General features: G+C 68.7%; 56 protein-coding genes (1 of these 56 running past the window's edge). 28 read left to right on the forward strand and 28 right to left on the reverse strand.

Translation table 11 applies throughout. The features are described 5' to 3' along the window. The 10 genes from napH to AQY21_RS26625 all read right to left on the reverse strand — a co-directional run. Nucleotides 1-817 (reverse strand): quinol dehydrogenase ferredoxin subunit NapH (gene napH / locus AQY21_RS26580; RefSeq protein WP_058100591.1); only part of this gene is annotated, 817 nt, incomplete at its 3' end. Next, nucleotides 814-1,476 (reverse strand): ferredoxin-type protein NapG, encoded by a 663-nt coding sequence (gene napG, locus AQY21_RS26585; protein WP_058100659.1) that lies wholly within the window; start codon nucleotides 1,474-1,476, stop codon nucleotides 814-816. The genes napH and napG, both read right to left, overlap by 4 nt. Nucleotides 1,477-1,516: 40 nt before the next feature. After that, nucleotides 1,517-2,680 carry a cytochrome-c peroxidase gene (locus AQY21_RS26590; protein WP_058100592.1) on the reverse strand — a complete coding sequence of 388 codons (1,164 nt, stop codon included), beginning with the start codon at nucleotides 2,678-2,680 and terminating at the stop codon, nucleotides 1,517-1,519. After that, nucleotides 2,680-3,543 (reverse strand): methylamine utilization protein MauJ, encoded by an 864-nt coding sequence (mauJ, locus tag AQY21_RS26595; RefSeq protein WP_058100593.1) that lies wholly within the window; start codon nucleotides 3,541-3,543, stop codon nucleotides 2,680-2,682. Before mauJ ends, AQY21_RS26590 begins: the two co-directional genes overlap by 1 nt. A 17-nt stretch (nucleotides 3,544-3,560) precedes the next feature. Then, on the reverse strand, nucleotides 3,561-3,956 hold the full coding sequence (locus AQY21_RS26600) for an amicyanin (protein WP_082658274.1): 396 nt from the start codon (nucleotides 3,954-3,956) through the stop codon (nucleotides 3,561-3,563). Between the two features lie 54 nt (nucleotides 3,957-4,010). Beyond that, nucleotides 4,011-4,577, reverse strand: a complete 567-nt coding sequence (gene mauA / locus AQY21_RS26605; protein ID WP_011750953.1) for a methylamine dehydrogenase (amicyanin) small subunit — start codon at nucleotides 4,575-4,577, stop codon at nucleotides 4,011-4,013. A 42-nt stretch (nucleotides 4,578-4,619) separates the two neighbouring features. After that, nucleotides 4,620-5,222, reverse strand: a complete 603-nt coding sequence (gene mauD, locus AQY21_RS26610; RefSeq protein ID WP_058100594.1) for a methylamine dehydrogenase accessory protein MauD — start codon at nucleotides 5,220-5,222, stop codon at nucleotides 4,620-4,622. Between the two features lies 1 nt (nucleotide 5,223). After that, on the reverse strand, nucleotides 5,224-5,784 hold the full coding sequence (locus AQY21_RS26615) for a MauE/DoxX family redox-associated membrane protein (protein ID WP_058100595.1): 561 nt from the start codon (nucleotides 5,782-5,784) through the stop codon (nucleotides 5,224-5,226). Nucleotides 5,785-5,787: 3 nt separating this feature from the next. Next, complete coding sequence (gene mauB / locus AQY21_RS26620) at nucleotides 5,788-7,041, reverse strand: methylamine dehydrogenase (amicyanin) large subunit (protein ID WP_058100596.1); 1,254 nt, start codon at nucleotides 7,039-7,041, stop codon at nucleotides 5,788-5,790. 79 nt (nucleotides 7,042-7,120) lie between these two features. Then, the gene (locus tag AQY21_RS26625) at nucleotides 7,121-7,954 is read right to left on the reverse strand and encodes a hypothetical protein (protein ID WP_058100597.1); all 834 of its coding nucleotides are present in this window, start codon (nucleotides 7,952-7,954) and stop codon (nucleotides 7,121-7,123) included. A 182-nt stretch (nucleotides 7,955-8,136) separates the two neighbouring features. Here AQY21_RS26625 and mauR point away from each other — a divergent pair, with 182 nt between their 5' ends. Further along, nucleotides 8,137-8,988 carry a Mau operon transcriptional activator MauR gene (mauR, locus tag AQY21_RS26630; RefSeq protein WP_058100598.1) on the forward strand — a complete coding sequence of 284 codons (852 nt, stop codon included), beginning with the start codon at nucleotides 8,137-8,139 and terminating at the stop codon, nucleotides 8,986-8,988. 614 nt (nucleotides 8,989-9,602) lie between these two features. Beyond that, on the forward strand, nucleotides 9,603-10,577 hold the full coding sequence (locus tag AQY21_RS26635; RefSeq protein WP_058100599.1) for a mechanosensitive ion channel family protein: 975 nt from the start codon (nucleotides 9,603-9,605) through the stop codon (nucleotides 10,575-10,577). On the opposite strand, the gene AQY21_RS26640 is transcribed toward AQY21_RS26635, so the two are convergent. Beyond that, nucleotides 10,502-11,224 carry a hypothetical protein gene (locus tag AQY21_RS26640; protein ID WP_058100600.1) on the reverse strand — a complete coding sequence of 241 codons (723 nt, stop codon included), beginning with the start codon at nucleotides 11,222-11,224 and terminating at the stop codon, nucleotides 10,502-10,504. The genes AQY21_RS26635 and AQY21_RS26640 overlap by 76 nt on opposite strands. Nucleotides 11,225-11,447: 223 nt before the next feature. Next, nucleotides 11,448-11,861, reverse strand: a complete 414-nt coding sequence (rnk, locus tag AQY21_RS26645; RefSeq protein ID WP_058100601.1) for a nucleoside diphosphate kinase regulator — start codon at nucleotides 11,859-11,861, stop codon at nucleotides 11,448-11,450. A gap of 517 nt (nucleotides 11,862-12,378) precedes the next feature. On the opposite strand from rnk, the gene AQY21_RS26650 reads away from it, so the two are divergent. Next, nucleotides 12,379-13,155, forward strand: coding sequence for a prephenate dehydrogenase (locus tag AQY21_RS26650; protein WP_058100602.1), 777 nt, complete (start codon nucleotides 12,379-12,381; stop codon nucleotides 13,153-13,155). 12 nt (nucleotides 13,156-13,167) lie between these two features. Here the strand turns inward: AQY21_RS26650 and AQY21_RS26655 are convergent, their stop codons facing one another. From AQY21_RS26655 to AQY21_RS26695, 9 genes are all read right to left on the reverse strand, one after another. After that, the gene (locus AQY21_RS26655) at nucleotides 13,168-13,881 is read right to left on the reverse strand and encodes a cytochrome c3 family protein (protein ID WP_058100603.1); all 714 of its coding nucleotides are present in this window, start codon (nucleotides 13,879-13,881) and stop codon (nucleotides 13,168-13,170) included. 1 nt (nucleotide 13,882) lies between these two features. After that, nucleotides 13,883-14,368, reverse strand: coding sequence for a nitrate reductase cytochrome c-type subunit (locus tag AQY21_RS26660; protein WP_058100604.1), 486 nt, complete (start codon nucleotides 14,366-14,368; stop codon nucleotides 13,883-13,885). Then, a complete protein-coding gene (gene napA, locus AQY21_RS26665; RefSeq protein WP_058100605.1) occupies nucleotides 14,341-16,836 on the reverse strand; it encodes a periplasmic nitrate reductase subunit alpha in 2,496 nt (831 codons plus the stop codon). Before napA ends, AQY21_RS26660 begins: the two co-directional genes overlap by 28 nt. Next, on the reverse strand, nucleotides 16,833-17,171 hold the full coding sequence (locus tag AQY21_RS26670; protein ID WP_058100606.1) for a chaperone NapD: 339 nt from the start codon (nucleotides 17,169-17,171) through the stop codon (nucleotides 16,833-16,835). Before AQY21_RS26670 ends, napA begins: the two co-directional genes overlap by 4 nt. Nucleotides 17,172-17,180: 9 nt before the next feature. Continuing rightward, the gene (gene napE / locus AQY21_RS26675) at nucleotides 17,181-17,360 is read right to left on the reverse strand and encodes a periplasmic nitrate reductase, NapE protein (protein WP_058100607.1); all 180 of its coding nucleotides are present in this window, start codon (nucleotides 17,358-17,360) and stop codon (nucleotides 17,181-17,183) included. Nucleotides 17,361-17,784: 424 nt separating this feature from the next. Continuing rightward, nucleotides 17,785-19,074 carry a TRAP transporter large permease gene (locus tag AQY21_RS26680; RefSeq protein WP_058100608.1) on the reverse strand — a complete coding sequence of 430 codons (1,290 nt, stop codon included), beginning with the start codon at nucleotides 19,072-19,074 and terminating at the stop codon, nucleotides 17,785-17,787. Then, on the reverse strand, nucleotides 19,067-19,561 hold the full coding sequence (locus tag AQY21_RS26685) for a TRAP transporter small permease (protein WP_058100609.1): 495 nt from the start codon (nucleotides 19,559-19,561) through the stop codon (nucleotides 19,067-19,069). The genes AQY21_RS26680 and AQY21_RS26685 overlap by 8 nt, the downstream gene beginning before the upstream one ends. 7 nt (nucleotides 19,562-19,568) lie before the next feature. Further along, entirely contained in the window at nucleotides 19,569-20,537 is a 969-nt protein-coding gene (locus tag AQY21_RS26690) for a TRAP transporter substrate-binding protein (RefSeq protein ID WP_058100610.1), read from the reverse strand. A gap of 90 nt (nucleotides 20,538-20,627) precedes the next feature. Next, entirely contained in the window at nucleotides 20,628-21,275 is a 648-nt protein-coding gene (locus tag AQY21_RS26695) for a phosphoribosyltransferase (RefSeq protein ID WP_058100611.1), read from the reverse strand. Between the two features lie 390 nt (nucleotides 21,276-21,665). On the opposite strand from AQY21_RS26695, the gene minC reads away from it, so the two are divergent. Genes minC through minE form a run of 3 tightly spaced genes read left to right on the forward strand, consistent with a single transcriptional unit; the run spans nucleotide 21,666 to nucleotide 23,537 of the window. Further along, entirely contained in the window at nucleotides 21,666-22,412 is a 747-nt protein-coding gene (gene minC / locus AQY21_RS26700) for a septum site-determining protein MinC (RefSeq protein ID WP_058100612.1), read from the forward strand. Nucleotides 22,413-22,435: 23 nt separating this feature from the next. Beyond that, a complete protein-coding gene (gene minD / locus AQY21_RS26705; protein WP_058100613.1) occupies nucleotides 22,436-23,257 on the forward strand; it encodes a septum site-determining protein MinD in 822 nt (273 codons plus the stop codon). 1 nt (nucleotide 23,258) lies between these two features. Continuing rightward, nucleotides 23,259-23,537, forward strand: coding sequence for a cell division topological specificity factor MinE (gene minE, locus AQY21_RS26710; protein WP_058100614.1), 279 nt, complete (start codon nucleotides 23,259-23,261; stop codon nucleotides 23,535-23,537). A 60-nt stretch (nucleotides 23,538-23,597) separates the two neighbouring features. On the opposite strand, the gene AQY21_RS26715 is transcribed toward minE, so the two are convergent. The 4 genes from AQY21_RS26715 to AQY21_RS26730 all read right to left on the reverse strand — a co-directional run bounded on the left by AQY21_RS26715 (nucleotide 23,598) and on the right by AQY21_RS26730 (nucleotide 26,592). After that, nucleotides 23,598-25,178, reverse strand: coding sequence for a GMC family oxidoreductase (locus AQY21_RS26715; protein ID WP_203416692.1), 1,581 nt, complete (start codon nucleotides 25,176-25,178; stop codon nucleotides 23,598-23,600). Between the two features lie 11 nt (nucleotides 25,179-25,189). Continuing rightward, complete coding sequence (locus AQY21_RS26720) at nucleotides 25,190-25,732, reverse strand: twin-arginine translocation pathway signal (RefSeq protein WP_058100615.1); 543 nt, start codon at nucleotides 25,730-25,732, stop codon at nucleotides 25,190-25,192. Nucleotides 25,733-25,781: 49 nt separating this feature from the next. Beyond that, the gene (locus AQY21_RS26725) at nucleotides 25,782-26,177 is read right to left on the reverse strand and encodes a VOC family protein (RefSeq protein WP_058100616.1); all 396 of its coding nucleotides are present in this window, start codon (nucleotides 26,175-26,177) and stop codon (nucleotides 25,782-25,784) included. Between the two features lie 100 nt (nucleotides 26,178-26,277). Continuing rightward, the gene (locus AQY21_RS26730) at nucleotides 26,278-26,592 is read right to left on the reverse strand and encodes a ribbon-helix-helix domain-containing protein (protein ID WP_058100617.1); all 315 of its coding nucleotides are present in this window, start codon (nucleotides 26,590-26,592) and stop codon (nucleotides 26,278-26,280) included. Nucleotides 26,593-26,775: 183 nt separating this feature from the next. Here AQY21_RS26730 and AQY21_RS26735 point away from each other — a divergent pair, with 183 nt between their 5' ends. From AQY21_RS26735 to AQY21_RS26795, 13 genes are all read left to right on the forward strand, one after another. Further along, complete coding sequence (locus AQY21_RS26735) at nucleotides 26,776-27,780, forward strand: Gfo/Idh/MocA family protein (RefSeq protein WP_082658276.1); 1,005 nt, start codon at nucleotides 26,776-26,778, stop codon at nucleotides 27,778-27,780. Next, nucleotides 27,777-29,348 (forward strand): acyl CoA:acetate/3-ketoacid CoA transferase, encoded by a 1,572-nt coding sequence (locus tag AQY21_RS26740; RefSeq protein ID WP_058100618.1) that lies wholly within the window; start codon nucleotides 27,777-27,779, stop codon nucleotides 29,346-29,348. Before AQY21_RS26735 ends, AQY21_RS26740 begins: the two co-directional genes overlap by 4 nt. Beyond that, on the forward strand, nucleotides 29,345-30,112 hold the full coding sequence (locus AQY21_RS26745; protein ID WP_058100619.1) for an enoyl-CoA hydratase/isomerase family protein: 768 nt from the start codon (nucleotides 29,345-29,347) through the stop codon (nucleotides 30,110-30,112). Before AQY21_RS26740 ends, AQY21_RS26745 begins: the two co-directional genes overlap by 4 nt. 1 nt (nucleotide 30,113) lies before the next feature. Further along, nucleotides 30,114-31,643, forward strand: a complete 1,530-nt coding sequence (locus AQY21_RS26750; RefSeq protein ID WP_058100620.1) for an aldehyde dehydrogenase family protein — start codon at nucleotides 30,114-30,116, stop codon at nucleotides 31,641-31,643. Between the two features lie 50 nt (nucleotides 31,644-31,693). After that, nucleotides 31,694-32,950 carry an ABC transporter substrate-binding protein gene (locus tag AQY21_RS26755; protein WP_058100621.1) on the forward strand — a complete coding sequence of 419 codons (1,257 nt, stop codon included), beginning with the start codon at nucleotides 31,694-31,696 and terminating at the stop codon, nucleotides 32,948-32,950. A 91-nt stretch (nucleotides 32,951-33,041) separates the two neighbouring features. After that, on the forward strand, nucleotides 33,042-33,935 hold the full coding sequence (locus AQY21_RS26760; protein ID WP_058100622.1) for a carbohydrate ABC transporter permease: 894 nt from the start codon (nucleotides 33,042-33,044) through the stop codon (nucleotides 33,933-33,935). Beyond that, nucleotides 33,935-34,813, forward strand: coding sequence for a carbohydrate ABC transporter permease (locus AQY21_RS26765; protein ID WP_058100623.1), 879 nt, complete (start codon nucleotides 33,935-33,937; stop codon nucleotides 34,811-34,813). The genes AQY21_RS26760 and AQY21_RS26765 overlap by 1 nt, the downstream gene beginning before the upstream one ends. Nucleotides 34,814-34,817: 4 nt before the next feature. Further along, entirely contained in the window at nucleotides 34,818-35,930 is a 1,113-nt protein-coding gene (locus AQY21_RS26770; protein WP_058100624.1) for an ABC transporter ATP-binding protein, read from the forward strand. After that, a complete protein-coding gene (locus AQY21_RS26775) occupies nucleotides 35,930-37,429 on the forward strand; it encodes an FAD-dependent oxidoreductase (RefSeq protein ID WP_058100625.1) in 1,500 nt (499 codons plus the stop codon). The genes AQY21_RS26770 and AQY21_RS26775 overlap by 1 nt, the downstream gene beginning before the upstream one ends. 2 nt (nucleotides 37,430-37,431) lie before the next feature. Beyond that, entirely contained in the window at nucleotides 37,432-38,187 is a 756-nt protein-coding gene (locus tag AQY21_RS26780; RefSeq protein ID WP_058100626.1) for a 3-ketoacyl-ACP reductase, read from the forward strand. A gap of 10 nt (nucleotides 38,188-38,197) precedes the next feature. Next, entirely contained in the window at nucleotides 38,198-39,787 is a 1,590-nt protein-coding gene (locus AQY21_RS26785) for a GMC family oxidoreductase (protein ID WP_058100627.1), read from the forward strand. A 34-nt stretch (nucleotides 39,788-39,821) separates the two neighbouring features. Further along, a complete protein-coding gene (locus tag AQY21_RS26790) occupies nucleotides 39,822-40,988 on the forward strand; it encodes a dihydrodipicolinate synthase family protein (protein ID WP_058100628.1) in 1,167 nt (388 codons plus the stop codon). A gap of 15 nt (nucleotides 40,989-41,003) precedes the next feature. Continuing rightward, the gene (locus AQY21_RS26795; protein WP_058100629.1) at nucleotides 41,004-42,017 is read left to right on the forward strand and encodes a LacI family DNA-binding transcriptional regulator; all 1,014 of its coding nucleotides are present in this window, start codon (nucleotides 41,004-41,006) and stop codon (nucleotides 42,015-42,017) included. Nucleotides 42,018-42,084: 67 nt separating this feature from the next. Here AQY21_RS26795 and AQY21_RS26800 read toward each other — a convergent pair whose 3' ends face one another. Beyond that, nucleotides 42,085-42,405 carry a helix-turn-helix transcriptional regulator gene (locus AQY21_RS26800; protein ID WP_058100630.1) on the reverse strand — a complete coding sequence of 107 codons (321 nt, stop codon included), beginning with the start codon at nucleotides 42,403-42,405 and terminating at the stop codon, nucleotides 42,085-42,087. A gap of 481 nt (nucleotides 42,406-42,886) precedes the next feature. Here AQY21_RS26800 and AQY21_RS26810 point away from each other — a divergent pair, with 481 nt between their 5' ends. The 3 genes from AQY21_RS26810 to AQY21_RS26820 are packed head-to-tail and all read left to right on the forward strand — an operon-like array spanning nucleotide 42,887 to nucleotide 47,246. Next, nucleotides 42,887-43,087 carry a DUF2892 domain-containing protein gene (locus tag AQY21_RS26810; RefSeq protein ID WP_011750918.1) on the forward strand — a complete coding sequence of 67 codons (201 nt, stop codon included), beginning with the start codon at nucleotides 42,887-42,889 and terminating at the stop codon, nucleotides 43,085-43,087. Nucleotides 43,088-43,098: 11 nt separating this feature from the next. Next, on the forward strand, nucleotides 43,099-44,058 hold the full coding sequence (locus AQY21_RS26815) for an efflux RND transporter periplasmic adaptor subunit (RefSeq protein ID WP_058100632.1): 960 nt from the start codon (nucleotides 43,099-43,101) through the stop codon (nucleotides 44,056-44,058). Beyond that, complete coding sequence (locus tag AQY21_RS26820) at nucleotides 44,055-47,246, forward strand: efflux RND transporter permease subunit (protein WP_058100633.1); 3,192 nt, start codon at nucleotides 44,055-44,057, stop codon at nucleotides 47,244-47,246. The genes AQY21_RS26815 and AQY21_RS26820 overlap by 4 nt, the downstream gene beginning before the upstream one ends. A 49-nt stretch (nucleotides 47,247-47,295) precedes the next feature. Here AQY21_RS26820 and AQY21_RS26825 read toward each other — a convergent pair whose 3' ends face one another. After that, nucleotides 47,296-47,658 (reverse strand): DUF5368 domain-containing protein, encoded by a 363-nt coding sequence (locus AQY21_RS26825; protein ID WP_058100634.1) that lies wholly within the window; start codon nucleotides 47,656-47,658, stop codon nucleotides 47,296-47,298. A gap of 13 nt (nucleotides 47,659-47,671) precedes the next feature. After that, the gene (locus tag AQY21_RS26830) at nucleotides 47,672-49,021 is read right to left on the reverse strand and encodes an NAD(P)/FAD-dependent oxidoreductase (protein ID WP_058100635.1); all 1,350 of its coding nucleotides are present in this window, start codon (nucleotides 49,019-49,021) and stop codon (nucleotides 47,672-47,674) included. 361 nt (nucleotides 49,022-49,382) lie between these two features. On the opposite strand from AQY21_RS26830, the gene AQY21_RS26835 reads away from it, so the two are divergent. The 6 genes from AQY21_RS26835 to pssA form a co-directional block, all read left to right on the forward strand. After that, complete coding sequence (locus AQY21_RS26835; protein ID WP_058100636.1) at nucleotides 49,383-50,660, forward strand: solute carrier family 23 protein; 1,278 nt, start codon at nucleotides 49,383-49,385, stop codon at nucleotides 50,658-50,660. Nucleotides 50,661-50,813: 153 nt separating this feature from the next. After that, complete coding sequence (locus tag AQY21_RS26840) at nucleotides 50,814-51,326, forward strand: Hsp20 family protein (RefSeq protein ID WP_058100637.1); 513 nt, start codon at nucleotides 50,814-50,816, stop codon at nucleotides 51,324-51,326. A 97-nt stretch (nucleotides 51,327-51,423) separates the two neighbouring features. Next, nucleotides 51,424-51,951: an Hsp20/alpha crystallin family protein gene (locus tag AQY21_RS26845; RefSeq protein WP_058100638.1), complete on the forward strand. Its 528-nt coding sequence runs from the start codon at nucleotides 51,424-51,426 to the stop codon at nucleotides 51,949-51,951. A 494-nt stretch (nucleotides 51,952-52,445) separates the two neighbouring features. Next, on the forward strand, nucleotides 52,446-53,837 hold the full coding sequence (locus tag AQY21_RS26850) for a Do family serine endopeptidase (protein WP_058100639.1): 1,392 nt from the start codon (nucleotides 52,446-52,448) through the stop codon (nucleotides 53,835-53,837). Between the two features lie 102 nt (nucleotides 53,838-53,939). Continuing rightward, a complete protein-coding gene (locus AQY21_RS26855) occupies nucleotides 53,940-54,620 on the forward strand; it encodes a phosphatidylserine decarboxylase (RefSeq protein ID WP_058100663.1) in 681 nt (226 codons plus the stop codon). Continuing rightward, nucleotides 54,620-54,704: the beginning of a CDP-diacylglycerol--serine O-phosphatidyltransferase gene (pssA, locus tag AQY21_RS26860; protein ID WP_058100640.1), read on the forward strand. 659 nt of this gene lie beyond the right edge of the window; only the first 85 of its 744 coding nucleotides appear in the window; the start codon lies at nucleotides 54,620-54,622; its stop codon lies beyond the right edge, outside the window. Before AQY21_RS26855 ends, pssA begins: the two co-directional genes overlap by 1 nt.

The raw sequence follows: 54,704 nt of genomic DNA on the forward strand, positions 1-54,704 counted from the left end.
GGTTGGGGCAGGCATCGATGCAGCCGCCGCAATTGAGGCAGTCGCCCGCCAGGATCAGCGGGCTGCCCTCGCCCTTCAGCGCCGGCAGGATGACATGCGGTTCGGGGCAGGTGCCGAAGCAGGCGCCGCAATCGTCGCAGCCCGCCCGCCCCCGCGCCGAGACCCGCACCAGGGAAAACCGACCCAAAAGCCCGTAAAACGCCCCGACAGGGCAAAGGTGACTGCACCAACAGCGGCGCGAGACGAACAGGTCCAGCAGGAAGACCAGCAGCACGATGCCCCAGCCGAGGCCGGCGCCGAAGATCAGCCCGCGCTGCATCATGCTGACCGGGTTCACATATTCCCAGGCAATGGTCCCGGTCAGCGCCGCCGCCAGCAGCGTGCCCAGGAAAAGCCACAATCGCGTGCGCCGGTCCAGCTTGCGGTCCCGCGTCAGCCCGGTCTTTTCGCGCAGCCAATGCGCGCTGTCGGTGACGATATTGACCGGGCAGACGAAGCTGCAATAGACCCGCCCGCCGACCAGCAGGTAGAACAGCACGATCAGCAGCGCGCCGACCAGCGCCGGCGCGGCCACCGGCCAGCCGGCGAAGACGGATTGCAGCAGGATATAGGGGTCCGAGAGGCTCAGCACGCCCAGCATCTCGCTCGACGCGAAATTGCCGCGCATGATCCAGTATCCGGCCAGCGGCCCGGACATGAAGGCCGCCAGCACGGCAATCTGGCAGCAGCGGCGCAGGAGCCACCATTTATGCGCCGAAAGCCATCCCCGGCGGGCGACCGCCTGCTGCCGGCTGGACAGGGTCAGCCAGCGGATCATGCCTTGCGCCCCGCCCGGTTGCGTCCCGGCCCGCCAAGGCCGAGGTCGCGCGGCAGCACGCGGATCGCCGCATGGCCCAGCACGCATTGCTTTTCGCAGGTGCCGCAGCCGGTGCAGCTTGCGGAATGCACCACCGGGATCATCACCTGCCGCCCGCCGATCTCTTGCGGCTCCAGCGAGATCGCCTCGCCCCGGATCGGGCAGACCCGGACGCAGATGCTGCAATTCAGCCCCTTGTAGTTCAGGCAGGTCTCATGCCCGACCAGCACGGCGACGCCCATGTCGGCGTCGCGGATCGAGGGGATGTCGCGGTCCAGCGCCCCGGTCGGGCAGGCCCGCGCGCAAGGCACGTCCTTGCACATGTAGCAGGGCACCTCGCGCGGGGTGAAGAAGGGGGTGCCCAGTTCCGCCTCGTCATCCCATTCGGCCAGCGACAGCGTGCCGTAGGGACAGGCCTGCACGCAGAGCCCGCAATGCACGCAGGCGGCCAGGAAGTCGGGTTCCGGCAGCGCGCCGGGCGGGCGGATGGCGCGGGCATCGACGGGGCTTGCCGTCTTGACCAGCGCCGCCAGCGAAAACCCGCCCAGGCAAGCCACGCCCACGGCGCGGGCGGCATCGGCAATCGCGCTTCGTCTTGTCACCTTGCGTCGGCCGGTCATGCGGGCCTCCATTCCCTGGCGGCCCCGCCGGGGCCCTTGGTCAGTCCTGTCGTGCCGCGCGGCTTTCCTCCAGCAGCGGCTCATAGCGTCGGTCGGTCAGCGTTTCGAGAAAGGCGACCAGTGCATCGACGCGGCCGTCGTCCAGCATCAGCCCCGATTGCAGCTCGGTCAGCGACAGGTTCTCGGCCACCTCGGGCTCGCCCCAGGGCGTGCCGGTTTCAGGGTTGATCTTCGCCTCGGGCCGGCGGCTGGTATATTTGTTATAGAACAGGACCGCCGTGCGCAGGTCCTTGAAGATGCCGTTGTGCATATAGGGGCCGGTCACCGCGACATTGCGCAGGCTGGGCACCTTGAACCGGCCCGATTGCGCCGGATCCTCGATGCCCGGCCGCGCCAGCAGCCCGTGATCGACATGGTCCGGGCCCAGGCCGCTGGCCGCGCGCGCCGTCTCGTTCACCGGCAGGCCGATATTGTGATATTCGAAATTGGTGAAGGTCTCGCGCTCGGTCACGCCCTGCTTGCGCTGCATGTGGCAAAGCCGGCAGTTCCAGGTGATGAAGACGGTATAGCCGAACTCCTCGAGCGGCGTGAACCTCTCCTCGCCGCGCATGACGCGGTCGTATTTCGAATCGAAGGGCGAAAACTCCTCGGTCGCCTGATAGGCGGCCAGCGCCTCGGCGGCGGCGTCGAAGGCGCGCTGGGGATCGTCCAGCACGCCCTTGCCGAACAGCGCCTCGAACCCGGTCCGATAGGCCGGATCGCCGCGCAGCCGGGCGGCCACCGCCTCACGGTCGGGCATCGCCATCTCGACCGGGTTCAGCATGGGCTGGCCGGCCTGCGCCTTCAGGTCGTCGGCCCGGCCGTCCCAGAACTGGCCGCCCTTGTATTTGCCGTTCGCATCGCGGTGGAAGGCGGGTGCGAGCGCGGCATAGCCCAGCGTCGGCGTGTTGCGGTCGCCATGCGACTGCCCGTCATCGCCGACCGAGACGGCCAGCCCCGCCTTGCCCTCGCGCGGGTCGGTAAAGGCGCGGGCGGGGTCGTGGCAGGTGGCGCAGGATTGCGTCGCATTGCGCGACAGCGCCGGGTCCACGAAAAGCTGCGCGCCCAGTTCCGCCAGGGCATCATCGGCGGGCGGCGCCTGTTCCGCCGCACCCGCGGCCAGGGTCAGGATCGCCAGCGGCGCGAGGCAGGCCAGCCGCAGCATCACGCGGCCCCCATCGGTTCGGGCGCGGCGGCGCGGGCGCGGATCTGGGCCAGAAGCAGGCGATGCGCGGCCAGGTCGGCCAGGTTGGCCAGCCGCGCCAGCCGCTGCTGCGCGGCCAGGTCGTCCGAAAGCGCGGCCAGCAGCCCGCCCGGCGCGACCAGCCGGTCATGTTCGGGCCGCAGCGCCGCGATCAGCGCGGCCAGATCGAGCCCCTGCAAGCCGGCCTGATGCTCCATCGCCCCGGCATGGATCAGCATTTCCTGCGTGACCCGGAAATCGTTCGCGGCGGGGCGGTCGCGCAGGCCGCACAGCACGGCATAGGCCGCCAGCATCCGGCTGGCCGCGTCGGGCGCATTGCGCGCGCGCTGGAACAGCTCGGCCAGGGGCAGCAGATCCGGGACCAGCGGCGCCTGCGCGCCGAAATCGGGGGCCATGGCGCTGGGGCGAAAGGGCGTGCAGCGCCAGCGCGCCTCATGCGCGGTATCGGCGATGCGCCAGCCGGCGATGGCCATGCCGCGGCCGGTCTCGACCACCTGGCGCAAGAGCCAGGCTTGCAGCGCCCCGTGCGCCTGCGCCAATGCCGCCTCGGCCGAGGCGGCGGTGACGCGCAGGATGGCCTCGGCCAGCTTGCCGGCCTCGTTGCCGTAAAGCCGCAGGGGCAGGGGGCCGCCGGGTCCGGGCAGGGTGAGCTCCAGCCCCGAGGCGGGGATGGCGATGTCCAGCTCCCACGCCTGGGTGACGGGGTTGCGCAGGAAAAAGCCGACCAGGAATTCGCGCGGGCTGGTATCGGTCCGCGACAGGCGGATCGTCCCGGCTGGCGATTCAGGCTTCAGCGAGCCGCGAATGTCATAGGGAATCCACATGGCCGGCCTTTCACATGCTACTCGACGACGACCTTGCCGCGCATGAAGGGATGCGGGGTGCAGTGATAGTCATAGGTGCCGGCCTCGGTGAAGGTCAGGGAATAGGCCTGCTCCTTCTTCAGCATCGGGCCTTTCAGGGCTTGCTCGTCCAGCACGCCGGCGACGAAATGGACATTGTGCGGCATTGCCTCGCGGTTGATCCAGGTGACGGTGTCGCCGACCTTCACATGGATCTCGGGGGTGGCGTATTTCATCTTGGTGATGTCGACGACGATGGCATCCTTGGCCACCTCGGCGGCGGGAAGGGGGGTTTCGGACGGGGCCGTCGCCTTGCCGGCCAGGGCGCCCGTGGCGCCGAACGCCGCCAGCGCGCAGGCCGCCAGGCATGAGCGGATCTTGATCGCAGAAATCATTTGCTTCTCCTTGCAGGATGAAGGCCGGGCGCGGGCAGGCGCGCCCGGCCGCCGTCAGCTTGCCTTGCCCACGATGGGCGAGATCGTGCAGTGATAGGTCATGGCATCGTCCTCGGCGCCGAAGCACCAGATGATGTCGTTGGCGAATTCGGGGCGATAGACCGGCAGCTCGCCCTCGGTATTCAGGCAGGGGCAGCGGCCCGAGACGTTGTAGCCGCAGCAGTCGCGATAGGCGATCAGGTAGCTTTGGCCGTCGGTCGGGTTATAGCAGCTGGCCACCCAGCTTGCCGTCGCCAGCTTGGTCCCCGGCGGGCAATTGGTCAGCGAACCGCCCGAGCAGTCGCAGATATTGCCGTCGATCGAGCAGTGCCGCCAATAGTCGCAGGCCTGGATGTCGTTGTCCTGCGGCACCCATTTGGCGCGCGGATCGGTGCCGGCGGGCGCATCGGCGGCATTCGCGCGGCTGACGCGCCCGCGGCGGTCCACAGGCAGAAGCGGCACCAGCCCGATCCCCAGCATCGCCGTTCCCAGCTTGCCGATCACGCTGCGCCGGCTGGTCTGGCCAGCTACGCGCCGCGACAGCTTTTCGACCATGTCGTCGAATCTGAAATTCCCCAGCATGGAACTCTCCTTCCTGTCTTTCGGGGGTTCACATCGCGGCGGTCAGGCCGCCTGCTTCTTCCGGCTGGCCATGTATTGCTGCAACGAGGCGAAGCCGGTCTTGTCGGCCTCGAGCAGGCTTTCCAGGTGTTCGCGCGTATTGGTCAGGCCCTTGGCGCGGATGATGCCCTGGCCGTCCAGCAGCACGCCGTAGGGGATCTTGCCGACCTGGAAGGCCATGCCCGCCTCGGCCGAGACGACATAGCGCATCTCGCCCAGCTCGTGGCTGTCGAGAAAGCGGCGATGCTCCTCGGGGGCGCCGTCCGAGATCATCACCACGTTGATGCCCTCGGCCCGGCCGATGGACTTGATGATCGGGAACAGCTTGTCGCAGACCGGGCAGCTGGGGGCGGTGAACATCAGAAGCGTCTGGCGCCCCTGCGGCTCGGCCCCGCCGATGCGGACCGGGCGGCCGAAGAAATCCGGCAGCTCGAACTCGGGCGCGGCATCGCCGATATCGGGGCCGTGATCGGTGATCATCGCGCCCATGGGCGACGAGCGTTCGTGCAGCAGCCCGACCTGGCGCATCAGCCCCAGCATCACCACGGTCACGCCCAGGAACGCCAGCCACAACAGGATGTTGGAAGCGATCAGGAAGGAAGTCATGTCAGCGTCCTTTCGCAGTCTTGTTTGCCGTCTGCGCGGCGGAAAGCCCGCCAAGCAGCGATGCGCTCAGATAGATCAGCATGGCGGTGGCGCCGGCCAGCAGGCCCGTCGCGCCCTCGACCGGCGAGGCGGGGGCAGCGGCCGGCAGGCCGGCGGCGACGGCCAGCGCCAGCCCGGTCAGCACCAGGTTGCGCAGCACCAGCAGCCAGCTGACCGGTTGCTTCAGCCCGTTGCGGAAACAGCCGCAATCGATCTGGGTCCGGCCGCGCAGCACGTTGATGGCCAGCGCCGCGGCAAAGACCAGCAGCAGCCCCGCCGCCGTGATCGCCGCGGGAGCCGCCAGCGGCGTCACCACCAGGCCGGCGGCCACCGCGGCCTCGACCACCGGCAGGACCAGCGCCACGGCGCGGCTGGCCCCGTCGGGCAGCAGGCGGAAATTGCGCACCACGCCATAGAACTCTTCGACATGGCGCAGCTTGGACAGCGCCGCCGTGACGAAAAGCAGCGCCAGGAAGATGCGCAGCGCCCACAGCACCATGGGTTGGATCAGGAAATCCGCCATGACTTAGCCCATGTCCGCCGTGGTGATGACCTGCGGGCCGTGGCCCAGCTGGTTCACGCTGCGCAGTTCCTCGCCGCTTTCGGCGTCATGGATGTAAAGCGTCTTGTCCCCGGTCGAGAGCGCATAGAGCAGCGGCTTTTCGTCCTGGCTGACATTGATCGAGTCGATCTCGTGGCCCATCTCGAACTTTGCGATGCGCGCGCCGGTCTTGGCATCCAGCACCACCACGAAGCGGCTGGCGGTCTTGTGGCGCCATTCGTCGCGCTGATCGACCAGCAGATAGATGCGGTCCAGCGCCCGGTGATAGGCGACCTGCTGCCAGCCGCCGGGACGCCAGCCCTCGGCCCGCTCCTCCTCGGTCAGCGCCTCGACGGCGGGCAGGAACTTCGCCTCGCCCGAGGACAGGTCGATCTGGTGGATCTTGCCGGTATAGGTCGGCCAGACCAGCCGCCCGGATTTGCTCGAATAGGCGGGGTGGTTGATGAGGAATTCGTCCTCGGGGTGGAACACCTCGCTATGGCTGATCTCGGGCGCGCCCTCGGCGCCGAACTTCACCTTGGCGAGGCTGCCGTCGCGGCAATGCATGAAGAAGGTGTCGGGCGCGGTCGGGAAGATGTGATAGCAGTCCGGCACGTCCAGCATGCGCTTGAACGCCTTGCCCTCCAGATCGACCACGCCCACGGCCGGGGCGGGCGAGAACTGATAGAACAGCAGCGTTTTGTTGTCCGGCGTCAGCGAGGTCATCCAGGGATAGGTGCCGACCAGGAAGCGCGGCGCGTCCGGCAGCTCGATATCCGCCGTGGGCAGCAGCGTGACGGGGTCGAAGACCTCGACGTAATCGGTGCGCTCGCCCCGCGCGATGCGGGAAAACACCGTGCTGGCATGGGCGATGAACGAGCCGTCATCGGCCACCACCGGATTGGGCAGGAAGCCGCCATCGATCATGCCGATCACCCGGCCCGCCTCGCCGTCGATGACGAATTGCTGGGTGACCGCGGCGAAATGCGCCGGGTCGTTGACATAGACGCGGCGCGCGTCGGGCGCGGGCGCTTCCAGGATGCGCGGCTCGTCGTCCTGGCCGGCGGCAAGGTCCGCCGCGGCGGCGCGGGCGGCGGCCTGGCCCTGGGTTTCCTGGGCCGGAGCCTCGGCCTCGGGCGCGTCCTGGGCGCTGGCCGCCAGCGCAAGCGCCGAGCAGCCCAGCCCAAGCCCGATCAGCGAAGCCCGGAACAGCGGCATGAAATTGGGTGGAAGGGCCATCGTCTCCTCCTGTGATGGCAGCAGGACACCCGCGACCCGCGGGCATCGCCGAATGAAAAACGTCGAGAGTCGGGGTGGTTCAGATCAGCGCCAGCACCGTGAAGCCCGCGCCAAGCGCGGTCAGGATCGCGCCGTCGGCCAGCACGGCGTTTTCCTGGTGCCGGGCCAGCCAGGCCTGCACCCGGTAATCGGGGATCGGCAGCGCGTTGACCGCGACCGGCAGGAACCGGCCCAGGTTGAACAGCGCGACGATGGCGATGGCCTCGGGGATATTGCCGGTAAAGACCGCCGCCAGCGTCATCATATACAGCAGCGGCGTCTGCACATAGGTCAGGTAGTCGAGCCCCAGCGACAGCCCGTAAAGCCCGCCGATGACCCATTTCGGGAAACGCTGGCGCGCGTCATGCGGCACCTGCGCCCGGCGCTGCGGATAGGGCACGCGCAGGAAATCCAGCTGATGCGCGCCGTAAGCCAGGCCGATCAGCCCCAGCACCAGCAGCGCCGCGGTGCCGAAACCGGCAGAGCCCGCCGCCATGCCGATGCCGCCCAGCAGGCCGCCCAGCATCAGCGCGCCAAGGCCGTAGCCCGCGCCATGCATGGCGAAGGTCGGCAGCCAGCGGACCACCGCGCCGATCCCGCGCCCGTCCGGCCGCAGAAGCGAGATCGACGAATAGCCGCAGGGCGACCAGGTGGACAAAAGCCCGCCCGCCACCGCCGCCGCGCCGATCACCGTCCACAGCGCCTGCGGGCCGGTGGCGGATGACAGCGCCGCGCCCCCCGCCGCCCCGGCAAGCGCCGCGGCCAGCAGCACCGCCACACGCAGGGCGGGAGAATGGGATTGCGGGAACAAGGTGCAGTCCGGCACCGATGCAAGGCCTCCAGACCGGCCGTGCAAATCTTCGACAGAAACCATGTCACGCCTCCTCTCGCTCAATGGTTCTTGCGCGGACCCGCCCGGAAGCGATTGAAACTAAGACGAAAGTCTGATGATTCAATCGGCCGGGCAAATCCCTGGCAGATTGATGCGCCAAGGCCGCTCTGGTAACCCCGAGGATTTGCAGCCGGTGCCTGCATGCGTGCAGCGGAGACGAAAGTATGAATTGGGACGACCTTCGCGTGGTGGCCGCCGTCAATCGGTGCGGGTCCTTCAACCGGGCCGCGAAAATGCTGAATGTCGAGGAGACCACCATCGCCCGCCGCCTGGCCCGGCTGGAAAGCAGCCTGGGCCGCGCGCTGTTCGAGGCGGTGGACGGGCAGCGCCGGCCGACCGAGCAATGCCGCGCCCTGCTGCAACCGCTGCTGCTGATGGAGCAGGCGGCCGAGGCGATCGCCCACCAGCTCGAACGTCAGGAGCGCCTGCTTCGCAATTTCCGGCTGACCACGATCGACGCCCTTGCGCAGCACTACCTTGCCCCGGCGCTGGCGGATCTGCTGATGGTCGAGCCGGAGCTGTCGCTGCAACTGGAGACCTCGGACGAGAATGTGGACATGGCACGCTGGCAGGCCGATATCGCGATCCGGCTTGGCCGCCCCCGGCGCGGCAATTTCACCATGCGCCGCATCGGCGAGATGCGTTTCGGCCTGGTCCGGCCGGTCGGCGCCGCGGCCGAGGATCTGGTGCTGGCCGCCTATCCCGACCCGCTGATGGAAACGCCCGAGATGCAGGATCTGCAACAGCATTTCCCCGACCGGCAGGTCCGGCTGCGCAGCGCGCATCTTCAGGCGATCCGGGTCCTGATCGACAGCGGCCGGGTGGCGGCGGTGCTGCCGGATTTCCTGATCGGCGACCTGGCTGCGGACGGGCGGTTCGATATCCACCGCCTGCCGGCCCGGCGCGAGATCTGGCTGCTGGCGCAACCGCATCTGCGCGACGATCCGCTGGCGCGGCGCGTGACCAACTGGTGCGTCGAGCTGTTTGCGGAGACCCTGGCCGGCGCCGCAACCTAAGCCGCCGCCCCGACCGGGCGTCATCGCGGATCGTCGCGCTCCATCACCCGCGCCATGATCTCGGCGCTCATGGCCAGGCCGGGCAGGGGGGCCGAGATGCCTTGCCCGCACCCGGTCCCCTCGGTCGAACAGCATCAGGGTCGGCGTGCCCTCCAGCCCCATTCCCGCATGGCGGGCGGCTTTCGGCCAATCCGGGCCTGCCCCGGGTGGGGCGGCCTCGTCCGCCGTTGCGAAGGGCTTGAAACCAAAGAAACAATGGCCATCTTGTCTGGCGGGGCCACGGTCCCTCGGGATTTGCGCAAAGGGTGTCGTCTTGGAAAGCTTCGGCTTGGACCGATTCGTCCTGCGTCTTGAACAGGCGCATGGCTTGCCCCGGCCCCGTTGACGCGCCAGGCGCGGACGGCAGGCCGGGGTAAGGTGAATCCGGCCCGTTTCCTCAAGAGGTTCCGTCATGCTGCGCGCCTTCCTGCCGGCGGTTTGTCCGCATTGCGGCGAAGACGTTCCCCGGGCTGCGGCCCGGCGATGTCCGATCTGCCGTTCTCCGTTCCAAGTGCCGTTCTCGGTGCCCGAGCCTCGCCGCCTTCCGCGGCGCAAAGGAGCAAAGGGGGGCGACGATGGCGAAAGATGAAATCCCCGCCCCCGGCTTGCTGTGGCGGCTGGCGGCGGCCATCGCCGTCGCGCTGGCCATCGCCACGCTGGCCGAGCCGCTGGCGCGCCGCCATCCCGACCTGTCCGCCTTGCAGCTTTGGGCAGGACCGCTGCGCAATGCCGGCTTTTCGGTGGCCTGCTTTGCCGGCGCGCGCCTGGCGCATGGGCTGGCCGCCCGGCGGCTCTTGCGGCGCAGGAAGGGCCGTCGCCCGGTGCCCAAGGTGCTGCTGGATCTGTTCTGGTTCGGGCTGCTGGCCGTCGCCACGCTGGCCAGCCTGTCGCTGTTCTTCCGTCAGGACCTGTCCGGGATCCTGACCGGCTCGGGGCTGGTCCTGGCGGTGCTGGGCTTTGCCGTCCGCAATGCGGTCGCCGATGTGTTCTCGGGGCTGGCGATGGGGATCGAGGCGCCGTTCCGCATCGGCGACTGGGTGCGCATCGAGACCCTGGCCGAGGGCAAGGTGCAGGAGATCGGCTGGCGCACCACGCGGCTGGTCAGCCGCGACAGCACCTATGTCATCCTGCCCAACAGCCAGATCTCGGCGCGGCGGATCACCAATTTCAGCGCGCCGCGGCAGGAATACCGCGACCATGCCGAACTGACCCTGCCCGCCGAGCTGCCGGTGGCCGAGGCCGGCCGGCTGATCGCCGGGGCGGCGGTGGCGGCGCGGTCGATCTCGGCCGGCAAGCCGCCCGAGGTGCAGGTGACGCATTACGGCCCCGCCGGCATCAGCTATCGGGTGAAATACTGGGTGCCGCAGCACGACCGCGAACTGGCCTGCCGCAACGAGGTGCTGAGCCTGATCGACGCCGCGCTGCGCGAACAGGGCATCCGGCTGGCGGCCGAGCGGATGCCCTGCGGCGAGGGTCAGGACAGCGCCAGCGCGGGCAGCACGGCCGGCCGGTGCGAGGCGATCAGCCCGGCCTCGGCCGCGGCCAGATAGATGTGGTGGAAGGCATCGACCCGCCCGCCGATCAGCTGGATGTCGTCGCGCCGCCAATGCCAGGGCTGGGCGTCCAGCACCCGCTCGAACGGGTCCGAGGCGGTGGCCGACCAGAAGGCGGCGATGCCGTCGGGCCGCAGCGCCTTGCGCAGCACCGCCAACCCGTGATCGCCGTAAAGCCGGCCGTTCGCCTGGCGCACGGTGAAATCCGGCCCGTTGTCGGTATCCATCAGGATCACGTCGAAACCGGCGCGGTGTTCCAGCAGCACCTCCATCACATCCGCGATCCGCAGGGTGACGCGCGGATCGCGCAGCGGATGGCCGGCCAGATGACCGATGCGGTCGCGGTTCCAGCCGGCGATCTCGGGGACAAGCTCGCAGACCGTGACCCGCGCGGCCGGCCCCAGCAATTCCAGCGCCGCGCGCAGGGTGAAGCCCATGCCGAGCCCGCCGATCAGCACGCGGGCGTCGCTGCGGCCATGCAGGCGCAGGCTGCGCTCGGCCAGCACGGTCTCGGACTGGTGGTTGAGGTTCGACATCAGCTCCAGGCCGTTGAAGCGGATCTCGTAAAGGGCGCCGCGCTGGCGCAGCAGGATTTCGTCGCCCGCCGCGGTATCGGCGCGGGCCAGGGTATTCCAGATGGGCATGATCGATCCCCGACATCGGGCAGGCCGTGGGCCTCCCGGTGGTTGCGTGACGGTTTCGGAAAATGGCCTCGGGTTGCCCGGCGTTCAGCGCGCGGACAACCCCGGCACATTGTTGGCCCTGAAACCGATCAGCAGCGGAAAGATCGCCGAAGGATGCGAGAGGCCGTTCCGCGGCGCGGGGCCGCGATCCCGGCGCAACCGATCCAGTCGCATGGCAACGCCCCTATGCCGCCGGGGTCACCGGATCGGCCCCGCCGACCGACAGCACGGTCAGTTCGCGCGTCTCGCCCGCCCGGGTGTCCCAGGTAAAGCGCGCGCCCGCCCGCAGGCCGATCAGCGCCACCCCGATCGGCGTCAGCACCGAGGCGCGGCCGGCGGCGATGTCGGCATCCTCGGGCCAGGCCAGCACGACGGTCTGCTCGCGCCCGGTGGTTTCGTCGCGGAAGGTGACGGCGCTGCCGATGCTGGCGACATCATCGGGCATCCGCGCGGGCGGCAGGACGCGGGCGCGGGCCAGTTCGGCCAGCAGCCGGTCGGCAAGATCGGGATTGCGCGCCATCGCCCCCTCGGCAAGACGTTCGAGCCGGTCGAGCGTGTCGCTGGCGATGGTGACCGGCGGTCGCGGTGTTCTGGCCATGTCGGCTCCTTCAAGTCGTGTCGTGCCCTGCCATGGCCGCGATGCGGCCGGCCGGGCGGTGGGTTGGCTGGATCAGGGAACCCCGGGCGCGAGGTCAGCGCAAGGACGCCTCTGCCCGGGGCAGAGAGCGCGTCAGCAGCAAACCGGTGCAGAACCGGCCTCTGCAAGGGGAAAGGCGCGTGGTCATGGCATCAGTCTAGCCGCGCCGCCGCGCCGAGTCGAGAGACCGGAGCCGCGCCCCTGCGGATGCCGCCCCTCCCGGCCGACCCAGCGGCGGGCCCGGCCCTTTCCGCCCATCACCGCCGGCCGGCATGCTGCCCTCGCGGGGCTTGACCCCCGGCAGCGGCGGGGTTATCTGCGCGCCATGATCTGCAAGGCCCAAGCTTTCGCGAAACGCTATTATCCGCTGCCCTGAGCAGCGGAGCGCCTTGCCATGCCGCCGCTGCCCTGTCGCCAGCGGTCGCGCATCGGAACCCTCCTGACCTCTGGCGTCGCCCTTTTTCCGAAGGATCGTCCCATGTCACCCCATCCCTCCGTGCTGATCTTCGGCTTTGGCGCCTTTGGCCGGCTGATCGCCCGCGCGCTTGCGCCGCACTTGCCCGTGGCGGTCAGCGACCCCGACCCTGCCGCGCGGGCCGAGGCGCGCCGGCTGGGCCTTGCCGTGGTCGGGCCGCGGCAGGCGGGACGGTTCGGCGTGGTGGTGCTGGCGGTCCCGGTCCCGGGCCTGGGCGATTGCCTGCGCCGGTTGGCGCCGCATCTGCGCCCCGGCCAGGTCGTCGCCGATGTCTGCTCGGTCAAGCAGGGTCCGGCCGGGCTGATGCGGCAGATCCTGCCCGCCGGGGTCGAGATCCTTGCCTCGCATCCGCTGTTCGGGCCGCAAAGCCTGCCCGGACCGCTGGCCGGCGGCCGCGTGGTGCTGTGCCCGGTGCGCGGCAGGGGCTGGCGCCGCATCGCCGCTTTCCTGCGCCGGGTGCTGGGGCTGGAGATCATCCTCGCCACGCCCGAGGAACACGACCGCCATGCCGCGCTGACCCAGGGCCTGACCCATCTTCTGGCCCATGCCCTGGCCGGGTTTCAGCCGCATCCGCGGATCCGCACCCGCAGCTTCGACCTGCTGGCCCGGGCGCTGGCGATGGTGGGCGCCGATGCGCCCGAGGTCTTTGCGGCGGTGACGCAGGACAATCCGCATGTCGCCGCCATCCGGGACAGGTTCGTGCAACGGCTGCTGGCGGCTCCGGCGGCGGCGACCGGCGCCACGGGGCAGGGGCAGCAGGGGCGCGATGCCGCGGCTTGAGGGGCGCGCGCCCTATCTCGCCTCGATGGTCGCGAGATAGCGGTGGACAGCCTCGTCTCCGCCGCCCAGCCAAGCCTGTTCGTCGCCGCGCAGGGCGGGCGGCTCCAGCCAGCCGGGCTCGATGCCGGTCATGTCGGGCAGTTGATGCGCGATGCCCTTGTGGCAGTCGATGCAGGTCTTTTCGCCCGAGATCAGATAGCGTTCGTGGATCTCGGCCGCGCGGCGGGTCTGCTTGGTGAAGTCCATCGCCACCGCCGCATGGCAGTTGCGGCATTCCAGGGAATCGTTGGCCTTGAGCCGCGCCCATTCGTGCTTGGCCAGCTCCAGCCGCTTTTCCAGGAATTTCTCGCGCGTGCTGATGGTGCCGAAGATCTTGCCCCAGACCTCCTTGGAGGCCTGCATCTTGCGGGCGATCTTGTCGGTCCATTGATGCGGCACATGGCAGTCGGGACAGCTGGCCCTGACGCCCGAGCGGTTCGAGAAATGCACCGTCGGCATCAGCTCCTGATAGACGTTGTCGCGCATCTCGTGGCAGCTGGTGCAGAATTTCTCGGTATTGGTGACCTCCAGCGCGGTGTTGAACCCGCCCCAGAAAATCACCCCGCAGATGAAGCCGCCCAGGGTCAGGAAGCCGATGCTGAGAAAGCTGCTGGGCCGGCTGATGACGCGCCAGAACCAGGTGACCCGGCCCCGTACCCAGCGGATGCTCGCCTTGATCCAGCCCATGTCACGGGCCCCCGGCGTGGCGATAGCCGTCGCGGAACTCGTTCGGCACCAGCGGCCTCACATCGGCCTGCTGGACATGGCAGGCGGTGCAGAAATAGCGCCGCGGCGTCACGTCGGTCAGGATCTGCCCGTCGCGGTCCATGAAATGCGTGACGCTGATCATCGGCGCGCCCGAGCCTTCGGTGAATTGCGGCTTGTGGCAATCCATGCAGCGGTTGGTGTTCACGGTCAGCTGGTAGCCGTCGATGGAATGCGGGATCACCGGCGGCTGTCCGGGATAGTTGCGCATCCGGCGCACATCGTCGGTGATCGGCCGGCCGAGCGGCGGGATCTGCCCCTCGGACATCGGCTCGGCCCAGCCGGTCAGCGGCGGGACGATCTGCACCGCTGGCTCGGCCTGCGGCAGGGCGGCGCCGACCAGGGCGAACAGGGTCAGCCCGGCCATGGCGACGGGCCGGATCAGACGGAAAGGAGCTTGACCGCGCATTTCTTGAAATCCGTCTGTTTGGAAATGGGATCCGTGGCGTCCAGCGTCACCTTGTTGATCAGCTGGCTGGCGTCGAACCACGGCACGAAGATCACCCCGCGCGGCATCCGGTTCCTGCCGCGCGTCTCGACGCGCGAGCGGATCTCGCCGCGGCGTGAGACGATGCGCACCTCGGCGCCCTGGTTGAAGCCCATGTCGCGGGCATCCTCGGGGTTCATGAAGCAGCGGGCGCCGGGGAAGGCCCGGTAGAGCTCGGGCACGCGCATGGTCATCGATCCGGAATGCCAATGCTCCAGCACCCGGCCGGTCACCAGCCAGATGTTGTATTCCTCGTCGGGCGGCTCGGCCGGCGGCTCATAGGGCACGGCGATGATCTTGGCCTTGCCGTCCGGGTTGCCATAGAACTGCACGCCGGCGCCCGGCTCGACATAGGGGTCCAGCCCCTCGCGATAGCGCCACAGCGTTTCCTTGCCGTCCACCACCGGCCAGCGCAGGCCGCGGACTTCGTGATAGGTGTCATAGGGGGCAAGGTCGTGGCCATGGCCGCGGCCGAAGGCGGCATATTCCTCGAACAGGCCCTTCTGGACGTAGAAGCCGAAATGCTTGGCCTCCTGGTTGGCGTAATCGGGGTTCAACTCGGAGATGTCGAAGCGGTCCACGCTGCCGTTGCGGAACAGCACGTCGAACAGGCTCTGGCCGCGATAGTTCGGGTTGGCGGCCAGGATCTCCTCGGGCCAGACCTCGTCGGTGGTGAAGCGCTTCGAGAACTCCATCATCTGCCACAGGTCCGAGCGCGCCTCGCCCGGCGCCTCGACCAGCTGGTGCCAGACATGGGTGCGCCGCTCGGCATTGCCATAGGCGCCTTCCTTCTCGACCCACATGGCGGCGGGCAGGATCAGGTCGGCGGCCAAGGCGGTGACCGTGGGATAGGCGTCCGAGACGACGATGAAGTTTTCTGGGTTGCGATAGCCCGGCCAGGCCTCGTTGCTGTTGTTGGGCGAGGCTTGCAGGTTGTTGTTCACCTGGATCCAGTAGAAGTTCAGCGTGCCGTCATGCAGCGCCCGGTCCTGGGCCACCGCATGCAGCCCGGGCTTGTCGGGGATCAGGCCTTCGGGGATGCGCCAGATCTCCTCGGCATGCTTGCGGTGTTCGGGATTGGTCACGGTCATGTCGGCCGGCAGGCGATGGGCGAAGGTGCCCACCTCGCGCGCCGTGCCGCAGGCCGAGGGCTGGCCGGTCAGCGAGAACGGGCTGTTGCCCGGCTCGGAGATCTTCCCGGTCAGCAGGTGGAGGTTATAGACCATCTGGTTGGCCCAGACGCCGCGCACATGCTGGTTGAAGCCCATGGTCCACAAGGACATGACCTTGCGGTCGGGATCGGCGTAAAGCTCGGCCAGCTGCTCCAGGAAGCCCGGCTCCACCCCGCTGAGTTCCGAGACCTTCTCCAGCGTGTATTCGCTGACCAGTTCGGCGAATTCCTCGAATGTCGAGGGCGTGGTCGCCGCCGGGTCCTCGGCCGTGCGCGCGGCCACCTCGCGCGGGTCGTCGTCGCGCAGCCCGTAGCCGATGCCGGTCGCGCCGGCGACGAAGGTGGTGTGGCGATCCACGAAATCGCGGTTCACCCGGCCGGTCTGGATGATGTGGTTGGCGATGTAGTTCAGGATCGCCAGGTCGGTGCCGGGCTTGAAGACGATGGGAATGTCCGCCAGGTCCGAGCTGCGATGGGTAAAGGTGGACAGCACCGCCACCTTGACATGCGGGTGGCCCAGCCGCCGGTCCGCGACCCGCGTCCACAGGATCGGATGCATCTCGGCCATGTTCGAGCCCCAGAGCACGAAGGCATCCGCCGCCTCGAAATCGTCATAGCAGCCCATCGGTTCGTCCATGCCGAAGGTCCGCATGAAGGCATAGGCCGCCGAGGCCATGCAATGCCGCGCGTTGGGGTCGAGGTTGTTCGACCGGAACCCCGCCCGCATCAGCTTGGTCGCGGCATAGCCCTCGAAGATCGTCCATTGGCCCGAGCCGAACATGCCGACGGCGGTCGGCCCCTTGTCCTTCAGCACCCGCTTGGCCTGGGCGGCCATGGTGTCGAAGGCTTCCTCCCAGCTGACCGGGGTGAACTCGCCGTCCTTGGCATAGATGCCGTCCCTCTTGCGCAGCAGCGGCTGGGTCAGGCGGTCCTGGCCATACATGATCTTGGACAGGAAATAGCCCTTGACGCAGTTCAGGCCGCGGTTCACCTCGGCCAGCAGGTCGCCATGGGTGGCGACCACGCGGCCCTCCTTGACGCCCACCATGACGCCGCAGCCGGTGCCGCAAAAGCGGCAGGGTGCCTTGGACCAGGTGATCTGGAGGGATTCGACCCCGCCGGGCACTGGCTGCGCCTGCGAGGACAGCGGGATATTGGCGGCCATGGCGGCGATCCCCGCCGCCTGCGCCTTGAGCAGATCGCGTCGGGAAATGGTCATGCCAGCGCCTCCTTCTCATCGGCGGGAAGGATCTGCTCGAAGACCAGGTTGGCCGAGAACACGCCCTCCATGACCGAGATCTCGGCCATGCGGCCGCCGATCTCACCCACCGAGGCGCCCTCCAGCACCAGGACGATCTTGGCGCCCTCGACGGCATGGACCTCGGTCCCGGGCAGGGTGGCGAAATGCCGGGCCAGCTCGGCAGCGCGATCCGGCCGGGCCGTGACGACGGCGCTGGAGATGTGGAGGAATCGCGATTCCGTGCCGCTGTCCTGTTTCAGCTTTCCGGTCAGGATGTCGCGTCGCTGGATGGGGGTCCTGTCTGGCTCGCGCATGGCCGCTCTCTAATGCATGGGTCCGGGGGGTCCGAAGATGATCTGAGACATCCAGACCAGGAAGCCGTAGCCGCCGACGATCGCGACCGACAGGATCGGCCAGATCACCACGGCAAGAATCAGGAAGGCGATGATTTCATCCCGCTTCCGGTGCTGGGGACGATCGGTTTCTTTCGCGGAATCGATCATTTCTGGGCAACCCGTGCGTCAAAATGCCTCAGTTCAATCTTCCACAGAACTGTGAAGAATCAAAGAAGGTTCCCATGAAAATGCAGCCCGGTCCAGCATCCAGCCGGCCAAGCCGTCGACGCCCGGTTCAAACCGGGCGCTGTGCCGCGCCTGAAACGCCTTGCTTTTCAGCAAGATAGCCGGGGCGTGCGGCGAGAGCCCCGGTCCCTGGGCTTAACGTCAGCGGAGCGCCCCGGACAGGGGCAGGCCGATGACAAGCGGCGGTGCGATCAGCCCGGCGGTACCCTGCGGATCGGATTTCGGCCTCGCTCGATTCCTGCGCATGGGCTGTCTCCCCCGCCTCATTCGTTATGCATGTTCAAACATAACGAATGGCAAGTCAAGCCGGAATCGGCCCTTGCGGGCCGACTGCGGCATGAGGGTGCTAACGGGCGAAGCCGCTGATCCGCGGCAGCCAGGTGGAGAGGGCCGGCACGAAGGTCAGGATCAGCAGCGAGGCCAGCGCCGCCAGGAAGAAGGGCGGCAGTTCCCGGATCAGCGCCGAGGGCTTCTGCTTGGTCGCCGAGGCCACGACGAAGATCAGCCCGCCCACCGGCGGCGTCATCAGCCCGAAGGTCAGGTTCACGATGACGATGATGGCGAAATGATCCGCGGCGATGCCAAGGTTATGGGCGATGGGGGCCAGGATCGGCACCAGGATCATCACCCCCGGCAGCGGGTCCATGAACATGCCGAAAGCCAGCAAAAGCAGGTTCACCATCAGCAGGAAGGCGATGGGCGACAGATCCATGGCGATCACCGCATCGGCCATGGCCTGTGGCACGCCCTCGATGATCAGCACCCAGGCAAAGGCGCGGGCGGCGGCCAGGATCATCAGCACCGCCACCGACATGATGGCCGAGCGCAGGAACGCCCCCCACAGATCCGCAAGCGTGAAGCCGCGATAGACGAAGGCGCTGGTGATGATGGCATAGAACACCGCCACGACCGAGGCTTCGGTGGGGGTGAAGACGCCGCCGCGGATGCCGCCGACGATCAGCACGATCAGCAGCAGCGCGGGCAGGGCGGCAAAGCTGTTGCGGACCATCTGGCCCACCGGCGGGCGCGGCTCCAGGCTGCGATAGTTGCGCTTGCGGCTGATCCACCAGTTCACCGCGGCCAGCAGCGCCGCGATCAGGATGCCGGGCAGGATCCCGGCCATGAACAGCGAGCCGACCGAGGTGTTGCGGTCTTGCAGCGCATAGATGATCATGGTGATCGAGGGCGGGATGATCGGGTCGATCACCGCCACGGAAATCGTCAGCGCCCCGGCATAGGCCTTGGAATAGCCGCTGCGCTCCATCATCCGCGCCATCATCGCGCCCGGCCCCGCCGCCGAGGCCAGCGCCGAGCCCGAGATCCCGGCGAACAGCGTGCCGGTCAGCACGTTGGCATAGCCCAGCCCGCCGCGCAGGTGGCCGACGAATTGCGAGGCGAAGCGCAAGAGCATGCGCGAGATCGCCCCGGTGGACATGATCTCGGCCGCCAGGATGAAGAAGGGCACGGCCAGCAGCGGGAAGCTGTCGAGGCCGGTGAACATCTCCTTGACCACCACGACCAGCGGGTAGCGGCCGGACAGGCCGACCGCCGCGAAAGCCGCCATCGCCAGCGCGAAGGCGATGGGCACCCCCATGACCATCAGGATCAGGAAGGCGGCGATCAGGATCTCAACCAAGGGGGGCCTCGTCGGAATGCTGCAACCCGGCGCGCAGGTAGAGCGGCGCGATCAGCGCCAGATGGGCGATCATCAGCGCGAAACCGGCGGGCATCGCGGCATAGATCCATTTCATCGGCACCTGCAACGCCGCCGATTTCTGGATCGCCATGCGGTTCATGTAGTCGATGCCGACCCAGACCATGAAGCCGAAAAAGGAAAACAGGACCAGCAGGATCACCAGCCGCAGGATGCGCTGGCCCCTGCCGGGCAGCGCATCCTGGGCATTGGTGATGGCGGCATGGGCGCCATGGCGCAGGGCCAGCCCGCTGCCCAGGAAGGTCAGCCAGATCATCGAATAGCGCGCGACCTCGTCGGCCCAGGTCAGCGAATTGCCGGTCAGGTAGCGGCCGGCGACGTTCCAGCCGACGATGACCGACATCGCCGCCAGCCCCAGCACGAGGACGGCACCGTTCAGCGTGACGAAGGCGCGTTCGATCTGGCGCATCGCTGGGCTACTCGACCGCCTGGATGCGGTCCATCAGCTCCTTGCCGAACTGGGCCTCATATTGCTGATAGGGTCCGGCCAGCGCCTCGCGGAAGGCGGCCTTCTGCTCGGGCGAAAGCTCGTTCACCTGCATCCCGGCCTCTTGCATCGCGGCGACGCCCGAGCTGTCAACATCGTCGACATAGGCCCGCATCGCCGTCACGGCGTCCTTCGCCGCCTTCTCGAAGGCCGCTTTCTGCGCATCGTCCAGCCCGTTCCACAGCGTGGGTGAGACCAGGATGATGGTCGAGGAATAGACGTGGCCGTCCAGCGTCAGGAATTTCTGCACCTCGTTCAGCTTGGCCGAGACGATCACCGACAGCGGGTTTTCCTGTCCGTCGATGGCGCCCTGTTCCAGCGCGCCGATCACCTCGGGCCAGGCCATGGGCGTGGGGGCGGCGCCGAGCGCGCGGAAGGCCTCGATATGCACCGGGTTCTCCATGGTGCGGATCTTCAGCCCGTTCAGGTCCGAGGGCGCCTCGACCGCGCCGCGATTGCTGGTGATGTGGCGGAAGCCCTGCTCGCCCCAGGCCAGCGCGTGCAGGCCGGCGGCGTCGAATTTCGCCAACATCTCCCGGCCGATCTCGCCGTCCAGCACCTTGCGGGCATGGTCCTTGTCGCGCAGCAGGAAGGGTACGCCCAAGACGCCGACCTCGGGGACGAAATTGGTCAGCGTGCCGTCCGAGGCGATGGTCATCTCGACGCTGCCGAGTTGCAGCCCCTCCAGCACCTCGCGCTCGCCGCCCAGGCCCGAGGAGGGGAAGTGGCGGAAGGTGAACTGGTCGCCCAGGCTTTCCTTGAGCGAGGCCTCGAAGGCCTTGGCGCCGGCACCGTAATGGCTGTCCTCGGCCAGCGCGTAGCCGATCTTGATTTCCTGCGCGAACGAAGGCGCGGCGACGGCGGCGCAGAGAAGCGCCGCGGCAAAGACGTGTTTCATGCTGAATCCCTTCCGCTGTCCGGCAGGGATTTAGCGCCACATGACGGGAATGTGCAATCCCGCTGCCGGTCTCGGCCAGGCCGGCGAGGTTCAGCCCTTGCCGCGCTCGGCCTCGGCCAGCGTGCGGACCACCTCCTCGTCGCTGGTCTGGTCGAAATCGCGGTAATGCAGGCCCACCGCATGGAACGGCTCGGGTGTGCGCAGGCAGACGACCTCGTCGGCCTCGGCGCGGATCTTCTCCAGCACGTCGGGCGGGGCGACCGGCACGGCGACGATCACCCTGGCCGCGCCCGACCGCGCCAGCGCCTTGAGCGCGATGCGCATGGTCGCGCCGGTCGCGATGCCGTCATCGACCACGATCACGGTCCGGCCCCGCGTCTCGGGCGCCGGCCGTCCGCCGCGATAGGCTTGCCGCCTGCGCTCGATCTCCCGCAGCTGAAGGGCCTTTTCGGCTGCGATATGCTCCTCTGTCGCCCGGGTTGCCGCGACGAGCTGGTCGTCCAGAAGCAATTGCGGCGGCGTGCCGTCCACGATGGCGCCGATGGCAAGCTCGGGATGCGCCGGGGCCCTGATCTTGCGGACCAGGATGACGTCCAGCGGCGCGTCCAGCACCTTCGCGACCTCGAGCCCGACCGGCACGCCGCCGCGCGGCAGCGCCAGGACCAGGACAGGCTCCCCCTTGTGACCGGACAATGCGGCGCCAAGCTGCCGGCCAGCATCCGTGCGATTTGCGAACATCCCGCCCCCTTTTGATTATCCGCAACCGAACCCCTTGGCCTTGTGGAATGTTCCCGTGCCGGTTTGCGAGCCCTGCCATGCCCCAACCCGCCTGGGCCGGCAGGAAGGCGCGGGGCCCTTCGGCACCCCCGGACCGGTCTGGCCTTCGGTGCGCACAACCAGGAGTGGCGGGATTCGGCGCCATGATTGCCGGTCAGAGCGGCAATCGCCGCCTGGCGGCCTCGCAAGGGGCGTGCGGCAAGGGGATTTCTGCGCACGGTTCCGCCGAAGGCCGGGGCGGCGGCAGATGCCGATGGACGCTCGGGCCGGGACGTATTAGGAAGATAGCCCAAGGCATGGGCCGGCCAGCCCACCCCAGAGACGAAGAACAGAGCAGAACCGAGCAGACAGATGCAATCCGGCAAAAGCGCGGCCCAGACCGTCGCGACCGTGAAGCCTTTACAGATCCGCGGCCGCACCTTCACGGCCATCGCGCTGCATCTGAGCGGCTGGCCGGATCGCGCCTTTTTCGAGGCGCTGGAGGCGCGGCTGAACCAGACGCCGCTGTTCTTCGACAATGCGCCGCTGGTCATCGACCTGGAGCAGGCCGAGGGGCTGGACAGTGCCGAGGCGCTGATGCACCTGACCGCCGAACTGCGGCGGCGCAAGCTGTCGGTCTTTGGCATCCAAAGCGGCACGCCCGCGCAGGCGCGCGCCGCGGCCGAGGCCGGGCTGATCTCGCTGCCCAGTGGGCGCGACGTGGCGCTGGAGCGCGTCTCGCGCCAGGGCAGCCGCCCGCAGCCCGCCCCGGCACCGGCGCCGAAGGAGCCGGCGAATCTCATGGTCACCCAGCCGGTGCGCTCGGGCCAGACGGTCTTTGCCGATCGCGGCGACCTGATCGTCATCGGCTCGGTCAGTTCCGGGGCCGAGGTGATCGCGGCCGGCAACATCCACATCTATGGCCGGCTGCGCGGCCGGGCGCTGGCGGGCGTCAACGGCGATACCGCGGCGCGGATCTTCTGCCATGCGCTCGATGCCGAGCTGCTGGCCATCGCCGGGCTCTACCGCACCAGCGAGAACCTGGGGGCCGATACGCCGCGGCAATATGTGCAGGTCTATCTTCAGGGCGAGGTGCTGCGCATCGAGTCCCTCAAATAACCCATGATCGAAAGGAAACGCTCGTGAGCAAGGTTATCGTAGTCACCTCCGGCAAGGGCGGCGTCGGCAAGACAACCTCCTCTGCCGCCATCGGCGCAGGGCTCGCCATGCGCGGCCACAAGACTGTCGTGATCGATTTCGACGTGGGCCTGCGCAACCTGGACATGATCATGGGCTGCGAGCGGCGCGTGGTCTTCGACTTCATCAACGTCATCCAGGGCGATGCCAAGCTGAAGCAGGCGCTGATCAAGGACCGCCGGCTGGAGAACCTGCATGTCCTGCCGACCTCGCAGACCCGCGACAAGGACGCGCTGACCAAGGAAGGCGTCAAGGCGGTGCTGGACGAGCTGCGCGAGGAGTTCGACTATATCGTCTGCGACAGCCCGGCCGGCATCGAGCGCGGCGCGCATCTGGCGATGTATTACGCCGACGAGGCGGTGGTGGTTACCAACCCCGAGGTGTCCTCGGTGCGCGACAGCGACCGGGTGCTGGGCCTGCTGAACAGCAAGAGCGCGCTGGCGGAAAAGGGCGACGGCAGCGCGGTCAAGGCGCAGCTGCTGCTGACCCGGTTCGACCAGAATCGCTCGGCCAATGGCGAGATGATGAGCGTCGAGGACGTGCTGGAGATCCTGGCGATTCCGCTGCTGGGGATCATCCCGGAAAGCACCTCGGTCCTGAAGGCCTCGAACGAGGGCACGCCGGTGTCGCTGGACGAGAGATCGCCGGCCGGCAAGGCCTATATCGACGCCGTCGGCCGGCTGGTCGGCGAGCAGATCGAGATGCGGATCAATCCGGGCGAGCAGCGCCGCGGCTTCTTCCAGCGGCTCCTGGGACGGACGGCCTGACATGTTCGGTTTCTCATTCCGCCAGCGAAAGCCCAGTTCGGCGCAGACCGCCAAGGAGCGCCTGCAAATCCTGCTTGCGCATGAGCGTTCCAGCGGCGGGTCCAACCCGGATTTCCTGCCGCTCTTGCAGCGCGACATTCTCGAGGTGGTGCGCCGGCACATGGAGATCGACGGCGACGCCGTGGACGTCAAGCTGGAGCGCAGCGACGATCTGTCGAGCCTGGAGATCAATATCGAGCTGCCCTATGCCAAGCCGCTGAAGGCGCGGACCGCCAGCTAGGCCCGCGCCCGTCCCGGCACCGGACACAGCCCGCCCCGACAAAGAGCGGGCCGTCGGGGATCATAGCGCGCCCTTCTCCATCTCGGCGGCGATATGCTCGGCCTGCCGGATCGCCAGCGCGACGATGGTCAGCGTCGGGTTTTCGGCCGCCGAGGTGGTGAAGACCGAACCGTCCGAGACGAACAGGTTCGGGACGTCATGCGCCTGGCCCCATTTGTTCACCACCCCGTCGCGGGGGTTTTCCGACATGCGGTTGGTGCCCAGATTGTGGGTCGAGGGATAGGGCGGCGTCGGCAGCACCCGCGTCGCACCCGCCGCGCGATAGATCCTCTCGCCCACGGCATAGGCATGGTTGCGCATGGCGATGTCGTTCGGATGGTCGTCGTAATGTACGTTCGGCACCGGCTGCCCGAAGCGGTCCGTCTCACCGCGGTTCAGCGTGATGCGGTTCGTCTCTTGAGGCAGATCCTCGCCCACGATCCACATGCCGGCCATGTTCTCGTAGCTGTCCAGCGCCGAGGTGAACTCGCGTCCCCAGCCGCCGGGGTCCATGAAGGCCGCCATGAACGGGATGCCCAGGGCCAGAGTCTCCAGCTCATAGCCGCCGACAAAGCCGCGGGCGGGGTCGTGATGCGCCTCGTCCTGCACGATGCCGGCCATGGTGGTGCCGCGCCACATCCGTACCGGGCGCTCGAAGATCGCATAGACCGAGCCGGTGGTGTGGCGCATGTAGTTGCGCCCGACCTGGCCGGAACTGTTCGCCAGCCCGTCCGGGAACCGCTCCGAGGCCGAGGCCAGCAGCAGGCGCGGGCTTTCGATCGAGTTGCCGGCGACGGCGACGATGCGGGCGCGCTGGAACTGCTCGGTCCCGTCGCGGTCGATATAGCGCACGCCGGTGACCTTGCCCTCTTCGTCATGCTCGATCCGGGTGGCGTGGCTATGGTCGCGGACCTCGAGGTTGCCGGTCGCCTCGCCGCGCGGGATGTCGGTATAGGCGGCCGACCATTTCGCGCCCCATTTGCAGCCCTGGAAGCAGAAACCGGTCTGCTGGCAGGCCATGCGGTCGTCGTAATCGACCGAGTTGATCGCCATGCGCCCGGTCGAGACCTTGCTGTAGCCCGCGGCCTTGGCGCCCTTTTCAAACACCAGGTAATTGTTGTTCCCCGGCAGGCCGGGCAGGTCGTTGGTGCGGGTGACGCCCAGCTTCTTCTCGGCCAGGTCGTAATAGGGCTCCAAGTCGGCCAGCGTGATCGGCCAGTCCAGCAGGCTGGCGCCGTCCACCGGGCCATAGGTCGTCAGCGCCTTGAACTCGTGCTCCTGGAAGCGCAGCGATGCGCCGGCCCAGTGGATCGAGGTGCCGCCGACCGCCTTGACGATCCAGGCCGGCAGGTTGGCAAAGTCCCGCGCCACCCGCCAGTCGCCCGAGGTGGTGCGCATGTCGCCCCAGCTCAGCTGCGCGAAGCTGTCCCATTCGTCGTTGATGTAATCCTCGGGCAGGTAGCGCCCGCCGGACTCCAGCGCCACGACCTTGACGCCCCTTTGCGCCAGCTCGTTGGCCAGCACGCCGCCGCCCGAGCCGGTGCCGATCACGACCACGACCGAGGCGTCGTCATGCCCGAATTTCGCCATATTGTCAGCCATCTCCGCCTCCCTCACAGCCAGTCGATGTCGTTGAAGCCGCGCTCGATATAGCCGCCCTGCGAAAAGCTCTCGCCCTCATAGCCAAAGACCGGCCAGACCTCTTTCTGGTTGTAGAGCCCGGTCACCAGCCCGGCGCGCACGGTCTGGAAGAAGGGCGTGTGCTCGATCAGGCGCAGCATGGCGACGCGGTCCTTTTCCCAGCCCGCGGCCAGATAGGTGTCGAATCCCTGCGCCTTGGCGACAAGGTTCAGCCCGGCCACACCGTCCTCGATCATCGGCGCCTGTTCGGGGGTGTCATGCGTCTTGACGGCGATGGCATAGAAGCGGTCGGCGATGCGGTCATGCGGATAGATGTCGCGCGCCATCTGGATCAGCACCGCCATGGTTTCGGGCTTCAGCGCGGCGGTCTCGACCGCCCAGGCCGCGTCGCGGGCGGCGACGAAGCCCGAGCCGACCACGAAGGTCGCCCCCGCCGCCATGGCGCGCGCCAGCAGGCCGCGCCGGGTCAGCCCCCTGACATCGCTGCCAGAGGGGGATTTGTGGATGACAGTCATTTGCTCCTCCCTGAGTTGGTTGGCCCGCCCCTCCCGGCAGGCCGCCTGCCTAGAGGTACCGGCCGCCGCGTTGCAGCACCTCGATCTCGTAGCCGTCCGGGTCCTTGATGAAGAAGAAGCGCGCGATCACCTCGCCGCCGGGGGCGAAATCGACCAGCTTGCGCGGGGCCAGGCCCAGATCGGTCAGCCGCCGGTGCTCGGCCGCCACATCCTCGACCGAGACGGCCAAATGGCCGTAGCCGTCGCCCAGCTCATAGGGCTCCCCGCGGCCCTTGTTGACGGTCAGCTCCAGCTCGAAGCTGCTTTCGGCATTGGCCAGATAGACCAGCGTGAAGCTGTCGAAATCCAGCCGCTCGACGGGTTCCAGGCCGAAGGCGGCCTTGTAGAAGGCCAGCGAGCGTGCCTCGTCCATCACGCGGATCATCGAATGAATCATCTTGGCCATGCGGGCTTTCCTTTCCGATCTTTGCACCAGTATCGGAAGGACGCCGCCCCCGCGGGTAGCATCATGCTACCACGCGCCGGATTTCTTGCGGAAAACCGGATCAGGCAGCCTGCGCCACCCGCTGCGCCGCCCGGCGGAAATCCCCCGCGCCGCTGCCGCGCAGTTCCAGCTGCACCAGGCAGGCGCAGCGCAGAAGCGAGGTGAAGTTCACCGGCTCGCCCCCGAGTTGCAGCACCTCGGATTGCAGCGTGGACAGGAAGGCGGGGGTGGCCATGCCTTCGCCGGCGGCGATCTCGTCGAGAATGTCCCAGAAGGCCTGTTCCAGCCGGATCGAGGTGCTTTGTCCGTTCAGCCGCAGCTTGCGGGTCACCGGCTGATAGCGGCGCGGATCCTGGCGGGAGAAGACTTCGCACATGGCATGGTTCCCGAACTGGCTAGGGCTTTTTACGATCATAGCACGGGTGGCGGCCCTTGCCAGTTTCTTGCGCCAACGCGGCCCTTGCCGGACGCGCGCGAATCGCTTGACCGGTTTGGAACGGTCCAGTATCACTTTGGAACGATCCAAAATGCGATATGCGGGCGAGCGGAGGGCGCGCAGGTGAAATGGGCATTGATCGGGGCAAGCACGATTGCCGCGCAATACATGGTCGCGGCCTTCCGGTCGCTTGCGGAGGGCGGGGCGATCCGCGTGGTCAGCGGCTCGGCCGACCGGGCGGCGCGGTTTGCGGCCGATCACGGCATCGCCCGCTCCGGCACCGACCTTGACGAGGCGCTGTCCGACCCGGCCGTCGATGCGGTCTATATCTCTTCGACCAACGAGAAGCATTTCCCGCAGGCCATGGCCGCCATCGCCGCCGGCAAGCATGTGCTGTGCGAAAAGCCGCTGGCGATGCGGCTGGAGGACGCGGTCGCCATGGTGCGCGCGGCAGAAGCGGCCGGGCTGGTCTTTGCCACCAACCATCACCTGCGCTGCGCGGGCAGCCATCGCGCCATTCGCGGGCTGATCGCGGCGGGGCGGGTCGGCCGGGTGCTGTCGCTGCGCATCCACCACGCCGTGCATCTGCCCGAGAACCTGCGCGGCTGGCGGATCGCCTCGGCCGAGGCGGGCGGCGGGGTCGTTCCCGACATCACCGTGCACGACGCCGACCTCGCCCGCTTCCTGCTCGGGGAGGACCCGGTCTCGGTCGTGGCGCAGATGGGGGTGTCCGGCATGGGGCAGGGGGTCGAGGATTCGGCCATGTCGGCCTGGCTCATGCCCTCGGGCGCCATGGTGCAGGCGCATGAAAGCTTTACCCATCCCTTTGCCGGCACCGCGCTGGAGGTGCATGGCACCGAGGGCTCGGTCCTTGCCCGCGGCGTGCTGACCCAGCGCCCGCTTGGCGAGATCGAGCTGGTGACCGCAGCCGGCCGCGAAACCGTGCCGTTTCCCGACCACGATCTTTACCAGCAGGCGGTGCGGCAATTCGCCGATGCGGTGGCGGGGCGGGGCCGGCCGGCGGCGACCGGCTGGGACGGGGTGAAATCGCTGGCCGTCGCCCTGGCGGTGCGCGAGGCGGCGCGCAGCGGCATCCGCCAGCAGGTCTCCTACGGAGGGGCGCCATGACCAAGATCGTGGGCGCGGCCGAGGCGGTCGCGCGCATCCCCGACCATGCCGTGGTGACGGTCTCGTCCTCCTCGTCGCTGGGCTGCCCGGATCTGGTGCTCAAGGCGCTTGGCGCGCGATTCGCGGCCGAGGGCCATCCCCGCGACCTGACCACGCTGCACCCGATCGCGGCGGGCGACATGTATGGCGTCAAGGGCATGGACCATATCGCGCGGGACGGGCTGCTGGCCCGCGTGCTGGCGGGCTCCTATCCCTCGGGGCCGTCCAGCCTGCCGATGCCCGAGATCTGGCGCATGATCGTCGAGGATCGGGTCGCGGCCTATAACGTGCCCTCGGGCATCATGTTCGACATGCATCGCGAGGCGGCGGCGCGGCGGCCGGGCGTGCTGACCCGCATCGGCCTCGACACCTTCGCCGATCCGATCCGCGAGGGCTGCGCGATGAACGCCAGGGGCGCCGCCGCGCCCATCGTCTCCCGCGTCGAGTTCGGCGGCGAGACCTGGCTGCATTTCCCCAACATCCATCCCGATGTCTGCATCCTGCGCGCCACCACCGCCGACGAATGGGGCAACCTGACCTATGAGCACGAGGGCGCCTATCTGGGCGGGCTGGAACAGGCCATCGCCACCCGCAACAACCGCGGGCTGGTGATCGCGCAGGTCGAGCGGGTGACGGCGCGCGGTTCGCTGCGGCCGCATGACGTGCGGGTGCCGGGCCATCTGGTGGACCTGGTCGTCATCGACCCGGACCAGAAACAGACCTGCGAGACGCCCTATGACCCGGCGATCTCGGGCCAGATCATGCGGCCCTGGTCCAGCTTTCACCTGGCCGAGCACGGGGTCGAGAAGGTCATCGCCCGCCGCGCCGCGATGGAGTTGCGGGGCGGCATGACCGCCAATCTGGGCTTCGGCATCAGCGCGCTGGTGCCGCGCATCCTGCTGGAGGAGGGCCATCCCGATGCCGTCACCTGGGCCATCGAACAGGGCGCCGTCGGGGGGATGCCGCTGACCGATTTCGCCTTCGGCTGCGCCTCGAACGCCGATGCCTTCGTTCCCTCGCCGCAGCAGTTCATCTATTTCCAGGGCGCGGGCTTCGACATGTCCTTCCTGTCCTTTCTGGAAGTGGATGTCGAGGGCAACGTCAACGTCTCGAAACTGGGCAAGAAGCCCTATCTGACCGCCGGCTGCGGCGGCTTCGTGGACATCACCGCCCATGCCCGCAAGATCGTCTTTTCCGGCTGGTTCGAGGCCGGGGCGCGGATCGCCCTGTCCGAGACCGGCATCCGCGTCGAGCAGCCCGGCAAGTTCACCAAGATGGTGGACAAGGTCGAGCATGTCACCTTCTCGGGGCGCCGCGCCCGCGCGCAGGGGCAGGAGGTGCTCTATGTCACCGAGCGCTGCGTCATCCGCCTGGCCGATGACGGGCTGGTCGCGACCGAGATCATGCCCGGCATCGACCCCCAGGAGCACATCGTCGCGCCCAGCCGGGGCCGGGTGCGCATCGCCCCGGACGCCGCGGCCATGCCGCTGTCGCTGCTGGCCGAGGGGCCGATGGGGTGGCAGCCATGAGCGCGGTGCATCTGGAGATCCGCGGCCGGCTGGCCGAGATCCGGCTGGACAACCCCGCCAGGCTGAACGCCTTCACCGTCGGGATGCTGGACCAGCTGGCGGCGCATCTGGACCGGATCGAGCGCAGCCCGGCCCTCGCCTGCGTGCTGCTGACCGCGACCGAGGCGCGCGCCTTCTGCGCCGGGGCCGACATCAACGGCTGGGGCGACCTGACGCCCGCCGAATTCGCCCGGCACTGGGTGCGCGACGGGCATCGCGTCTTCGACCGCCTGGCGCGGCTGGCGCGGCCGACCATCGCCGTGCTGCATGCCCATGCCTTCGGCGGCGGGCTGGAACTGGCCGCGGCTTGCGACCTGCGGGTGATGGCGCCGCGCGCCACCATCGCCCTGCCCGAGGCGGGCATCGGCATCGTGCCCGGCTGGTCCGGCACCCAGCGGCTTGCCCGCCTGCTGCCCGAGCCGGTGCTGAAGGAGATGGCGCTGTTCGGACGCCGCGTCCCGGCCGAACGCGCGCTGCAACTGGGCTTCGCCGCCGAGGTCTCGGACGATCCCCGCGCCGCGGCCGAGGCCATCGCCGCCGGGGTCTGCGGGCTGTCGCCCCGCGCGGTCGAGATCGCCAAGTCCATGATCCACGCCGCCCGCGGCGAGGATCGCGGCGCGATGATCGAGGCGCTCGGCAGCGCCGCCATCGCCGCCAGCGCGGACCGGGCCGAGGGCGTCGGTGCCTTCCGCGAGAAACGCAGCCCCGAATTTCCGGGAACCTGACATGACCGAGCTGACCCTGATCCCCGCCTCGGATGCCGCGCTGCCGGCCGAGCCCCGTCGCGGCCGCCACCTGATCGGCGGCGCCTGGCGGGACAGCGCCGACGGCGCCACGTTCGAGCGGATCTCGCCCTCGCATGGCATCGTCGTCAGCCGCTCGGCGCAAGCCGGCGAGGCCGAGACCCTTGCCGCCATCGCCGCCGCCCGCGCCGCCTTCGACAGCGGCGCCTGGAGCCGCATCCCCGCCAGGGCCCGCGCCGCCGTGCTGCTGAAGGTCGCCGATCTGATCGAGGCGGAGGTGGAGCGGTTCGCCCTGATCGAGACGCTGGAAAGCGGCAAGCCGATCACCCAGGCCCGGGCCGAGATCGCCGGGGCGGCAGACCTGTGGCGCTATGCCGCCATGCTGGCGCGCAGCACGCATGGCGACAGCCACAACACCCTGGGCGAGGACATCCTGGGCGTGGTGCTGAAAGAGCCGGTCGGCGTGGTCTCGATCATCACGCCCTGGAACTTTCCGTTCTGGATCCTCAGCCAGAAGCTGCCCTTCGCGCTGGCGGCGGGCTGCACCTGCGTGGTGAAGCCGTCGGAAATGACCCCCTCGACCACCGTCATGCTGGGCGAACTGCTGCTCGAGGCGGGGCTGCCGGAGGGGGTGGCGAACATCGTCCTGGGCTTTGGCCAGCCGGTCGGCAGCCTGATGGCCAGCCACCCGGACGTGGACATGGTCAGCTTCACCGGCTCGACCGCGGTGGGCAAGGCGATCGCGGCGGCCGCCTCGGCCACGCTGAAGAAGGTGGCGCTGGAGCTTGGCGGCAAGAACCCGCAGGTGATCTTTCCCGATGCCGATCTGGAGGATGCCGCCGATGCCGTGACCTTCGGCACCTGCTTCAACGCCGGCCAGTGCTGCAACTCGGGCAGCCGGATCATCCTGCATCAGGACATTGCGGAGGCATTCACCGCCCGCGTGGTGGAACTGTCGCGCAAGGTGGCCTTCGGCGATCCGCTGGACCCGCGCAGCCAGGTCGGCGCCATCGTGACCCCGCAACACCGGCAAAGGATCGACGGCTATGTGCAGGACGCGCTGGCCGAGGGCGCGACGGCAAGCCTGGGCGGCGGGGGGCTGGAGATCCCCGGCCTGCCCGGCGATTTCTACCAGCCGACCGTGCTGACCGGCATCCGCCCCGACATGGCGATTGCACGCGAGGAGGTCTTTGGCCCGGTGCTGTCGGTGCTGACATTCCGCACGCTGGACGAGGCGGTCGCGCTGGCCAACCATGCGCATTACGGCCTCTCTGCCGGGGTCTGGAGCGAGAATGTCCATACCTGCCTTGCCTTCGCGCGCCGCGCGCAGGCCGGGACGGTCTGGACCAATACCTGGATGGACGGCTTTCCCGAACTGACCTTCGGCGGCGTCAAGCAATCCGGGCAGGGGCGCGAGATCGGCCGCCACGGCTTCGACGAATTCCTGGAGGTCAAGTCGCTGGTGATGCGGGTCGGCCGCGGCACGCGGGCGCCCTGGGTGAAGGCGGTCTGACCCGCGACGGGCCGGGCCGGAACAAGAACGATGCAACTGTGGAGGAAGACATGGCTGTGTATTTGGCGAGGAAGGGCGCGCTGACCTGCGCGCTGCTGGCTTCGACCGCGCTGGCGGCGCAGGCCGAGGATGTCGAGGTGCTGCACTGGTGGACCTCGGGCGGCGAGGCGGCGGCGCTGAACGTGCTCAAGGATGACTTGCAGGGCAAGGGCATCGGCTGGGTGGACATGCCGGTGGCCGGCGGCGGCGGCGAGGCGGCGATGACCGCGCTGCGCGCCCGCGTCACTGCCGGCAACCCGCCCACCGCCGTGCAGATGCTGGGCTTCGACATCGTCGACTGGGCGCAGGAGGGCGTGCTGGGCAACCTGGACGAGGTCGCCACGGCCGAGAACTGGGGCGAGGTGGTGCCCGACGCCTTGCAGGCCTTCTCCAAGCATGAGGACCATTGGATCGCGGCGCCGGTGAACGTGCATTCCACCAACTGGGTCTGGATCAACAAGGCGGCGCTGGATGCCGCCGGCGGCAAGGCGCCCGAGACCTGGGACGAGCTGATCGCGGTGCTGGACCAGATGAAGGCCAACGGCATCGTGCCGCTGGGCCATGGCGGCCAGCCCTGGCAGGACGCCACCATCTTCGACGCGCTGGTCTTGGCCGAGGGGACGGATTTCTACAAGGCGGCCTTCATCGACCTCGACCCCGAGACGCTGGGCGGCGAGAGGATGGCGGCGGCCTTCGACCGGCTCATCGTCCTGCGCGGCTATGTGGACGACAACTTCTCGGGCCGCGACTGGAACCTGGCCTCGGCCATGGTCATCAACGGCGAGGCCGGGATGCAGATGATGGGCGACTGGGCCAAGGGCGAGTTCCTCAAGGCCGGCAAGGTGCCCGGGCAGGATTTCGTCTGCATCCGCTTCCCCGGCACCCAGGGCGCCGTGACCTTCAACAGCGACCAGTTCGTCATGTTCGACGTGCAGGGCGAGGGCAAGAAGCAGGCGCAGGCCCAGATGGCCTCGGCGATCATGAGCCCGACCTTCCAGTCGGCCTTCAACGTGGTCAAGGGCTCGGTCCCGGCCCGCACCGACGTGCCGGATGCCGATTTCGACGATTGCGGCAAGAAGGGCATGGCGGACCTGGCCGAGGCGAACACCAACGGCACGCTGCTGGGCTCGATGGCGCATGGCCATGCCAACCCGGCCGCGGTCAAGAACGCGATCTACGACGTGGTGACCGGGGCGATGAACGGCGAATACGGCGACGGCGCCTCGGCGGCGCAGGCGCTGGCCGACGCGGTGGCGGGCGCCCAATAGGCCCCGCCGCGGGGGCCGGGGGCGGCGGGTCCGCCCCCGGCCCGGCCGCGCCACCATCTGCCGCGCCACCTCGCGCATAGGGAGAGCGACCATGCCCACACCCGTTCAGGCGGATCTCCGCACACGCTTGCAGGACTGGCTGCCGCGACTGGTGCTGGCGCCGTCCTTCGCCACCACCCTGCTGTTCGTCTATGGCTTCATCCTGTTCACGCTGCTGCTGTCCTTCACCGGGTCGCGGATGCTGCCGAACTGGACCTTCGTCGGGTTCGACAACTACCAGCGGCTGTTCGGGTTGCAGCATTGGCAGATCGCGCTGAAGAACATCGCGATCTTCGCCTCGCTCTATATCGCCATCTGCACCGCCCTGGGGCTGCTGCTGGCGATCTTCCTGGACCAGAAGATCCGGGGCGAGGGCGTGCTGCGGCCGATCTACCTCTATCCGATGGCGCTTTCCTTCATCGTGACCGGGACGGCGTGGAAATGGTTCCTCGATCCCGGCATCGGGCTGGAACGGGTCATGCACCTGTGGGGCTGGGAAAGCTTCACCTTCACCTGGATCAAGTCGAACACGATGGCGATCTACTGCATCGTCATCGCCGCGGTCTGGCAATCCTCGGGCTTCGTCATGGCGATGTTCCTGGCCGGCCTGCGCGGCATCGACAACGAGGTGCTGAAGGCGGCGCAGATCGACGGCGCCTCGAACTGGCAGCTCTACCGCCGCATCGTCATCCCGCTGCTGCGGCCCGCCTTCCTGTCGGCCTTCGTGATCCTGGCGCATCTGGCGATCAAGAGCTACGACCTCGTCATCGCCCTGACCGGCGGCGGTCCCGGCCGCTCGACCGAGATGCCGGCGACCTTCATGTATTCCTATACCTTCACCCGCAACCAGATGGGGGTCGGCGCGGCCTCGGCGGTCATCATGCTGATGACCATCGCCGCGATCATGGTCCCCTATCTCTATGCCGAACTGAAGGAGAAGAAGTGATGTCCGCCGTCACCCAGGACACCGCCGTCTCGACCGGCCGCGTGGCCCGCGCCTTCATCTACCTGTTGCTGATTCTGTTCGCGCTGTTCTACCTGCTGCCGCTTTACGTCATGGGCGTGAACTCGCTGAAGCCGCTTCAGGAGATCACCGGCGGCAACATGATGGCGCTGCCGGCGACCTGGACGCTGGAGCCCTGGCGCGCCGCCTGGTCCAGCGCGCAGATCGGCGTCCAGCCGACCGGCCTGAAGCCCTATTTCATCAACTCGATCCTGATGGTCGTGCCGGCGGTCGCCATCTCGACGGTGCTGGGGGCGCTCAATGGCTACATCCTGACCAAATGGCGCTTTCGCGGCGATACCATCGTCTATGGGCTGATGCTGTTTTCCTGCTTCATCCCGTTCCAGATCGTGCTGATCCCGATGGCGGTGGTGCTGGGCAAGCTGGGGCTGGCCGGGACCGTGCCGGGGCTGATCCTGGTCCACGTGGTCTATGGGCTCGGCTTCACGACGCTGTATTTCCGCAACTACTACGCCGCCTTCCCGACCGAGCTGGTGCGGGCGGCGATGATGGACGGGGCCGGGTTCTTCCGCATCTTCTGGCGCATCCTGCTGCCGGTCTCGGGGCCGATCGCGGTGGTGTCGATCATCTGGCAGTTCACCAATATCTGGAACGACTTCCTGTTCGGCGTGTCCTTCGGCGGCACCTCGCAGCCGATGACGGCGGCGCTGAACAACCTCGTGCAGTCCTCGACCGGGGTCAAGGAATACAACGTGCATTTCGCGGCCGCGATCCTGGCCGCGCTTCCCACCCTCGTCGTCTATGTCGTCGCCGGCCGCTATTTCGTGCGCGGCCTGATGGCGGGCTCGGTAAAAGGCTGATCCCATGGGTTTTCTCGACATCCGCAACGTCACCAAATCCTACGGCTCGGTCCAGGTGCTGCATGATGTGGACATCTCGGTCGCCGAGGGCGAGTTCCTGGTGCTGGTCGGCCCCTCGGGCTGCGGCAAGTCCACGCTGCTCAACATGATCGCCGGGCTGGAAAGCGTCACCTCGGGCGAGATCGCGATCCGCGGCCGGGTCGTGAACGGCGTCCATCCCAGCAAGCGCAACATCGCCATGGTGTTCCAGAGCTATGCGCTCTACCCCAACATGACCGTGGCCCAGAACATCACCTTCGGCCTGGAGATGCACGGCACCCCCCGGGCCGAGCGCGAGCGGGCGCTGGCCGACGTGGCGAAGCTCTTGCAGATCGACCACCTGCTGGACCGCAAGCCGGCGCAGCTGTCGGGCGGCCAGCGCCAGCGCGTCGCCATGGGCCGGGCGCTGGTGCGCGACCCCGACGTGTTCCTGTTCGACGAGCCGCTGTCGAACCTGGACGCCAAGCTGCGCGTGGACATGCGCACCGAGATCAAGAAGCTGCACCAGAAGCTGGGCACCACCATCGTCTATGTCACCCATGACCAGATCGAGGCGATGACGCTGTCGACCCGGATCGCGGTCATGTATCGCGGCCACGTGCAACAGCTGGGCACGCCGAGAGAGATCTACGATACGCCGGCCAATGTCTTCGTCGCGACCTTCATGGGCAGCCCGGCGATGAACATCCTGCCCGCCCGCGTCGCGCTGCGCGACGGCGTGCCCCATGCCAGGATCACCGATGCCGAGGGCGCGGAACGGCTGCTGCGCTTCAGCCAGCCGAACCTGGCCGGCTGGGACGGGCGCGACATCCTGCTGGGCATCCGCCCCGAGGCGATCACCGATCCCGAGGGCGCCGACCGCAAGTCCGGCAACATCCAGGGCCTGGCCAACCGCGTCAGCGTGACCGAGCCCGCCGGTTCGGACACTTTCGTCACCATGGTGCTTTCGGGCCGCGACGTCATCGCCCGGATGCGCGCCGATGCCTCGGTCGGGCCGGGACAGGACTTCGATTTCGCGGTGAACATGGACAAGGCCGTGGCCTTCGACCCGCAGAGCGAAGAACGGATCGCGCCCTGATGCGGCCCGACATGCTCATCATCGGCTCGGGCATCGGCGGCGCGACGCTGGCGGCGGCGCTGGCGCCCTCGGGCCGGCGCATCGTCATCCTGGAGCGCGGCCGGTACCTGCCCGACAGTCCCGAGGCGCGCGATGCCCAGGCCATCTTCGCGTGCGGCCATTACCGCCCGGCCGAGGAATGGCTGGACGGCGAGGGGCGGCCCTTCAACCCCGGCAACTACTATTATGTCGGCGGCAATTCGAAATTCTTCGGCGCGGTGTTCCTGCGCTATCGGGCCGAGGATTTCCGGCCGCTGCGCCATATCGGCGGCACGACGCCGGGCTGGCCCATCGGCTATGACGAGCTGGAGCCCTTCTACCAGGCCGCCGAGGCGCTTTACCAGGTGCGCGGCGCCCTGGGGCAGGACCCGACCGAGCCGCACCATTCCGGCCGCTATCCCCACCCGCCGCTGCCCGACGAGCCCGCCATCGCCGATCTGCGCCGCCGGCTGCAATCGGTCGGGCTGCACCCGGCCGCGCTGCCGCTGGGCGTCGACCTGCCGCAATGGCTGGCGGCGGGGGCGACGCCCTGGGACGCATTCCCCAACACCGGCGCGGGCAAGATGGACGCGGAAAGCGCCGCGCTGGCCCGGGCGCTGGCCCATCCCAACGTCACCCTGCTGACCGGCCATCGGGCCACCCGGCTGATCGCGGGCGAGGACGGCCGCATCGCGGCGGTCGAGGTCGAGGCCGAGGGGCGGCGCGAGACCGTCGCGGCCGCCGGCCTGGTCGCTCTGGCGGCGGGGGCGGTGCAAAGCGCGGCGCTGCTGCTTGGTTCGGCCGATGCGCGCCATCCCGGCGGGCTGGCCAATGCGTCGGATCAGGTCGGGCGCAATTTCATGAACCACAACTGCTCGGCGGTGCTGGCGCTGCATCCGCTGCGGCGCAACCCCTCGGTCTATCAGAAGACGCTGATGGTGAACGATTTCTACCTGACCGGCGGGCCGGGCGGCGAGCCCCTGGGCAATATCCAGCTGCTGGGCAAGATCTCGGGGCCGATCCTTGCCGCCAGTTCCTCGCTGCCGCGCGGGCTGGCGCATTGGATCGCGGCGCGCTCGGTCGATCTCTATGCCATGTCCGAGGACCTGCCGAACCCGGAAAGCCGGGTGTCGCTGAAGGGCGGGCGGATCGTGCTGGACTGGAAACGCTCGAACTGGCGGGCGCATGAGCTGCTGGTGGCGCGGCTGAAGCGGCTTTTGCGCCGCGCCGGCTATCCGGTGGTGCTGTCGCGGCCCTTCGACCGGCGCACGCCCAGCCATCAATGCGGCACCGCCCGGATGGGTGCCGACCCGCGCGGCAGCGTGGTGGACGCGTTTTGCCGCAGCCACGACCACCGCAATCTTTTCATCGCCGACGCCTCGGTCCTGCCGACCTCGGCGGCGGTCAACCCGGCCCTGACGGTGGCCGCGCTGTCCCTGCGCGCCGCCCGCCACATCCGGGAAACGGAGTTCGCAGCGTGACCATGCCCATCGCCCTTGTCACCGGCGGCCAGCAGGGGATCGGCCTTGGCATCGCCGAGGCGCTGGCGGGCGCGGGTTTCGCGGTCGCGCTGGCTTCGCTGCCCGCGGCGGATGATCCGGCGGTGGTGCAGGCGCTGGGGCGGCTGGGGCCGGAGGCGCGCTATTTCCGGCACGACGTGCAGGACATCGCCCATGCCCCGGCGCTGCTGGATGCGATCGAGGCGGGGATGGGGCCGGTCGCGGCCCATGTCTCGAACGCCGGGGTGCCGGCGCCGGTCAGGGGCGACATGCTGGCGCTGGCGCCGGACAGCTGGGATGCCGTGCTGGGCGTCAACCTGCGCGGCGCCTTCTTTCTGGCGCAGGAGGTCGCCCGGCGGATGCTGGCGCAGCCCGCGGAGCATTACCGCTCGATCACCTTCATCACCTCGGTCAGCGCGGCCATGGCCAGCATCGAACGCGCGGAATACTGCGTCTCGAAGGCGGGCGCGGCGATGATGGCGCAGCTTTTCGCGCTGCGGCTGGCGCCGCATGGCGTCGGCGTGTTCGAGCTGCGCCCCGGCATCATCGCCACCGGGATGACCGCCGGCGTGCAGCAGCAATATACCGCGCGGATCAGCGGCGGGCTGGTGCCCGCCGGCCGCTGGGGCCAGCCGGCCGATATCGGCCAGGTGATGGTGCCGATCGCCACCGGGCGGATGGGTTTCGCCACCGGGGCGGTGATCCCGGTCGATGGCGGCCTGTCCATCGCGCGGCTCTAGGGGGGCGGTCATGACGCAAGGCTATGACTTCATCATCGTCGGCGGCGGCTCGGCCGGCTGCGTGCTGGCGGCGCGGCTGTCCGAGAACCCCTCGGCCCGGGTGCTGCTGCTCGAGGCCGGGGGCCGCGACCGGCATCCGTTCTATCACCTGCCGGCGGGTTTCGCGAAGATGACCAAGGGCATCGGCAGCTGGGGCTGGCAGACCGTGCCGCAGCGCCACATGGACGGCATGGTCATCCGTTTTACCCAGGCCCGGGTGATCGGCGGCGGTTCGTCGATCAACGCGCAGATCTATACCCGCGGCAACCCGCTCGACTATGACGAATGGCGCCAGGCGGGCTGCACCGGCTGGGGCTACGAGGACGTGCTGCCCTATTTCCGCAAGGCCGAGGACAACGACAGCTGGGACAACCGCTGGCATGGCAAGGGCGGCCCGCTGGGCGTCAGCCGGCCGGCCGCGCCGCTGCCGATCTGCGAGGCGTTCTTCGGCGCGGCCGCCGCGCTTGGCATTCCGCGCAACGAGGACATGGCCGGCGCCTCGCAGGAGGGCGTGGGCTATTACCAGCTGACCCAGCGCAGGGCGCGCCGCTCCTCGGCCTCGATCGCCTATCTGAACCCGATCCGGGGCAGGCGTCCGAACCTGACCATCCGCACCGGCGCGCAGGTGCTGCGCATCCTGGTCGAGCACGGCCGCGCCGCCGGCGTCGAACTGGCGGGCGAGGGCGTGATCCGCGCCGGGGCCGAGGTGATCCTGTCCGCAGGCGCCATCGGCTCGCCGCGGCTCTTGCAGCTTTCGGGCGTCGGCCCGGCCGATCACCTGCGGCCACTTGGCGTGCCGGTGGTGCTGGACCAGCCCGGGGTGGGGGCGGACCTGCAAGATCACCTGGACCTGTTCGTCATCGCCGAATGCACCGGCCCGCATACCTATGACCGCTATGCCAGGCCGCATTGGTCGGCGCTGGCCGGGCTGCGCTACCTGCTGACCCGCAAGGGACCGGTGGCCTCCAGCCTGTTCGAGACCGGCGGCTTCTGGTATGCCGACCCGGACGCCCGCAGCCCCGACATCCAGTTCCACCTTGGCCTCGGCTCGGGGATCGAGGCGGGGGTGGCGGCGATGCCGGACGGCGGCGTCACGCTGAACTCGGCCTATCTGCGGCCGCGGTCGCGCGGGACGGTGCGGCTGGCCAGCGCCGATCCCCGCGCCGCGCCGCTGATCGACCCGAACTACTGGGCCGATCCGCATGACCGCGAGATGGCGATCCGCGGCCTGAAGCTGGCGCAGGAGATCATGCGCCAGGACGCGCTGAAGCCCTATGTCCGGGCCGAGCGCCTGCCCGGCCCCGAGGTGCGGACCGAGCAGGATTATTTCCGCTATGCCTGCCGCCACGCCAAGACCGACCACCACCCGGCCGGCACCTGCCGCATGGGCGCCGACCCGGCGGCGGTGCTGGACCCGCAGCTGCGGCTGAACGGCATCGAGGCGCTGCGGGTGATCGACAATTCCATCATGCCGGGACTGGTCTCGGCCAATACCAACGCCACCGCGATCATGATCGGCGAAAAGGGTGCCGATCTGATCCGCGCCGCGCATGGGCTCTAGCCCCGCGCGCGCCCATCCGGAACGGAGCCATGCCATGCTGACCCTGCCCACCCTCGACCACCGGCTGGAGCCCTATCGCCTGACCGGCACGCCGCTGGCGCCCCGCGCGCCGCGGCTGCCGCTGACCCGGACGGCCTTTGCCGCCGCGCATGTCGTCTCGGACCCGCTGCGCGAGCGCGATCCCTGGGACGGCGGCCGCCCCGCCCTGGACTGGGAGGCGACGCTGGCCTTTCGCCAGGGCCTCTGGGACCAGGGGCTGGGCCTGGCCGAGGCGATGGACACCGCGCAGCGCGGCATGGGCCTGGACTGGCCGACCGCGCGGGAACTGATCGAGCGCAGCATGGCCGCCGCCCGGGCGCATCCGCTGAAGCCGCGCGTCGCCTGCGGGGCGGGAACCGACCATGCCGCGCCCGGGGCGCTGAGCTCGGCCGATGCCATCGCCGGCGCCTATGAGTTGCAGATGGAGGCGATCGAGGCCGCCGGCGGCCAGATCATCCTGATGGCCAGCCGCGCCCTGCCTGCCCTCGGCGCCGATGCCGAGACCTATGTCCGGGTCTATCGCCGGCTGATCGACGGTGCGCAGCAGCCGGTGATTCTGCACTGGCTGGGCGAGATGTTCGACCCGGCGCTGGCGGGCTATTGGGGCAGCAAGGACGTGGCGGCGGCCTCGGGACTGGTGCTGGACCTGATCGCGGCCAACCCGGCCAAGGTCGACGGCATCAAGATCTCGCTGCTGGACCGGGCGCATGAGGAGGCGTTCCGCGCCCGCCTGCCCGCAGGGGTGCGGCTCTATACCGGCGACGACTTCAACTATGCCGCGCTGATCGCCGGCGACGGCCGACACCATTCCCATGCCCTGCTGGGCATCTTTGCCGCCATCGCGCCCGCCGCCGCACAGGCGCTGGAGGCGCTGGCGCAGGACGACATGGACCGCTATGAGCGGCTGCTGGCCCCGACCGTGCCGCTGAGCCGCGAGATCTTTCGCGCGCCGACGCGCTTCTATAAGGCGGGCATCGTCTTCCTGGCCTGGCTGAACGGCTGGCAGCGGCATTTCGTCATGCCCGCCGGCCTGCAATCCAGCCGCGACATCTCGCATTATGCCGAGCTGTTCCGGCTGGCCGACCGGGCGGGGCTGCTGGCCCGGCCCGAGCTGGCCGAGGCGCGGATGAGGACATTGCTGGCGCTGCACGGCATCGAATGAGGGGAGAGCGCGGCGATGGACCGCAGGCCGACGATCAGGGATGTGGCGCGCCGGGCGGGGGTGTCGAAATCGACCGTCAGCCTGGTGCTGCAAAACAGCCCGCAGGTCCGGGCCGAAACCCGCGAGGACGTGCGGCGGGCCATGGCCGAGCTGGGCTATGTCTACAACCGCACCGCGGCCAACCTGCGCTCGGCCAATGTCGGGCTGATCGGGCTGGTCATCAACGACCTGCGCAACCCGTTCTTTACCGAATTCGCCGCCTCGGCGCAGATGGCGCTGTCGGCGCGCGGCTATACCACCGTCATCGCCAATACCGACGAGGACGCCGCCTTGCAGGCGCAGGTGGTGGCCTCGATGATCGAGCACGGCGTCTCGGCGCTCATCATCTCGCCCACCTATGGCAAGGAGGCCGAGACCTTCGATCCCATCGCCCGCGCCGGCATCCCCGCGCTGCAAGTCCTGCGCAAGGTGGTGGACGACGGCGCGCAATTCCCCTTTGCCGCCCCCGATTACGAGACCGGCGGCCGGCTTGCGGCCGAGCATCTGCTGGCCGAGGGCGCGCGCCGGATGGCCTTTTTGGGCGGGCTGGAGGGGCGGACGGCGACGGGCAAGCGCATGTCCGGCTATCTCTCGGTGCTGGCCGAGGCGGGGATGGCGCCGCTTTGCCTGCACGGCCGTCCCAGCCGGGCCTGGGGGCGCGAGATGGCGCAGGTGCTGGCCAGCGACCATCCGCAGGTCGATGCGGTGATCTGCTTCAACGATCTGGTGGCGCTCGGCCTGCTGGCCGGCTGCGCCCGGATCGGGCGCGATGTCGGGCACGGGCTGAAGATCGTGGGCTTCGACGATATCGAGGAATGCGCGCAGGTCTGGCCCGGCCTCAGTTCGGTGCGCTGCGACATCGCCGGTTTCGCCCGCGCCATGGCCGCGACCACGCTGGGCTGGCTCGAGGACGGCATCGTGCCCCCGCCCGAACGCAGCACCCCGGTCGAATTGATCGTGCGCAGCTCCAGCCATCCCGAGGATGGCTGACCCGCGCCGGCGGTGATCTCGGGGCATCGCGGACCGGGCACCGGCGGCGATGCGCGTTGCCGGCCGCTCAGTCCTTGGGACCGCAGAAATTGTTGTAAAGCACTTCCATCACCTTTCGCGCCGGCTGGCTTTCGATCCGATACCAGATCGTCTGGCCCTCGCGCCGGCCGGCGATGATCCTGTCGCGGCGCAAAAGCGCCAGATGCTGCGACACGGTCGAATCGCGGATGCCCAGGAAATCCGCAAGCTGGCCCACCGATTTCTCGCCCTGCACCAGTTGGCACAGGATCAGCAGACGGTGACGATTGCCCAGCGATTTCAGGAACTCGCTGGCCTCGTCTGCGGCGGCGCGCATGCTTTCGGGATCGATGCTGGTGCTGACGCTCATATTCCATAACTACATTACTGCGAATATACGGTCAAGGCGCGGCCGGGAACCACCCGTGCCGGCCTTTTGCGGCCGGTCTTTGCCGGGGCCGCTTCCGAGCCGGCGCGGCTTTGCCTCGCCACAATATCGCCGAGACGCCCGCGGACGAGACGCAGCTGCGCCGGCTGCGGGATCTGCCGCTGCTGCATGTCGCGGACGTGCTGTTCCATCGCTTGTGGAAGCGCGAAACCCTGATCCGCGCCACGGTGGCCCGGGTGGAGGCGCACCCGCATCGAGCTCTACGCCGATGCGGTATCGTCGGGGCCGGCATCATCGCCGGTCCGGGCGGTGGTTTTGCGCCCCGGCCCGGCTTGCCGGCATCAAGACGAAATGTCGCAGGGCAGGGGCGGATTTTCCGATATTGCTAAAGACTTTCTCCTTGTAACCGATTATACGTATATATGTATATACTGTTTGTAATCGGCCATCCTGGAGTTCTCCGATGACACTTGACCGTTCCGTTCTCGCCTTTGCAGGCTTCATGGTCCTGCTTTCCGTCGCGCTGACCGTCTGGGTTTCGCCCTGGTTCGTCTGGCTGACGGTCTTTGTCGGGTTGAACCTGCTGCAATCGGCCTTTACCGGCTTCTGCCCGGCGGCCATGGTTCTCCGCAAGCTCGGCATCAAGCCCGGCTGCGCCTTCTGAAGGTCCGATCCATGCGATTGTTGCTGCTTGCTGCGCTGGTCGCCGCCGGGCCGGCTGCGGCCGGGCCGCTGGTCCTGGACTGGAGCACGGTCCCCGAGAGCAAGGCCGTCTACGGCACCGTCGAGGCGCGCGACATCGTTCCGGCGCGGGCGCGCATCGGCGGCACGGTCGTGGAGCTGCTGGTCAACGAAGGGGACCGCGTCGAGGCCGGGGCCACGCTCGCCACGGTCCGCGACGACAAGATCGCCTTCCAGATCGCCGCCTATGCCTCGCGGATCGAGGCGCTGCGGGCGCAACTGGCCGAGGCGGAATCCGATCACGCACGCGGCCGGTCGCTGCTGGAGCGCGGGGCGGTGTCGCAGCAGCGGCTGGAGCAGTTGCGGACTGCGGTCGATGTCATCCGCGGCCAGATCGCCGCGGCCGAGGCCGAGCGCGCCGTTGTCGAGCAGCAGCAGGCCGAGGGTGTCGTGCTGGCCCCCATCTCGGGCCGGGTGCTGAGCGTGCCGGCGGTGCGCGGCTCGGTGGTGATGCCGGGCGAGGTGGTGGCGAGTCTTGGCGGCGGCGGCTTCTTCCTGCGCCTGTCGGTGCCCGAGCGCCATGCCGCCGACCTTGCCGAAGGGGCCGAGATCCAGATCGCCGCGGGCGGCAGGGCCGCCACGGGCCGGCTGGCCAAGATCTATCCGCTGATCCAGGGTGGCCGGGTGCAGGCCGATGTCGAGGTCGAGCGGCTGCCCGACGCCTTCGTCGGTGCGCGCGTCGCGGTGGAACTGCCGGTAGGCCAGCGTCGGGCGCTTCTGGTGCCCGCTGCGGCGGTGACGACCCGCGCCGGGGTGGATTTCGTCAGCGTGGCCAGCGCCTCGGGCGAGGTGCGGCGGGCGGTGCTGACCGGCGGAACCCTTGCGCAGGACGGCAGCGACATGGTCGAGATCCTGACCGGCCTTGTCCCCGGGGAAACGGTGATCGTCCCATGAAGGCGGCTGGCGATACCCCCCGCAGCCCGGGCCTTGCCGGCCGGCTGACGCGCAGCTTCATCACCTCGCCCTTGACGCCGCTGTTCCTGATCGCGGCGCTGGCCTTCGGGCTGCTGGCCCTGGTCAGCCTGCCGCGCGAGGAAGAGCCGCAGATCTCGGTTCCCATGGTGGATATCCGCGTCCAGGCCCCCGGATTGCGGGCCGAGGATGCGGTCAAGCTGGTGACCGAGCCGCTGGAAACCATCGTCAAGGGCATCGACGGGGTCGAGCATATCTATTCCCAGACCCAGGACGACGGCGTTCTGGTGACGGCGCGTTTCCTGGTCGGCACCTCGGCCGATGCGGCCGTGCTGCGGGTGCATGACAAGCTGCGCGCCAATATGGACCGCATCCCCCTGGGCATCCCCGAGCCGCAGGTGGTGGGCCGGGGCATCGACGACGTGGCCATCGTGGCGCTGACGCTTTCGGCCCGACCCGAGGCGGCCGACCGGGTGACGGCGGCCGAACTGACCCGCATCGCCCGCGAATTGCGCACCGAGCTGGCCAAGATCGACGATGTCGGCCTGACCTATCTGATCGGCGAGACGGAGGAGGCGATCCGCATCGCCCCCGATCCCGGTCGGCTGGCGCTTTACGGCATCACGCTGCAACAGCTGGCGGGCAAGGTTCAGGGCGCCAACCGCGCCCTGCCGGCGGGATTGCTGCGCGACGGCGGCCAGCAGGTCATGCTGGTCGCGGGCGAGACCCTGCGCAGCCCCGAGGAGATCGGCAACCTGGTGCTGACCGCGCGCGACGGCCGCCCGGTCTATGTCCGCGACGTGGCCGATCTGGGCTTCGTCACCGACACGGCCGAGGCGCTGGTCGCCACCGTCACCCGCGATTCCGCCCGGCGCCCGGCGGTGACGCTGGCCCTGGCCAAGCGCGCCGGCGCCAATGCCGTGACCGTGGCCGAGGCGATCCTGCACCGCGCCGAGGCGCTGCAAGGTACGCTGATCCCCGACGACATGCAGGTCGAGATCACCCGCGACTATGGCGAGACGGCCAACGAAAAGGCCAACGAGCTGCTTTATCACCTGGGCCTCGCCACGCTGTCGATCATCGCGCTGGTCTGGCTGGCCATCGGCCGGCGCGAGGCGCTGGTGGTGGCGGTGGTGATCCCGGTGACGATCCTGCTGACGCTGTTCGCCTCGTGGATCATGGGCTATACGCTGAACCGGGTCAGCCTGTTCGCGCTGATCTTCTCGATCGGCATCCTGGTGGACGACGCCATCGTGGTGATCGAGAACATCGCCCGGCATTGGGGCATGGGCGTGTCGGACCGGCGCGAAAGCGCCATCGAAGCGGTGATCGAGGTCGGCAACCCCACCATCGTCGCCACGCTGACCGTGGTGGTGGCCTTGCTGCCGATGCTGTTCGTGTCGGGGATGATGGGCCCCTATATGAGCCCGATCCCCTCGAACGCCTCGGTGGCGATGATCTTTTCCTTCTTCGTCGCGGTGACGGTCACGCCCTGGCTGATGCTGAAGACCGCCGGCCAAGCGCCGCTGCATCACGACGCCGAAGGGCAGGGCGGTCGCCTGGGCCGCGCCTATGCCGCCATCGCCCGGCCGGTGCTGGCGAGCAAGGGGCGCGCCTGGCTGTTCCTGGGCGGGGTGATCGTGCTGACCTTCGGCTCGCTGGCGCTGTTCTATACCCGCGACGTGACGGTCAAGCTTTTGCCCTTCGACAACAAGTCGGAGCTGTCGGTGAGCATCGACCTGCCCGAGGGCGCGGCGGTCGAGACCACGGATGCCGTGGCCCAGGCGGTGGCCGGGGCGGCGATGGAGCTGCCCGAGGTGGTCTCGGTCCAGACCCATGCCGCGGCGGCGGCACCCTACAACTTCAACGGCCTGGTGCGGCATTCCTTCTATCGCACCCAGCCGCATCAGGGCGAGGTGGCGGTCAACCTGACCCCTAAGCACGGCCGCGACCGCTCGAGCCACCAGATCGCGCTGGACCTGCGCGCGCGCATCCAGGCGCTGCCGCTGCCCCCGGGCACGGTGCTGAAGGTGGTCGAGCCGCCGCCCGGCCCGCCGGTGATGGCGACGCTGCTGGCCGAAATCTACGGCCCCGACCCCGAGACCCGCCGCGCGGTCGGCGAAAAGGTCGAGGCGGCGTTCCGCTCGGTCCCTTTCATCGTCGATGTGGACAATTCCTGGGGCGAGGCGGCGCCGCGGCTGCGGGCGCTGATCTCGCCCGACGACCTGGACTTCTACGGCGTGGCGGAATCGGACGTCTTCGACAGCATCGCCATCCTGAACGGCTCGACCACGGTCGGCTATTCGCACTGGGGCGAGGGGCGGGCGCCGATCCCGATCCGGGTCGAGCGGCCCCGCGACCAGCGCGTGCCGGGCGAGGATTTCCTGACCACGCCGATCCCGGCCGATCTGCTGCCCGGCAATCGCGGCGTGGTCGAGCTGGGCGACGTGGTGCGGATCGAGGAGGAGCGCGCCTCGCATATCCTGTTTCGCCACAATGGCCGGCCGGCCGAGATGGTGACGGCGGAACTTGCCGGCGATTTCGAGGCGCCGCTTTACGGCATGCTCGCCGTGCGCGACGCGCTGGAGGCGCAGGACTGGACCGGCCTGCCCAAGCCCGAGATCCGGCTGCGCGGCCAGCCCGGGGACGACAGCGCCAGCACGCTGCTGTGGGACGGCGAATGGGAGGTGACCTGGGTCACCTTCCGCGACATGGGTGGGGCCTTCGCGGTGGCGCTGCTGGGCATCTATATCCTGGTCGTGGCCCAGTTCGGCTCGTTCCGGCTGCCGCTGGTGATCCTGACGCCGGTGCCCCTGACCTTCATCGGCATCCTGGGCGGGCATTGGCTGTTCGGCGCGCCCTTCTCGGCGCCGTCGATGATCGGCTTCATCGCGCTGGCCGGGATCATCGTCAGGAACTCGATCCTGCTGGTGGATTTCATCCGCCACGACACCACCGGCCGCCCGCTGACCGAGGTGCTGATCGACGCCGGCGCCGTGCGCTTCCGGCCGATCCTGCTGACCGCGCTGGCGGCGATGATCGGCGCGGCGGTGATCCTGACCGATCCGATCTTCCAGGGGCTGGCGATCTCGCTGTTCTTCGGGCTGATCTCCTCGACCCTGCTGACGGTGCTGGTGATCCCGGCGGTCTATCGGGTGTTCCGCACCTGAGCCGCTGCCCCGTGCCGTATTCAACCTTGCTGTGCGGGGCCGGCCCGGATCAGGGTTTCTGCCGTGATCGCGGGGGCCGCATCAGCGACTGGACGGTATAGACCAGGATGGCGCTGCCCACCGCGCCCAGCACCGCGACCCCCAGAAGCACGATCACGTCGATCGGCCCGCCGATGTCGCGCAGGCCGGAATGGGTCATGCGCTGGACGAAGACCACAGCGAGAATGGCGCCGAAGGGCATGGATAGCTGGGCCCAGAGGAACTTGCGCATCGACAGGGCGCGGTCGCGGATCAGCACATAGAGATAGGCCAGCGTGACCGCCGCCGCGACGAGGACCATGGCCCAGAACAGCCCGCGGCCGAAGATCTCCTCGAAAACCGCGATCAGCGTGCCGAATGTCAGCTCTTTCATGATGCTTCCCCTGTCAGGCCCGGCCGCGCAGCATGGCGTTGTAGGTGGCCTTCAGCGCCACCTCCTTCATCAGCCAGCTGATCCACAGTTCCTCCAGCGGGGCGATGACCCCGGGGAACGAGGGCACCAGGTTGTTGTGATAGTCGAACTCGACCAGCATGGCCCGGCCGACGCGGGTGATGAGCGGGCAGGAGGTGTAGCCGTCATAGGTCTGGGTCCCCTCGCGCCCCTGGATGGCGGCGACCAGATGGTCCTCGATCACCGGGACCTGCCATTTCACCGAGGCTGCGGTCTTGCCCTTGGGCACGCCCGCCACATCGCCGAGTGCGAAGACCTGGGGATAGCGCAGGTGGCGCAGGGTCTTCATGTCGCATTCGACCCAGCCCTGGTCGGTCCATTTGTCGGCCCAGCTCAGGCCCGACTGCCGGATCACCGCGGGGGCGCGCTGCGGCGGGATGACATGCAGGTAGTCATAGGGCATCTCGGCCGCGGACTTGACGACCGTGCCGGTCGCCGGATCGGGGATCGCGGTCTCGAACCGCGCCGTCTTGCGGCCGGGATCGATGGCGGTCAGCGTATGGCCGTAATGCGAGGCGATGCCGCGCTGCCCGAACAGCATGCGCACCTTTTCCGACACGATCGGCACCGAGAACAGCACCGGCTGCGGGCAGGCGTAATGCATCTCGTACCTGCCCCGGGCGCCGCCGCGGCTGGCGATGTCCTCGATCAGGAAGGTGTGCTTCAGCGGCGCGCCGGCGCATTTCATCTCGGTCGCGGGGCGGGTGAACAGGCCGATGCCGCCCGACTCGGCGAATCTCGATGCCGCCTGCCAGGTCTTGGCGGCATAATCCGGCCCGGCATAAAGCGCCCCGATCCCGTCCCTGCCCACCAGGTCGAGCGAGAATCCCTCGATGGCATCGTGGTCGAGCACCAGGCCCGGCGCCACCACCAGGAAATCATAGCCGAGCGTCTGCCCGTTCTCGGTCGAGACGGTCCTGGTCTCCGGGTCGATGGCGGTGGCCGTCTCGGCGATCAGCGTCACGCCCGAAGGCAGCCAGTCGGTGGTCCGGGAGACGACATAGCCGGCCGGCTTCAAGCCGGCCGCGACCAGCGACAGGCCGGGCTGGTAGTAATGCTGCGCCCGGGGGTCGATCAGCGTGATCTGCGCGCCGTCCAGCCGCTGGACCAGGCGATTCGCCAGGGCGGTGCCGCCGGCACCGGCGCCGATGATGATGATCCGCGCCTTCGTCGCGATCCTCTGGGCCTGCGCGGCGCGGGTCCCCAGGCCCCCTGTGATGGCGCCGGCAAGCGCAAATCCCAACATGCCCCTGCGAGAGGGCCGGAAATCGACTGGTCCTGCCATGGGGCCTCCTCCGTGACCTCCTGTGCCCGAGCCCGGACTCTGGCTCCGGGCTCCTGGCCACATGCGCTGGCACCCGGCCCGTGCCCGCGGCGACCCTGAGGCCGGCCGCAACGCACAGGGTGCATCGAGGCGGTGGGGGCGGCGTTCCCCTTTTGCCGAGTCGGGTGGTTAAGATTATGTATATTCGATATTATGAATACGTCAATATACCAGACGAACCGCTCCCGGCCTGCGTGGCACTTGGTCGCAGCGGTCCGGGTGCTTGCCGGTCCGGCCGCTTGCGGCATTGCGCGGTTGGCACTGGCCTTTTTCGGCAAAGCCGCCCAAAAGCCTGCCCACGCAACCGAATCCGAGAGACGTGATGGGCTATTTTCCTGATTGGCGCCCCGCCGCGGGCGCCACGGTGCTACCCGATGAAAAGCTGCCGCTGACCCAGGCGGTGCCGATGAGCCTGCAACACCTGCTGGCGATGTCCGGCTCGACCATCCTGGCCCCGCTGATCATGGGGTTCGATCCCAATGTCGCGGTGTTCTTTTCCGGTCTCGGCACGCTGCTGTTCTTTGCCGTGACCGGCGGGCGGGTGCCCAGCTATCTCGGTTCGTCCTTCGCCTTCATCGCCGTCATCATGGCGGCGACCGGCTTTGCCGGCGGCGGGCCGAACCCGAATATCGCCGTGGCGCTTGGCGGCATCATCGCCGCCGGTTTCGTCTATGCGCTGATCGGGCTGATCGTCATGGCCATCGGCTCGGGTTGGGTCGAGAAGCTGATGCCGCCGGCGGTGACCGGGGCCATCGGCATGTCCATCGGGCTGAACCTGGCGCCAGTGGCGGTCAGGCAGCTTGCCGGCAGCCATGTCCATCTGAGCATCGCCCTGGCGACCGTGCTGTGCATGGCGCTGGTCTCGGTCTATGGCCGGCAGGCCACCCGCCGGATCGCGGTGCTGATCGCGCTGCTGTTCGGCTATGCGCTGGTGCTGGTCCTCGGCAACGGGCTTGGCCTGGTGCCCGGCATCGACTTCGCCGCCGTCGCCGCCGCGCCCTGGTTCGGGGTGCCGAACTTTACCGCGCCGCGCTTCGAATGGTCCGCGATCAGCCTGATCGCCCCGGTCGCCATCGTGCTGGTGGCCGAGAACCTGGGCCATATCAAGGCCCTGGGCGCGATCACCGGGCAAAGCATGGACCGCTATATCGGCCGGGGCTTTCTGGGCGACGGGCTGGCCACCATGTTGGCCGGCACGGGCGGCGGCACCGGCGTCACCACCTATGCCGAGAATATCGGCGTCATGGCCATGACCCGGGTCTATTCCACGCTGATCTTTCCCATGGCGGCCGGCATCGCGATCTTCCTGGGCCTGTCGCCCAAGTTCGGCGCCATCCTGCAAACCATCCCGGCGCCGGTGCTGGCCGGGCTGGCGGTGTCGGTCTTTGGCCTGATCGCCTCGGCCATGGCGCGGATCTGGGTGGACAACAAGGTCGATTTCTCGGATCCGCGCAACCTGTTCACCGTGGGGGTGGCGCTGATCCTTGGCGCCGGCGATTTCACCGTCACCATCGGCGATTTCGCGCTGGGGGGCATCGGCACCTCGACCTTTGCGGCGCTGCTGCTCTACCAGTTGCTGGGCATCGGCCGGCGGGCGTAGCACCCCTGCGGCGGCCGGTTCCGGGGGTCTTGAAACCCGGGCCGGCGCTTCTAAATGGCTAGGTGCGGGTGGCCGGAACCGGAACCCGTCTGCCGGGCATCCCCCGGCAAGATCAAATGCTTGTACCCATGTTGCTCAGAGGAGGATGTGGCTATGAGGACCACGTTTGACTTCACCCCGCTCTTTCGGTCGAGCGTCGGATTCGACCGGCTCCTGAATGCCCTTGAAACCGCCTCGCGCGTCAATACGGCGGAAAGCTGGCCGCCCTATGACATCGCCAAGGAGGGCGAGGACAACTATCGCATCACCATGGCCGTGGCCGGTTTCAGGCAGGAAGATCTCTCGCTGACGCAGGAACGCAATCTGCTGATCGTCACCGGCCGCAAGGACGGCGGCGAGGAGGCCGAGTATCTGCATCGCGGCATCCCCGTGCGCGGTTTCGAGCGCCGCTTCGAGCTGGCCGATCACGTCAAGGTCGAAGGGGCCGAGCTGCATGACGGGCTGCTGACCATCACCTTGCAGCGCGAGATCCCCGAGGAGATGAAGCCGCGCCGGATCGACATCGCTTCGGCCAAGGCGGCGGGCGCGGACGGGCGGAAGCGCATCACGTCCGAAAAACCTGCCGGGAAGGCGCCCGACAAGGCCGGGGAGGCGGCTGCGGCCTGATCCTCGACCGCGGGTGCCGATCGCAGCTTCGCATGATCGGGCACCGGGCTTTTCTCGGTGCCCGTGGAAAGCCGTTGCCGATGAATGGAGAGACAAGATGAGTGTCCGTGACCTGATTCCGCAGAACCTGATCTGGTGGCGCAACCGTGACAGCCAGACGCCCACCGAATGGCGCGACGACGGCCGCGACCCTTTCACCAGTTTCCAGCGCGAGATGAACCGTCTTTTCGACGATTTCTTCCGCTCCGCCGATACCCGGCTGCCCTCGCTGGCCGGATTTGGCCCCGCCTGGGGCGGCGCGACCTGGCCGCGCGTCGAGATTGCCGAGACCGACAGGGAGATCAAGGTCAGCGCCGAGCTGCCCGGGCTTGAGGAAAAGGATGTCGAGCTGCTGCTTGAAAACGGCGGCCTGACCATCCGGGGCGAAAAGACCTCGGCCAGCGAGGACAAGGAGCGGCAGTTCTCGGAGCGGTTCTATGGCCGGTTCGAGCGGCGCATCCCCTTGCCCGACGGTATCGAGCAGGACAAGGCCGAGGCGAATTTCGCCAATGGCGTGCTGACCGTGACCCTGCCCAAATCCGAGACCGCGCAAAGCCGGGTCAGGCGCATCGAGATCCGCAGATGACCCACCGGCCCGGCCAGGGGCGCGACCGGGCTGCCCTTCGGCAGCGATGGAGGGGGAAGATGCAACCGATCCGAGGGGATTTTCGCAAGACCGATCCCTTCGCCTTGGCCCTGATCCCGCGAGAGGGCAGGGCTGATTGGAACTCTGCCCCGCCGCAGGACGCCAGGCGCGCGGCGCTGATGAACCGAGCCCGGACCGAATATCTGCAAGGCCTGGCCGGCATCGAAGGCATACCAGGCCACGGCCGGCAGTCGCGCCTGGCCGGAGGTCGGGCGGGCCTTGCTGGCGCTGGAGGCGGCGGCGGGCGCGCGGCCGGAGATCGCCGCGGCGGCATGAGGGCAGGGGAGGCCGGATGCCGCCAGGCCCCGCGCGACAGGAGCGGGACCGCCGAGCGGCACCGGAGAAGGGGTATTTGTGCAACGGAGAAACGGCTGGCGGCGCGGCATCGTTGCCCTGTGGGCCGTGCCGGCTCGTACAACCACAAGGGACAGGCCATGCTTTCCACCCGTCTACCGCCACCGCGCCGCCTGCTTTGCGCCGGCCTTTGCCTGCTGGTGCTGATCGCGGCGCTTTTCATCCCCCTGCCGGGCCGCGCCCAGGCCTTTGCCACCGACGAGCGCGGCCTGCTGACCGCGGCACCGGTGCTGGAAAAGGTCACCCCCGCCGTGGTCAACATCGCCGTGCGCGCGGAAACCGCGGTGCCGATGAACCCGCTTTACAACGATCCGTTCTTTCGCCGCTTCTTCGACCTGCCGCCCGGCACCGTCCGCCAGCCGCGGCTGAGCGCGGGGTCCGGCGTGATCGTCGATGCCGAGAAGGGCTATGTGCTGACCAACCATCACGTCATCGCCGACGGGACGGAGATCGGCGTCACGCTGAAGGATGGCCGGGCGCTGCGGGCCGAGCTGATCGGCAGCGATCCGGCGACCGACATCGCGCTGTTGCAGGTCGGGGCCGACGATCTCACCGCTGTCGAGATCGCCGATTCCGATGCGGTCAAGGTCGGCGATTACGTCATGGCCATCGGCAACCCCTTCGGCCTGGGCCAGACCGTGACCTCGGGCATCGTCAGCGCGCTTGGCCGCAGCGGCATCAACCGCGACGGCTACGAGGATTTCATCCAGACCGATGCCTCGATCAATCCCGGCAATTCCGGCGGGGCGCTGGTGGACAGCCAGGGGCGGCTGATCGGCGTCAATACCGCGATCCTGTCGCCCGCCGGCGGCAATATCGGCATCGGCTTTGCCGTGCCCGCCAACATGGCGATGGCGATCATGCACCAGCTCTTGCAGCATGGCGAGGTGCGGCGCGGCCTCTTGGGCGTGGCGATCCAGAACCTGACGCCGGACCTGGCCACGGCCCTGGGGCTTGGGGACGACATCCGCAACGGCGCCGTCATCGCCAGCGTCGAGCCGGGATCGGCGGCCGAGGCGGCGGGGCTGGAGGCGGGCGACGTGGTGCGGGCCGTCGATGGCGTGCCCCTGCGGGGCGGCGCCGATCTGCACAACCGCATCGGCCTGCTGTCGGTGGGCGACCGCATGCGGCTGACGGTGCTGCGCGACGGCCAGGAGCTGGAGCTGACCGCGACCATCCGCGACCGGGCCGAGGCCGCCAGCGCTTGGCTGGAGGGCACGCCGCTGGCCGGGCTGCACCTGCGCGAGCGGCGGTCGGAGGGTGGTCCGGGCGGGCTGGAGGTCGAAAGCGTCGCTCCGGACAGCAGCGCCGCGCGGCGCGGCTTTCGCGCCGGCGACGTGATCCTGGCGGTCAACCGCCGCCCGGTGGCGACGCTCGATGCGCTGCGCGCGGCCCTCGGCGCCGCCCGCCTGCCGCTGGTGGTCGGGCTGATCCGCGACGGCCGCCGCGTGCTGACCATCATCGAGGGCTGAGCGCCCGGTCGCGTAGGGTACATGTATGGCAGGCTGCGCTATTGCGTGCCGGGCCAATCCCATTATGACTGGCAGCGCCATTCAGCCCCGGGGGAACGCCAGATGCGCATGCGCGACACTTTCATCAAGCCCATGCACCGCGAGGGCATCCGCTTCGTGGCGATCTTCGCCGCCGTGACGCTGGTGCTGTTCCTGATCTGGGAACCCCTGGGCTGGATCGGGGTCGGCCTGACCGTCTGGTGCTATTACTTCTTCCGCGACCCCGAGCGGGTGACGCCCGCGCGCCCCGGGCTGATTGTCAGCCCGGCGGATGGCGTCGTCTCGCTGATCGAGCCGGCGGTGCCGCCGGCCGAGCTGGGCATGGCCGACATGCCCCTGACCCGGGTCAGCGTGTTCATGAGCGTCTTCAACTGCCATGTGAACCGCAGCCCCGTGGCGGGCGAGGTGGTTTCGGTCGCCTATCGGCCGGGCAAGTTCTTCAACGCCTCGCTGGACAAGGCCAGCGTGGACAATGAACGCAACGGTCTGCGCATTCGCATGGAGGACGGGCGCGACCTGGCCGTGGTGCAGATCGCCGGCCTCGTGGCCCGCCGCATCGTCTGCTTCGTGAAGCCGGGCGACCGGCTGCGCACGGGCGAGCGGTTCGGCCTGATCCGCTTCGGCTCGCGGCTGGACGTCTATCTGCCGCCGGGCGTGGCGCCCTTGGTCGAGATCGGCCAGACCATGGTCGCGGGCGAGACGGTGATCGCCGAACTGGGGCAGGCCGGGCAGGCGGAGGCGTGATGGATCAACCCACTGGCCCGCAGACCGAGTTTTCTCTGGTCCAGCTCTTGCCCAACATGCTGACCATCGTCGCGGTCTGCCTTG

Origin of the sequence: Paracoccus sp. MKU1, from assembly GCF_001447385.1 — a bacterium.
Lineage (GTDB): Bacteria > Pseudomonadota > Alphaproteobacteria > Rhodobacterales > Rhodobacteraceae > Paracoccus.

Bases quoted from the DNA above. Each gene is read 5' to 3' on its own strand.
- napG (WP_058100659.1), bottom strand. From the start codon at position 1,476: ATGACCGGCCGACGCAAGGTGACAAGACGAAGCGCGATTGCCGATGCC.
- AQY21_RS26590 (WP_058100592.1), bottom strand. From the start codon at position 2,680: ATGCTGCGGCTGGCCTGCCTCGCGCCGCTGGCGATCCTGACCCTGGCC.
- mauJ (WP_058100593.1), bottom strand. From the start codon at position 3,543: ATGTGGATTCCCTATGACATTCGCGGCTCGCTGAAGCCTGAATCGCCA.
- AQY21_RS26600 (WP_082658274.1), bottom strand. From the start codon at position 3,956: ATGATTTCTGCGATCAAGATCCGCTCATGCCTGGCGGCCTGCGCGCTG.
- mauA (WP_011750953.1), bottom strand. From the start codon at position 4,577: ATGCTGGGGAATTTCAGATTCGACGACATGGTCGAAAAGCTGTCGCGG.
- mauD (WP_058100594.1), bottom strand. From the start codon at position 5,222: ATGACTTCCTTCCTGATCGCTTCCAACATCCTGTTGTGGCTGGCGTTC.
- AQY21_RS26615 (WP_058100595.1), bottom strand. From the start codon at position 5,784: ATGGCGGATTTCCTGATCCAACCCATGGTGCTGTGGGCGCTGCGCATC.
- mauB (WP_058100596.1), bottom strand. From the start codon at position 7,041: ATGGCCCTTCCACCCAATTTCATGCCGCTGTTCCGGGCTTCGCTGATC.
- AQY21_RS26625 (WP_058100597.1), bottom strand. From the start codon at position 7,954: ATGGTTTCTGTCGAAGATTTGCACGGCCGGTCTGGAGGCCTTGCATCG.
- mauR (WP_058100598.1), top strand. From the start codon at position 8,137: ATGAATTGGGACGACCTTCGCGTGGTGGCCGCCGTCAATCGGTGCGGG.
- AQY21_RS26635 (WP_058100599.1), top strand. From the start codon at position 9,603: ATGGCGAAAGATGAAATCCCCGCCCCCGGCTTGCTGTGGCGGCTGGCG.
- AQY21_RS26640 (WP_058100600.1), bottom strand. From the start codon at position 11,224: ATGCCCATCTGGAATACCCTGGCCCGCGCCGATACCGCGGCGGGCGAC.
- rnk (WP_058100601.1), bottom strand. From the start codon at position 11,861: ATGGCCAGAACACCGCGACCGCCGGTCACCATCGCCAGCGACACGCTC.
- AQY21_RS26650 (WP_058100602.1), top strand. From the start codon at position 12,379: ATGTCACCCCATCCCTCCGTGCTGATCTTCGGCTTTGGCGCCTTTGGC.
- AQY21_RS26655 (WP_058100603.1), bottom strand. From the start codon at position 13,881: ATGGGCTGGATCAAGGCGAGCATCCGCTGGGTACGGGGCCGGGTCACC.
- AQY21_RS26660 (WP_058100604.1), bottom strand. From the start codon at position 14,368: ATGCGCGGTCAAGCTCCTTTCCGTCTGATCCGGCCCGTCGCCATGGCC.
- napA (WP_058100605.1), bottom strand. From the start codon at position 16,836: ATGACCATTTCCCGACGCGATCTGCTCAAGGCGCAGGCGGCGGGGATC.
- AQY21_RS26670 (WP_058100606.1), bottom strand. From the start codon at position 17,171: ATGCGCGAGCCAGACAGGACCCCCATCCAGCGACGCGACATCCTGACC.
- napE (WP_058100607.1), bottom strand. From the start codon at position 17,360: ATGATCGATTCCGCGAAAGAAACCGATCGTCCCCAGCACCGGAAGCGG.
- AQY21_RS26685 (WP_058100609.1), bottom strand. From the start codon at position 19,561: ATGCGCCAGATCGAACGCGCCTTCGTCACGCTGAACGGTGCCGTCCTC.
- AQY21_RS26690 (WP_058100610.1), bottom strand. From the start codon at position 20,537: ATGAAACACGTCTTTGCCGCGGCGCTTCTCTGCGCCGCCGTCGCCGCG.
- AQY21_RS26695 (WP_058100611.1), bottom strand. From the start codon at position 21,275: ATGTTCGCAAATCGCACGGATGCTGGCCGGCAGCTTGGCGCCGCATTG.
- minC (WP_058100612.1), top strand. From the start codon at position 21,666: ATGCAATCCGGCAAAAGCGCGGCCCAGACCGTCGCGACCGTGAAGCCT.
- minE (WP_058100614.1), top strand. From the start codon at position 23,259: ATGTTCGGTTTCTCATTCCGCCAGCGAAAGCCCAGTTCGGCGCAGACC.
- AQY21_RS26715 (WP_203416692.1), bottom strand. From the start codon at position 25,178: ATGGCTGACAATATGGCGAAATTCGGGCATGACGACGCCTCGGTCGTG.
- AQY21_RS26720 (WP_058100615.1), bottom strand. From the start codon at position 25,732: ATGACTGTCATCCACAAATCCCCCTCTGGCAGCGATGTCAGGGGGCTG.
- AQY21_RS26725 (WP_058100616.1), bottom strand. From the start codon at position 26,177: ATGGCCAAGATGATTCATTCGATGATCCGCGTGATGGACGAGGCACGC.
- AQY21_RS26730 (WP_058100617.1), bottom strand. From the start codon at position 26,592: ATGTGCGAAGTCTTCTCCCGCCAGGATCCGCGCCGCTATCAGCCGGTG.
- AQY21_RS26740 (WP_058100618.1), top strand. From the start codon at position 27,777: ATGACCAAGATCGTGGGCGCGGCCGAGGCGGTCGCGCGCATCCCCGAC.
- AQY21_RS26745 (WP_058100619.1), top strand. From the start codon at position 29,345: ATGAGCGCGGTGCATCTGGAGATCCGCGGCCGGCTGGCCGAGATCCGG.
- AQY21_RS26750 (WP_058100620.1), top strand. From the start codon at position 30,114: ATGACCGAGCTGACCCTGATCCCCGCCTCGGATGCCGCGCTGCCGGCC.
- AQY21_RS26755 (WP_058100621.1), top strand. From the start codon at position 31,694: ATGGCTGTGTATTTGGCGAGGAAGGGCGCGCTGACCTGCGCGCTGCTG.
- AQY21_RS26760 (WP_058100622.1), top strand. From the start codon at position 33,042: ATGCCCACACCCGTTCAGGCGGATCTCCGCACACGCTTGCAGGACTGG.
- AQY21_RS26765 (WP_058100623.1), top strand. From the start codon at position 33,935: ATGTCCGCCGTCACCCAGGACACCGCCGTCTCGACCGGCCGCGTGGCC.
- AQY21_RS26770 (WP_058100624.1), top strand. From the start codon at position 34,818: ATGGGTTTTCTCGACATCCGCAACGTCACCAAATCCTACGGCTCGGTC.
- AQY21_RS26775 (WP_058100625.1), top strand. From the start codon at position 35,930: ATGCGGCCCGACATGCTCATCATCGGCTCGGGCATCGGCGGCGCGACG.
- AQY21_RS26780 (WP_058100626.1), top strand. From the start codon at position 37,432: ATGCCCATCGCCCTTGTCACCGGCGGCCAGCAGGGGATCGGCCTTGGC.
- AQY21_RS26785 (WP_058100627.1), top strand. From the start codon at position 38,198: ATGACGCAAGGCTATGACTTCATCATCGTCGGCGGCGGCTCGGCCGGC.
- AQY21_RS26790 (WP_058100628.1), top strand. From the start codon at position 39,822: ATGCTGACCCTGCCCACCCTCGACCACCGGCTGGAGCCCTATCGCCTG.
- AQY21_RS26795 (WP_058100629.1), top strand. From the start codon at position 41,004: ATGGACCGCAGGCCGACGATCAGGGATGTGGCGCGCCGGGCGGGGGTG.
- AQY21_RS26800 (WP_058100630.1), bottom strand. From the start codon at position 42,405: ATGAGCGTCAGCACCAGCATCGATCCCGAAAGCATGCGCGCCGCCGCA.
- AQY21_RS26810 (WP_011750918.1), top strand. From the start codon at position 42,887: ATGACACTTGACCGTTCCGTTCTCGCCTTTGCAGGCTTCATGGTCCTG.
- AQY21_RS26815 (WP_058100632.1), top strand. From the start codon at position 43,099: ATGCGATTGTTGCTGCTTGCTGCGCTGGTCGCCGCCGGGCCGGCTGCG.
- AQY21_RS26820 (WP_058100633.1), top strand. From the start codon at position 44,055: ATGAAGGCGGCTGGCGATACCCCCCGCAGCCCGGGCCTTGCCGGCCGG.
- AQY21_RS26825 (WP_058100634.1), bottom strand. From the start codon at position 47,658: ATGAAAGAGCTGACATTCGGCACGCTGATCGCGGTTTTCGAGGAGATC.
- AQY21_RS26830 (WP_058100635.1), bottom strand. From the start codon at position 49,021: ATGGCAGGACCAGTCGATTTCCGGCCCTCTCGCAGGGGCATGTTGGGA.
- AQY21_RS26835 (WP_058100636.1), top strand. From the start codon at position 49,383: ATGGGCTATTTTCCTGATTGGCGCCCCGCCGCGGGCGCCACGGTGCTA.
- AQY21_RS26840 (WP_058100637.1), top strand. From the start codon at position 50,814: ATGAGGACCACGTTTGACTTCACCCCGCTCTTTCGGTCGAGCGTCGGA.
- AQY21_RS26845 (WP_058100638.1), top strand. From the start codon at position 51,424: ATGAGTGTCCGTGACCTGATTCCGCAGAACCTGATCTGGTGGCGCAAC.
- AQY21_RS26850 (WP_058100639.1), top strand. From the start codon at position 52,446: ATGCTTTCCACCCGTCTACCGCCACCGCGCCGCCTGCTTTGCGCCGGC.
- AQY21_RS26855 (WP_058100663.1), top strand. From the start codon at position 53,940: ATGCGCATGCGCGACACTTTCATCAAGCCCATGCACCGCGAGGGCATC.